Consider the following 56,387-nt stretch of genomic DNA (forward strand, 5'->3'; position numbering starts at 1 on the left):
ACGACCTGCACGACTGCGAGGCCAAGATGACACGGGTGCGCGAGACAAGCGACAACGACCTTCCGCTGGTGGACAGGCGTGCCCGTTCCGGCACGGTCTTGCGTATTCTGCTTCTGGCGCTGGTTCTGATCGCCGCCGCTGCCGCCTTCGTCTATTTCAAGGATTCGCTCGAAAACGAAATCGTGCTTGGCATTCTCGGCGTGCTGGCCATGATGGGTATCTTCTTTCTGGTCTCGTCGATCATCGGCTTCATCGAGGTCATGCCGCAGTCGCAATCCGACGGGCTTGCCCGCCGGTTTCTTTCGGCCCATCCCGAAGGCACGCTGATCACCGATGCCAAGGGGCATATGGTCTATGCCAACGCCACCTATTGCCGGATGAGCGGCACCACCAAGGCGAGCGATATCCAGAGTCTCGAAACGCTCCTGTCGCGCAGCCGGGAATCGACCGAAGCGCTTTACCGGCTCATCAACGTGCTGCGCGAAGGCCGCGACGGCTACGAAGAGTTCCGCTTGCTCAAACCGCTGGGTGAGGATTCCAATACGGGCCCGCACTGGTACAGGCTGAAGGGCCGGGTGCTGAAGGATGCGGGCGGCGAGGGGCTGCATGTCTTCCAGATCGCCGATATCACGCCCGAGCGCGAGGATCAGGAGCGCTTCTTCCGCGAATTGCAGAATGCCATCGATTACCTCGATCACGCCCCGGCCGGTTTCTTTTCCGCCGGGCGCAAGGGCGAGATCGTTTATCTGAACGCCACCCTGTCGGAATGGCTCGGCATCGATCTGGCGCAGTTTTCGCCCGGTTCTATGACCGTTTCCGATATCGTCGCCGGCGAGGGCATGGCGCTGATCGAATCGGTGCATCCGCAGGGCACGGCGAAGCGCACTGAAATCCTCGATCTCGACATGCGACGGGTGAACGGCCAGAGCATGCCGGCCCGCCTCGTGCATCAGGTCACCTCGAAAGATGGCGCGCCCGGCGAGAGCCGCACCATCGTCCTGATGCGCCCAAAGGGGCAGGAGGATACGGAATCCTCCTCCGCCATGCGTTTCACCCGCTTTTTCAACAACACGCCGATGGCGATTGCCTCGCTCGATGGCGAAGGCCGCATCCTGCGGATCAACGCGCCTTTCCTGAAATTGTTCTCCGGCGTTGTCGGACGCGACGATATCGATCGCGGCGTGGCGCTTGAGACGGTTATCCACGACAATGAGAAACCGCGGCTCGAGCAGGCGCTGGCCGAGGCCAAGGACCGTCAGGGCGATATCGCGCCTTTCGATTCCCGCCACCCGAGCGACGAGGGCCGGCATTTCCGCTTCTACGTCAACGCCGTCATCGATCAGGACGATGAAGCTCCGGAAGAGGTGGCTATCGTCTATGCCATAGAGGTGACCGAGCAGAAGGCGCTCGAGACCCAGATGGCGCAGACGCAGAAGATGAATGCCGTTGGCACGCTCGCCGGCGGTATCGCCCACGATTTCAACAATGTGTTGACCGCCATCCTGCTGTCGTCGGACCATCTTCTGCTACAGGCGCGGCCTGCCGATCCGAGCTTCGCCGATCTCATGGAGATCAAGCGCAACGCCAACCGCGCGGCCGTGCTGGTGCGCCAGCTTCTGGCGTTCTCGCGCAAGCAGACCATGCGTCCGGCCATCCTCAACCTGACGGATGTGATCGGCGATCTGCGCATGCTGGTGGACAGGCTGATTTCCGGCACCAATGTCAAGCTGGAGGTCGATTACGGCCGCGATCTGTGGCCGGTGAAGACGGATCTGTCGCAATTCGAGCAGGTGCTCATCAATCTCTGCGTCAATGCACGCGACGCCATGCCCGACGGCGGCAAGATCACCATCAAGACGCGCAACGTCGACGCGAAGGAAATCGCAGCGCTTGGCCGTCCGGAATTCCCGGCCGAGGACATGGTGATGGTGGAAGTTGCCGATAACGGCACGGGTATTCCGCCCGAGATCATGGACAAGATTTTCGAACCCTTCTTCACCACCAAGGAAGTTGGTAAGGGCACCGGCCTTGGCCTGTCGATGGTCTATGGCATCGTCAAGCAGTCGGGCGGTTATATCTATCCCGAATCGGAAGTGGGCAAGGGAACCGCTTTCCGCATCTATCTGCCGCGCCATGTGGTGGAGGCCGCTCAGAGCAACGGGCAGCCCGGCGAGGCGGCGCTTGCTCCGGTCATCGCAGCCGAGCCGGTGAAGGAAGAGCCGCTGGACCTGACCGGCAAATCCGCCGTCGTGCTTCTGGTGGAGGACGAGGAAGCGGTGCGGCGCGGCGGCAAGCGCATGCTGGAAACCCGCGGCTACACCGTGCACGAGGCCGGCTCCGGCACCGAAGCCCTGGAGGTGATGGAGGAACTGGAAGGCAAGGTCGACATCGTCGTTTCCGACGTCGTGATGCCGGAAATGGACGGTCCGTCGCTGCTGAGAGAACTGCGCAAATCCTATCCGGACCTGAAATTCATCTTCGTGTCCGGTTATGCCGAGGATGCCTTCGCAAAGAACCTGCCGGCGGACGCCAAGTTCGGTTTCCTGCCGAAACCCTTCTCGCTCAAACAGCTCGCCATCGCCGTTCGCGAAATGCTTGACGACAAGGAATAAGGCCGGCGGCGGCGAACCGGATTCGGCTGCGCCGCGACCTGTCGCATCCATTTGCATCCGGCCTGAAAAATGCGCCACTACTGCGGGTCCGTGTCTTCCTGCGCCCCGGTTGCCCCCATATCCGCACTTTTCCCGAGGTTTGCCTCTTGGCAAACGCAATAGTGATTGCACCGTTTCGCAAGGGGCTTAAAATCGCGTCTTAACGACCTAGATATGAAGAGGCGAAGTTCTCCCTCCTGGCAAAGAACTGTCGGTTTGAGAACGGTTTGGAGAATGATGAAAGATGATCGCTAGGCCGATCTACATGCAGGGCGAGGGCGAAGGGGAAGACGGCGGCGGCACCAACCGCGGAACGTCTGTTATCACCCGCGTCAAGCCAAAAACAAAAAGACCGAATTTGTACCGTGTTCTTTTACTGAATGACGACTACACTCCCATGGAATTCGTCATCCACATTCTGGAGCGTTTTTTCCAGAAGGATCGCGAAGCGGCAACCCGCATCATGCTGCACGTGCACCAGCACGGCGTGGGCGAATGCGGGGTGTTTACATATGAGGTCGCAGAGACGAAAGTAAGCCAGGTCATGGATTTCGCCCGACAGCACCAGCATCCGCTGCAATGCGTCATGGAAAAGAAATGAGGATCGCAACGTGCCAACTTTTTCCCCAAGTCTCGAGAAGGCGCTGCACCAGGCACTGACCTTTGCAAATGAGCGTCACCACGAATATGCGACGCTGGAACATCTCCTTCTGGCGCTGATCGACGACGCGGATGCCGCAGCCGTGATGGGCGCCTGCAATGTCGATCTCGATGCGCTGCGCAAGACTGTCAGCGATTACGTCGACAATGAACTGACGAACCTCGTCACGGGTTACGACGAGGATTCCAAACCCACATCCGGCTTCCAGCGGGTCATCCAGCGGGCCGTCATCCATGTTCAATCGTCCGGCCGCGAGGAAGTGACCGGCGCGAACGTGCTTGTGGCCATTTTCGCCGAGCGCGAAAGCCACGCCGCCTATTTCCTGCAGGAACAGGAGATGACCCGTTACGACGCGGTCAACTACATCTCCCACGGCATCGGTAAGCGCCCCGGCACGTCGCAGACGCGCACGCCGCGCGGTGCCGATGAACCGGAAAGCGAAAACAAGGCGAGCCGCAGCAATCCCGAGGAAGACGGATCGTCCGCCAAGAAGCAGCAGGATGCGCTGAAGGCCTATTGCATCAACCTCAATGAAAAGGCGAAAAACGGCAAGATCGATCCGCTGATCGGCCGTCACGACGAGGTCAACCGTACGATCCAGATCCTCTGCCGCCGCTCCAAGAACAACCCGCTTTATGTGGGGGATCCGGGCGTGGGCAAGACGGCGATTGCCGAAGGTCTCGCCAAGCGTATCGTCGAAGGCAAGGTGCCGGAAGCGCTCGCCAACGACACCATCTTCTCGCTCGACATGGGCACGCTGCTGGCCGGAACCCGCTATCGCGGCGATTTCGAAGAGCGGCTGAAGCAGGTCGTCAAGGAGCTTGAGGAATATCCGGGCGCGGTTCTGTTCATCGATGAAATCCACACCGTCATCGGTGCGGGCGCGACCTCCGGCGGCGCGATGGATGCATCGAACCTCTTGAAGCCTGCTTTGTCTTCGGGTGCGATCCGTTGCATCGGCTCGACCACCTATAAGGAATATCGGCAATTCTTCGAAAAGGATCGCGCGCTCGTGCGCCGTTTCCAGAAGATCGACGTCAATGAGCCGTCCATCGATGACGCCATCGCGATCATGAAGGGGCTGAAGCCTTATTTCGAGGATTATCATCACCTGAGATATTCCAACGAGGCGATCAAGGCTGCCGTCGAACTGTCGGCCCGCTACATTTCCGACCGCAAGCTGCCGGATAAGGCGATCGACGTGATCGACGAGACCGGTGCGGCGCAGATGCTGCTGCCGGCCTCCAAGCGCCGTAAGCTGATCACCGAGCGGGAAATCGAGGCCACCATCGCGACGATGGCCCGTATTCCCCCGAAGACGGTCTCCAAGGACGACGAGATGGTTCTCGCCAACCTTGAAAAGGAACTGCGTTCCGTCGTCTACGGTCAGGATATCGCCATCGAAGCGCTGGCCACGGCCATCAAGCTGGCACGTGCGGGCCTGCGTGAACCGAACAAGCCGATTGGCTCCTATGTCTTCTCCGGCCCGACGGGCGTCGGCAAGACGGAAGTGGCCAAGCAGCTTGCCGCCTCGCTCGGCGTCGAGATGCTGCGCTTCGACATGTCGGAATATATGGAACGTCATACCGTGTCGCGCCTGCTCGGCGCACCTCCCGGTTATGTCGGCTTCGATCAGGGCGGTCTGCTGACCGACGGCGTCGACCAGCACCCGCATTCCGTGGTGCTGCTGGACGAAATCGAAAAGGCGCATCCGGACATCTACAACATTCTGTTGCAGGTGATGGACCATGGCTCGCTGACCGACCATAACGGCAAGAAGATCGACTTCCGCAACGTCATCCTCATCATGACGACCAATGCGGGCGCATCCGAAATGGCGAAATCCGCCATCGGTTTCGGTTCTTCCCGGCGCACGGGCGAGGATGAAGAGGCAATCAACCGTCTGTTCACCCCGGAATTCCGCAACCGTCTGGATGCGATCATTCCGTTCTCGCCGCTGCCGACTGCCGTCATCCACAAGGTGGTGCAGAAGTTCGTCATGCAGCTGGAAACCCAGCTGTCTGAGCGCAACGTCACCTTCGATCTGCATGAAGATGCGATCTCCTGGCTGGCGGAGAAGGGTTACGACGAGAAGATGGGCGCCCGCCCGCTGTCGCGCGTGATCCAGGAAAACATCAAGAAGCCGCTCGCCAATGAAATCCTCTTCGGCAAGCTCAAGAAGGGCGGCGTCGTCAGCGTCACCGTCGGCAAGAAGGATGACGGCTCCGAAGGTCTCATACTCGAGGTCCTGCCGGAGACGGCACCCGTGAAGCCGCAGCCGGAGGCCGAACTGAAGGCGGCCAAATCGCCCGGCAAGGCAAAGGCCAAGACGAAACCTGCTTCCAAGGCGGCGAAGGCCAATGAAGAGGCGGATGTCCTTGTTGCCGAGGCCGACAAGTCGGACGAGGACAGCAAGCCGCGGCGCAAGACCAATGCGGTGCCGAAAGTGCCGAAGAAGAAATGATCAAGGTCTTCGACCGATAAACCGATGCCGGGCGAAAGCCCGGCATTTTCATGTATGAAGCGCGTCGCGTTTTCCCTGATACCTCCGGCGCGTTTTGTTTTTTGTTTTATGCATGACGTTACCCCGAATCTGCGGCACAGTTTCGGGTGACATGCACAAGTGGGTCAGCAATGCAGACTGCCGACAGCGATACCATCCCCCTGAGCGGCTGGTTTTTCCGGGGAATGCGGGGCATATTTTCGCTGCCCTCGCTCATTCTGATGACATCTTTCGTCGGTTTCAGCGCTTTCGCGCTGGAATCGGGTGTCGCGCGCGGTGAAGCCGTGTTCATGACGCTGATGATCTGGGCCCTGCCGGCCAAGATGATCCTGATTGGCTCCATGGTCGGCGGAGCTAATCTTGCCGCCTGCTTTCTGGCGGTGACGCTGTCTTCGGTACGGATGATGCCGATGGTCGCCTCCATCGTTCCGGAAATGCGCGGCGCGAAGACCCCGACATGGATTTTGCTGTTTCTCTCGCATTTTGTTGCGATCACCGCCTGGGTCTTTGCCACGCAGAATCTTTCCAGGGTGCCGCGTGAAGCCCGCGCCGCTTGGTTTGCTGGTTTTGGCATGACGCTTACCGTGGTCAATGCCATCATCGTCGGCCTGTGTTACGGCGTTGTCGCCGCCTTTCCGCCGCTTGTCGCCGGCGTGCTGTTTTTTCTCACACCGGTCTATTTTGTGGCATCGATCTGGGCTTCGGCCCGTCATTCCGTCGTCAAGGTCGCCTTCGTCATCGGCGTCATCGCCGGGCCCGCTTTCGCGGTCATCGCACCGGAATTCGATATTCTCTATGCCGGGATAGGCGGAGGCACGGCGGCCTATCTGATCGACCGCCTCGTGTTCCGCCGTCGGATAAAACCCGTTTCACCGGAGAGCGAACCATGATGACCGAACATTGGTGGGCGCCCTATCTCTTCATCGCGATTGCCGGCTGGCTGGCGACCGATCTCTGGCGCTGGCTCGGCGTTCTCGCCGGTAACCGCCTGAAGGAGGATTCCGAAGCGCTGCACTGGGTAAGGGCAGTCGCCACCGCACTCGTCATGGCCGTCACCGCCAAGCTGATCGTCTTTCCAACCGGAACGCTGGAAGCCTCACCCCTCTGGCTGCGCATCGGCGCTGCCGCGCTCGGTTTCATCGCTTTTCTGATGGCAGGCCAGCGCGTCATCGTCGGCGTGGCGGTGCCGATCCTGCTTCTGGCGGGTGGTTTGTTCGCGCTCGGTTTCTGAGATTGGTTTATGTCAGAGACCGCTCTCTCGGGCTTCCGCAACAAGCCAATCCGCAAGAAGTCTAGCCGGTGCGGTCATCTCTTCGGCTTCCATCAGCCAGTAATATTTCTCCGTATCCGCCGCCCGGTCGAAGAGCACGGTCAGTCGACCTTCGGCAATCTCGTCGTGAAGCAGCGCCGTCGGGCAGAGGCCGATGCCTTGACCGGCTTTGAGAGCGGTCACGAGCAGATTGAAATCCGCGAAAACCGGACCGGCGTTATCGGGCAGGGATATTCCCCCGACTGCGAACCAGTTCTGCCAAGCCGCCTCGGTGTCGTCATGCAGCAATTCCGCTCGTAACAGGCTGTCAACATTGTCGAAAGGACCGAATTTAGCGGCATAGCCCGGCGCGCATGTCGGCCGCGTCTCTGCGCTGAAAAGCGCTACCGCATTTTCCCCGGAGGCGATGCCATGTCCTATGGTGAGATCGGCCGGTATTGCGTGATGCGCGCCGGAATAGCTGATGGATACCTGTATATCGGGGTAAAGCGCCCGAAAGCGAGGCAGGCGAGGCGTCAGAAAATGAGCCACGACAGAGGGCAGGCTGGCAAGGCGAACGGTCATGCGGTCATGGCCCTGACGGATCCGGGTGGCACCTGAGGCGATCTGCCGTAGGGCGGTCGAAACCGTCGTGCCGAATTCCTTTCCGGCCCGGGTAAGCCTCACACCCCTCGCATGCCGCTCGAACAGCGCCACACCGAGCCAGGCCTCCAGATTGCGCACATGCTGGCTGACGGCAGTCGCCGTCATGCCGAGTTCCTGCGCAGCCAGAGAAAAACTCGTTCTTCTGGCTGCGGCTTCGAATGCGCGGAGGGTGGTGAGCGGCGGTAATTTCATGGTGTCTCAAGGGTAAGTAAGACTTGGGCTGAGCGCAAGAAAAACCCGTCTTGTCAGGCGGGCACACATGGCGCAATTTCGCCTCGAGATTTTGATTGCCCGAGGATTTTATGACCCCCATGCCTGCCGCCGAACCCGTCGACGCCGCTGAACGCCGCGCCGTCCGTCCTGTTGTCGTTTATCCGAACGGGACGCTTGAAATGCCGGACCTCGCACGTCTGGAAGAAGCCAAACGAAGCATGGAAAAAATCGATGAGGTCATCGTGCCGCCGCGTGACGGCCGCACCTTTCATGTGCCGAAGGGGCATTTCTTTCGCATCGTAAGCGTTGAAGGTCCGCAGGTCGGAGACCTGAACCTCTGGAACGCCCATGATCTGACCGAGCGGTTTTTCAGCGGCAAGACCCGCGCCCTGCACGCCACCCATGTTTCGGTCGGCAACCGGCTGTGGAGCAACCTGCCGTCCCTGCGGCCGATGGCGACGATCACGCATGATACGCTATCATGGTATGGCTTCGACGAAGACGGCGGCGGTGTGCATGACGTGATCGGCACACGCTGCGATCCCTATACCAACAAGCTCCTGAGCGGCGGCGACTACCACCATTGCTGCCATTCCAATCTGACCAATGCGCTGGCCTCCGCCAAGGGCCTGTCATTCCGGCAGGCGGAGCCGCATGTGCATGACGTCCTCAACGTCTTCATGTGCACGGGTTTCACCCGCGACACACACCAATATTTCATGAAGGCGAGCCCGGTGCGGCCGGGTGATTATCTGGAGTTTTTTGCCGAGATCGATCTTATCGGCGCGCTTTCCGCCTGCCCGGGCGGTGACTGCAGCGCCACGCATTCGAGCGATACGGCAGCCTGCTATCCGCTGAAGGTGGAAATATTCCGGCCGGATATGGCGGTGCTTGAAGGCTGGCCATGGCCGGAAAGGAATGCGTATCGGCCTTTGGAGTGACAAAACACCATTGTCCTCCTGCCGGACTGGATCCGTCATCCAGCCACGACGCGTCTGCGCCGTAAGAAGACTCTCTCGCAATCAAGGACTTGATCGCACTGGACCCCGGACCAAGTCCGGGGTGACGGCGTGAGGATGTGCTACGCTTTGCAGGATACGCGCCTGCTATGCAACCATCACGAAGCAAGCGCGGCCTTTATCTTCTCCGCGTGGGCCTTCAATACCTCGCCATCGGCCATCACGCCGGAATGCGGCTTCAGCGGTTCGCCTTCCTTGCGCGGAATGACGTGGAAATGCAGATGGAAAACGGTCTGCCCAGCCGCCGGTTCGTTGAACTGCGCGATGAAGACGCCATCCGCATCGAAGGCTTCCTTTGCCGCCACGGCGAGTTTCTGCACGACGGGAATGGTCCTCGCCAGCACTTCCGGGTCGGCATCGAGCAGGTTGCGGGAGCCGGTCTTGGGAACCACGAGCAGATGGCCGGGGGCCTGCGGCATCACATCCATGAAGGCCAGCGTGTGCTCGTCCTCATAAAGCTTGTGGCTCGGAATTTCGCCGCGCAGGATTTTCGCAAAGATATTGTTGTCGTCATAAGCGCTGGCCGTCATCGTGATCTCTCCTCATGGCGGACTATACGTCCGGTTCCTGTCTCTCGCCCTTGCGGAAGGGCGTGTGTTCATCAAGATAATCGCCGATATGCTCGACTTCCTCGCGCTCGCGCTGAAGATAATCGGCAATGGCGCGGCGCAGGCCCGGATGGACAATGAAATGCGCCGAATGGGTGGTGACGGGCATGTAACCGCGCGCCAGCTTATGTTCGCCCTGCGCACCCGCTTCCACCCGTTTCAATCCCCTGGAAAGCGCGAAATCGATCGCCTGATGATAACAGACCTCGAAATGCAGGAAGGGGTAATCCTCGATGCAGCCCCAGTGGCGGCCATAAAGCGCATCCGAGCCGATGAAATTGATCGCGCCGGCAATATAGCGCCCCTCGCGTTTCGCCATCACCAGCAGCACATCATCGGCCATGCGCTCGCCGATCAGCGAATAAAATTCCCGCGTCAGATAGGGCCGGCCCCATTTGCGGCTGCCGGTATCCATATAGAAGGCGAAGAACTGGTCCCAGATATCCTCGGTCAGGTCGCTTCCGGTCAGCCAGTCGATCTCGATGCCGTTTTCCAGCGCCGCGCGGCGTTCCTTTTTCAGCCCCTTGCGCTTGCGCGAAGAAAGGGCGTCGAGAAAATCACCGTGGTCGCGATAACCGTCATTGATGAAGTGGAACTGCTGGTCGGTCCTGTGCAGGAAATCGCGGGGCAGAAGGGCGGAAAGATCGTTCTCTTCCAGAAATGTGACATGTGCCGAGGAGACGCCGATCTTATCAGTCACCTGCGCGAGACCGGAGGCCAGTAACGCCTTTAAGCGTGTCTCGTTTTCGTTTTCCGAAACGAGCAGCCGTGGCCCGGTTGCCGGTGTGAAGGGCACTGAACATTGCAGTTTCGGGTAATAGTGCCCACCCGCCCGTTCAAAAGCATCCGCCCAGCCATGGTCGAAGACATATTCGCCCTTGCTGTGGTTCTTCAGATAGGCAGGTATTGCCCCAACCAGCCCGCCGGACGCGTTTTCGAGAAGCAGATGGTGTCCGAGCCAGCCGGTCTTGGCAGTCGCCGATCCGGAATCCTCCATCGAGGATAAAAATTCGTGGGAAATAAATGGGTTATAATATTTTCCTAATGTATTGCGCGACGTTCCGGAAAGCCGTTTCCAGCTTTCCGGATCGATATCCCCAAAGGATTGCGCGATACTGATGGAATAGTCTTCTGTCATGCCGTGGCGGACGGGTTCTCTCTCGGGTCGAAACCTTCGAATGTCATCTGGTCCGCATATTTATAGGTAGTCTCGCGCGCATTTTCATCCCTGACCGTCCAGGTAATCACCGGAAGGCCAAGTTTTCTTTGCGCCTCGATGAAGCTGTTGGGCAGATGACCCCAATGATAGGAGATAAAATCGAGACCCATCTGCATCGCTTCGTCATGTTTGAAGAAGTCTTCCGGCTTGTCGCCCTCGGCGGTGAGACCGAGCGGCCAGGGCGAGCCGGCCGCCTTCAGATCCTTCAGCAGATGGTGGTCGAAGCTCATCAGTGCCACATGGCCCTTATAGCCCTCGAGGTCTTCCAGCACCGCCTCGGCAAAACCGTCGTCGACGCCTTCACCGGCGCGGCCTTTCAGCTCGATGACCAGCGGCACCTTGCCGGCGCAGAGCGTGAGAAGCTGCTTGAGGGTAGGGACCCGGTCCCCGGTCTGGCCGACGGCAAGAAGCGACAGCTCGGCCGATGTGCGTTCGCGCACATCGCCCTTGATGCCGGTCAGGCGGGCCATGTCGTCGTCGTGAAAAATCACCGGCACACTATCGGCCGCCAACTGCACGTCGCATTCGATGGCGAAACCGGCCTCGATGGCGCGGGAAAAGGCGGAAAGCGTGTTTTCCCAGACCGCCTTATTGAGATCGTGATAACCGCGATGGGCGACGGGCTCAGCCGTCAGCCAGGAGAGTTTCAGCGTCATACGTCGATTTCCACGATGGCGTCGATCTCGACGGCGGCATTGAAGGGCAGGCAGGCCATACCGACGGCGGCGCGGGCATGTTTGCCGGGCTCACCGAGAACATTGGCAATGAGATTGGAGGCGCCGTTGATGACGAGATGCTGTTCGATGAATTCCGGAACCGAGGCGACGAAGCCATTCAGCTTGATGACGCGGCGGATTTTCGAGAGGTCGCCATTCAACGCGGCCTTGACCTGTGCGAGAATGTTGACGGCGCAAAGTTCGGCCGCGCGCTGGGCGCCTGGCACGTCGACATCGCGGCCAACGAGGCCCGTCACCGCAATCTTGCCCGATTCCATCGGCAGTTGACCCGATACATAAAGCAGATTGCCGCTGATGGTGAATGGAACGTAGTTTGCGGCTGGTGCTGCGGCTACGGGGAGCGTAAAGCCAAGTTCCTTGAGGCGGCCTTCGATGACGTCCGACATTTTCGTCTCCGGTTTTGTTGTAAATCCTTCAAGAATCCGGCATTCAGAAGATGTTGATCCAAAAGCCGGGCGGTTGCTTGTACAATATGAGCGGCGAGTCCAACAGGAGATATTGTATGTTTGTCAGGACGCTTGGTTTCGTTGCCGCAACAGGGCTTATGACCGGCCTGTCAAACGCTGCCAATGCCTTGCCGGTCACGGTTCCCGATCTCGTCGCCCACCGCGCCGTCTACGATCTCGAACTCAAGGATGCGTCCGATCGATCCGGCATCGAGGGCATGACGGGGCGCATGGTCTATGAGTTCACCGGCTCGGCCTGTCAGGGCTACAAGACGGATTTCCGTTTCGTAACGCAGATCAACACCGGCGATGCCGTGCGCATGACCGACCAGCAGACAACGACCTTCGAGGATCTCACGGCCAAGAAATTCACCTTCGAAACCAAGTCCTACACCGACGACAAGCTGGACAAGGAAGTGCAGGGCGCTGCAATCGACAGCAATGAGGGCGTGAAGGTCGATCTGACCCGTCCGGATGCCCGCCAGGTCAGTCTCGTCGCCAGCGAATTTCCAACGGAACACATGTTCCAGGTCATCGAACATGCCAAACAGGGAAAACGCATCTTCGAATCCCGCATTTTCGACGGTTCGGATGACGGCGACGAAAGCCTGATCACCTCCACCCTCGTCGGCAAGTCGCAGATGCCGAAGGACGGCGATGCCGAGGCCGGCAAGGCGGGCGATTTCGCCAAGGCTGCATTCTGGCCGGTGACCATCGCTTATTACAACGACAAGACGGGCACCGACGCGCTGCCGATCTACCGCATGTCGTTCAAGCTTTACGAAAACGGAATCACCCGCGACCTGACGATGGATTACGGCGATTTCGTTCTGACGGGAAAGCTTGCGAAGCTCGATATTCTCAAGCCCGAAACCTGCGAAAACAAGCCTGTCCGCTGAAAGGCGGCTATTTCTGCGGTTTTTTCGCATAAATGCTTGCATTTTCATGCGGGCGACTGTATGCGGCTCACCATTCCACACGCGAAGCTTGGGATGTTCCGGGAGAAATCCGGTCCGTTCCGCCCGGTGGTATCGATGAAAATCGGTGCTGTTCGCTTCGCGGGGGTTAAACCGGAAAAGGAGTAACAAGGCATGGCATTGCCCGATTTTTCTATGCGCCAGCTTCTGGAAGCTGGTGTTCACTTCGGCCACCAGACACACCGCTGGAACCCGAAGATGAAGCCGTACATCTTCGGCGACCGTAACAACATCCACATCATCGACCTGGCTCAGACCGTTCCGATGCTGTCGCGCGCCCTTCAGGTCGTGTCCGACACCGTCGCTCGCGGCGGCCGCGTTCTGTTCGTCGGCACCAAGCGCCAGGCGTCCGAAATCATCGCCGACAGCGCAAAGCGTTCGGCCCAGTACTACGTCAACTCCCGCTGGCTCGGCGGCATGATGACCAACTGGAAGACCATCTCCAACTCGATCCAGCGCCTGCGCAAGGTCGACGAGATCCTGAACTCGGAAGCTTCCGGCTACTCCAAGAAGGAACGCCTGAACCTCGAGCGCGAACGCGAAAAGCTTGAAAAGGCTCTCGGCGGTATCCGCGATATGGGCGGCGTTCCGGACCTGATGTTCATCATCGACACCAACAAGGAAAAGATCGCGATCGAAGAAGCTAAGCGTCTTGGCATTCCGGTCGTTGCGATCATCGACAGCAACTGCGACCCGGATCACATCGACTACCCGATCCCGGGTAACGACGATGCTTCGCGCGCCATCTCGCTTTACTGCGACCTGATCGCCCGCGCTGCCATCGACGGTATCGCCCGTCAGCAGGGCGCTTCCGGCCGCGACATCGGCGCTTCGGAAGAAGCTCCGATCGAGCCCGCTCTCGAAGACGAGGCTGGCGCCTGATATAGGCCCTGTCTGGCGGCGATCTCGGTCGCCGTCTCCTCGACCAGGATATGACAAGGCCGTCAAAGACCTTCAATGGGTTGACGGCCTTGTTCGTTTCAAGCGCTCCGCCACGTTTTTATGAAATCGCTGGCGTCCGATGCGGTTGAAACGGAAGGCAGTCTTCATAACGCTGTCATACTTCAGCGGCACCCATCATCTCGATGCATGGAGACGCCGCAGCACTTGGGAATGCGCATGCCCCTTTCCTGAAATCCTCTCCGGTTTCAAAGGGTGTGCGGCCGGGTACAGTCATCACCCAGAACTTCGGCACGGCAAATTCCGCCGGCTGACCGATCGAACCGATAAGAGGCAAACAATGACCGAAATCACAGCCGCAATGGTGAAGGAACTGCGCGAAAAGTCTGGCGCAGGCATGATGGACTGCAAGAAGGCTCTTGCTGAGACCAATGGCGACATGGAAGCGGCGATCGACTGGCTGCGCGCCAAGGGCATCGCAAAGGCCGACAAGAAGTCCGGCCGCACGGCTGCCGAAGGTCTGGTCGGCGTTGCCACCATGGGTCACAAGGCTGTCGTCGTTGAGCTGAACTCCGAAACCGACTTCGTTGCCCGTAACGATGCGTTCCAGGACCTCATCCGCGGTATCGCCCAGGTTGCCCTCACCACCAACGGCACCGTTGACGCTGTTTCCGCTGCCACCTATCCGGCAACCGGCAAGTCCGTTGCCGACAGCATCAAGGACGCGATTGCGACCATCGGTGAGAACATGACGCTCCGCCGCTCGGCAGCGCTCGAAGTTCCGCACGGCGTTGTTGCGACCTACATCCACAACGCTGCCGGCGACGGCATCGGCAAGCTCGGCGTTCTCGTTGCCCTGAAGTCGGAAGGCGACAAGGCCGTTCTGAACTCCATCGGCCGCCAGGTTGCCATGCACATCGCTGCGACCAACCCGCTCGCCATCCGCGCTGAAGAAGTCGACGCCGCCGTTGCCGAGCGCGAGCGCAACGTCTTCATCGAACAGGCCCGCGAATCCGGCAAGCCGGAAGCCATCATCGAAAAGATGGTCGATGGCCGTATGCGCAAGTTCTTCGAAGAAGTCGCCCTTCTGTCGCAGGCTTTCGTCATCAACCCGGACCTGACCGTCGGCGCTGCCGTCAAGGAAGCCGAAAAGGAAGCCGGCGCTTCCATCGAAGTGACGGGCATGGTTCGCCTGCTGCTCGGCGATGGCGTCGAGAAGGAAGAAAGCGATTTCGCAGCCGAAGTCGCAGCCGTCGCCAAGGGCTGATTATATTTACCCAATCTTGGGAAAACGGGAGGGCATCGCGTGACAACGCGGTGCCCTTCGTGTATCCGCGTTTCGGTTACATTTCCGAGGAGTCATGATGTCTTCCAAGCCGATCTACAAACGCGTTCTTCTCAAGGCTTCCGGCGAAGCCCTCATGGGCGATCAGGGTTTCGGTATCGATGTGGCGGTGGCTGACCGCATCGCTTCCGATATCGCCGAGGCGAGGGCGATGGGCGTCGAAGTCGGCGTTGTCGTCGGCGGCGGCAATATTTTCCGCGGCGTTGCCGTGGCCTCCAAGGGCGGCGACCGGGTTACCGGCGACCATATGGGCATGCTGGCGACCGTCATCAACGCGCTGGCGCTCGCAACCTCGCTGCGCAAGCTCAGCATCGACACCGTCGTTCTGTCCGCAATCGCCATGCCTGAAATCTGTGAGAGCTTCTCGCAGCGTGCGGCGCTCCATCATCTTGCGCAGGGGCGCGTGGTAATTTTCGCCGGCGGCACGGGCAACCCATTCTTCACCACTGATTCTGCCGCGGCCTTGCGCGCTGCGGAAATGGGCGCCGAAGCCATCTTCAAGGGCACGCAGGTGGATGGCATCTATTCCGCCGACCCGAAGAAGGATCCGACGGCGACCCGTTTCGACGAGCTGACCCATAGCGAGGTGCTCGGCAAGGGCCTTGCGGTCATGGATATCGCAGCTGTCGCACTTGCCCGCGAAAACCATATTCCGATCATTGTTTTCTCGATCCACGAGAAGGGCGGTTTTGCGCAGATATTGACCGGCGGCGGCCGCAAGACCATCGTGCACGACAAATAATCAAAACGATGCCGCCTCAAGGGGCGATTACGGCCGGCTTGGCCGACAAGATGGAGTATCAAGATGAGTGGTGTTGACCTCAACGATATCAAGCGCCGTATGGACGGCGCCATCAATGCATTCAAGAGCGATATCGCATCGCTTCGCACCGGCCGCGCTTCGGCCAATATTCTCGATCCGGTCACCATCGAGGCTTATGGCTCGCGCGTACCGCTGAACCAGGTTGCGAATATCACCGTTCCGGAGCCGCGCATGCTCGGCGTCAACATCTGGGACAAGTCGATGGTCAACGCCGTCGACCGTGCGATCCGCGAATCCAATCTCGGCCTCAACCCCATCGTCGACGGCCAGAACCTGCGCATTCCTCTGCCTGAACTCAACGAGGAGCGCCGCAAATCGCTCGTCAAAGTCGCCCACGATTATGCCGAAAAGTCCAAGGTGGCGATTCGCCATGTGCGTCGTGATGGCATGGATGGTCTGAAAAAAGCCGAAAAGGACGGTGACATCGGTCAGGACGAAAGCCGTGGACAGTCGGAAAAGGTTCAGAAAATGACCGATGACACGATTTCGGAAATTGACCGCTTGCTTGCCGAGAAGGAAAAGGAAATCATGCAGGTCTGATATCGTTCGCGATAGACCTGTATTTTATTCGTTTTAATTCCGCGCTGCCCTGTTACTGGATCGATATGCCGACGACGACACGTTCCTCCATACCCGAGCACGTCGCCATCATCATGGATGGCAATGGACGCTGGGCAAAGCAGCGCGGTCTTCCGCGCGTGATGGGGCATCGCCGCGGTGTGGAGGCCGTGCGCGAGACCGTGCGCGCGGCCGGCGATTGCGGAATACGCTATCTCACGCTCTTTGCCTTCTCGTCGGAAAACTGGCGCAGACCCGAATCCGAGGTGAGCGATCTGATGGGGCTTTTGAAAGCCTTCATCCGGCGTGATCTTGCGGAACTGCACCGCGAAAATGTCCGCGTGCGGATCATCGGCGACCGGCAGGGGCTGAAGCACGACATCCGTTCTCTCCTCGAAGAGGCGGAACAGATGACGGCGGACAATACCAAGCTGACGCTGGTGATCGCCTTCAACTACGGAAGCCGCGACGAGATTGCGCGTGCGACAGCGGCGATTGCGCGCGATGTCGCCGAAGGCCGGCTTAATGCCGAATCCATCACGCCGGAGATGATTTCGGCCAGACTCGACACGTCGGGGATGCCCGATCCGGATCTCATCATCCGCACCAGCGGCGAAGAGCGCCTGTCGAACTTCCTGCTCTGGCAGGCCGCTTATTCCGAGTTCCTGTTCGTTCCCGAATATTGGCCGGACTTCGACCGCCAGCGATTCTTCTTCGCAATCGAGCAATATGCAACGCGTGACCGCCGCTTCGGTGCACTCACCGAGCAGGTTGCCGTGGCAGGCGCCTGATGAGCCGTGAACTCAGACTGCGGATCGTGTCCGCAATCGTCATGGCGGCGGTCATTCTGGCCGCGACCTGGTATGGCGGCATTCTGTTCCGCATCGTCGCGGGCCTCCTGGCGATCCTCATCTATTATGAATGGTCGACGATTACCCGGCTGTCGGAGACCAATTCGACGGGCAATGCCTGGGGCTGGTTCGCGGTCGCCGTCATCGCCGGCAATACGATATTCGGAGAATCCTCGCTCGATCTGCCGCTCTTATCCGGCTTCACGCTGACGGCGGCGCTGTTTCCAATTTTGCGCGGCAGGAACTGGTGGCTGGTGGGCGGCATTTTTTATGCGGGCCTGAGCGGCATATCGCTGGCAGCCATCCGTGGCGACGAGCTGACCGGCTTCGTGTCCATCCTGTTTATCTTCGCCGTCGTCTGGTCGACGGATATTCTCGCCTATTTCGTCGGACGCGCCATTGGCGGGCCGAAGCTTGCGCCTTCGATCTCGCCCGGCAAGACCTGGTCCGGCGCCATCGGCGGGGCGGTAGCGGCCGTGATCGGCGGCGGCGCGGTGTCCATGGCCTATCACGGCAGGATCAGCGTGCTGGTGCTGGGGCTCGCCCTTATCCTCTCGGTGTTCAGCCAGATCGGCGATCTCTTCGAATCCTTCGTGAAACGGCGTTTCCAGGTCAAGGATTCCAGTCATCTCATTCCGGGCCATGGCGGCTTCATGGACCGTGTCGACGGTCTTGTTTTCGCCTGCTTTACGGTATTCCTCATTGCTTTCGTGCATGCGGCGGCAACCGGCGACGTGCCCGGATCGGGCGGCGGTCTGTTGCCGGGTTTCTGAGCGGCGCGAAAGGTCACGACACAAAGGGCAGATTGTCATGAACACAGTAATGGCGGCGACCGGCTTTCTGACCGGCTATATCGTGCCCTTCATCCTGGTGCTGTCGCTGCTCGTTTTTGTCCATGAAATGGGCCATTATCTGGTCGGTCGCTGGTGCGGCATCCGCTCCACCGCATTTTCCATCGGCTTCGGCCCGGAGTTGATCGGCTTCACCGACAAGCGCGGCACGCGATGGAAGATTTCCGCGATCCCGCTCGGCGGTTACGTCAAGTTCTTCGGCGATGAGGATGCAGCGAGCAAGCCGGATAGTTCCGGCCTGTCGCATATGTCGCTGGAGGAGAGGGCGCAGACGCTTTCCGGCGCTAAGCTGTGGAAAAGGGCGGCCACGGTTGCCGCAGGCCCGATCGCCAATTTCATTCTCGCGATTCTCATCTTCGCGGTGCTCTTCGGCATTTACGGTCGCATGATCGCCGATCCGGTCGTGGCGGAAGTCCGTGAAAACAGCGCGGCGGCTGCCGCCGGCGTGCAGCCCGGCGACCGGCTCATCGCGATCGATGGCGAAAAAGTGATGACCTTCGAGGATGTCCGCCGTTACGTCGGCATCCGGCCGGGCACGCCGATCACGGTGACGGTCGAAAGGGCGAGCGAGGAGCTGAAGCTGCCGATGGTCCCGACCCGCACCGAAACCACAGACCAGTTCGGCAACAAGCTGGAAATGGGCATTATCGGCATCGTCACCGACCAGACCAGCGGCAATTTCCGCCATATCGAATATTCGCCGTCCGAGGCGCTGGTCGAAGGCGTGCGGGAAACTGGCCACGTCATTACCGGAACATTCAACTATATCGGCAATCTCGTGACAGGGCGCATGAATGCCGATCAGCTTGGTGGTCCGGTGCGTGTGGCGCAGGCGTCCGGCCAGATGGCGACGCTCGGCATTTCCGCTGTTATCCAGCTTGCCGCCGTTCTTTCCGTCTCCATTGGTCTTTTGAACCTGATGCCTGTGCCGGTTCTGGATGGCGGGCATCTGGTGTTCTACGCCATCGAGGCCATTCGCGGCAGGCCGCTTGGCGCGGGAGCGCAGGAAGTCGCGTTCCGTATCGGGATGATGATGATTTTGGGTCTTATGGTTTTTGCAACATGGAATGATATCAGCAGCTTGATCGGCTGAGGATTGTGTTTTAACGGTTTTGTTAGTTATTTGTTTACCTTGTTTTTATGCCGAAGTGGCGAATGAGCCACTCTGGAGCACGAAGTAAACAGAATTTAACGTTCGCGCTTGCTTGTAGGGGAAAAGCAGGTAAAACGACGCACATGGCCGGAGTCGGGTTCCGCCCGCTGAGGGACAACGTAAAAAGGTAAGAATTGAAATGAAGGCTGGTTCAAGATTTTTGAACGCTGTGTCGGCGGTTGCTCTGTCTGCCGGTGTTGCTTCGGTTGCGGGCCTTGGCGTGCTTGCCTCTGCTGGCGCTGCAAATGCGGCCGTCATCAGCAGGATCGATGTTCGCGGGGCCGACCGGTCCGGTGCGGACTCCGTGCGTTCCAACATCACCATTGCGCCGGGTAAGAACTTTTCCAATTCGGACATCGATGAATCGGTGAAGCGTCTTTACGCCACCGGTTATTTCTCGAATGTCTCCATGCGCGTTTCCGGCAGCACGCTGGTCGTGACCGTCAATGAGAACCAGCTCGTCAACCAGGTGGTCTTCAACGGTAACCGTAAGATCAAGGACGACAAGCTCGCCGGCGTCGTGCAGACCCAGTCCCTCGGCCCGTTCAATCAGGCCATCGTGACGGCGGATATTGCCCGCATCAAGGAAGCCTACGCCGCCATCGGCCGTAGCGATGTTGAAGTCACCACGCAGACCGTTTCCGTCGGTCAGGGCCGTGTGAACATTGCTTTCGTCATCAATGAAGGCGAGCGCACGAAGATCGGCCGCATCGATTTCATTGGCAACAATGCCTATAGCGACGGTCGTCTGGCTGCCGTTATCAATACCAAGAAGTCCAACATGCTGTCGTTCCTGACGCGTAAGGACGTCTATAACGAGGACAAGCTGCGCGCCGACGAAGAGGCGCTGCGCCAGTTCTATTACAACCGTGGTTACGCCGACTTCCGTGTCGTTTCCTCCGATGCGGTTCTGGATGAATCCAAGAACGAATACACCATCTCGATCACGGTAGATGAAGGCAAGAAATACGATTTCGGCAATGTCGCCGTCGAATCGACCGTTCCCGGCGTCGATGGTTCCGAACTGCAGGGCCTCGTTGAGACCCGCCAGGGTGCGAGCTACAGCGCCAAGGAAGTTCAGCAGAGCATGGAAGCGATTTCCAAGCGCGTGGCCGGCGAAGGTTATCCCTTTGCCCGCGTAACGCCGCGCGGCGACCGCGATATGGCTGGCAACACCATCGGTGTGACCTACATCGTCGACCAGGGCGAGCGCGCCTATGTCGAGCGTATCGAAATCCGGGGCAACACCCGTACGCGTGACTACGTCATTCGTCGCGAGTTCGATATTTCCGAAGGCGATGCGTTCAACCAGACGGTCATCACGGCTGCAAAGCGCCGTCTCGAAGCGCTCGGCTATTTCTCGAAGGTCAATATTTCGACCGCCGGCGGCAGCGCGCCTGACCGCGTCGTTATCGTTGTTGACGTAGAAGATCAGTCGACGGGTTCGTTCGGTATCGGCGCCGGCTACTCGCAGAACGACGGTGTGCTGCTCGAAGCCTCCATCGAAGAAAAGAACTTCCTCGGCCGCGGCCAGTACATCCGTCTCGCCGCCGGTGCGGGTGAAGATGATGCGCGTACCTACACGCTGTCCTTCACGGAACCCTATTTCCTCGGCTACCGTCTTGCCGCAGGTTTCGACCTGTTCAAGAGCCAGAGCCGCAGCGAAGACTATTATGACTACGACGAGCAGGGCTTCTCGCTGCGCGTGACCGCGCCGATCACCGAGGACCTCTCGACGACGTTCAAATACACCTATAAGCAGATCAATTATGACGGTGAGGGCGACTGGGAAACCGGCAGCAACCTTGCCGAGCCCTACAAGGACTTGATCCGTGGCGGTGACTGGACACAGTCCATCATTTCGAACACGCTGAACTACAATACGCTCGACGACCGCAACATGCCGCGTGAAGGCTGGCAGGCTGCTCTGACGAACGAATTTGCAGGTCTCGGCGGCGATTCCGAATATTACAAGATTTACGCCAAGGCTCGCTTCTTCTACACGCTGTCTGACGAGTACGATGTCATCGGCTCGCTCACCGGCCAGGCCGGTCACGTGATGCCGACGGGCGACAATCTGCTCGTCTTCGATCAGTTCAAGTTTGGCGGTCGTCAGGTTCGCGGCTTCAAGAACGATGGTATCGGTCCGCGTATCGGTTCCGACTCCATCGGCGGCACGACCTATTTCGCCGCTTCTGCTGAAGTCACGGCTCCGATGCCTGGCGTTCCGGAAGATTTCGGCCTGCGTCTCGCTGGTTTCGTGGATGCCGGCACGCTGTATGGCAACAAGGTCGCCAACAGTGCAGGTGTGAAGGACGACAACTCCATCCGCGCATCCGCCGGTATCGGCGTGATGTGGGCGTCGCCCTTCGGTCCGATCCGCGTCGACTACGCCGTGCCTTTCGCCAAGGAAGACTACGACGAGGAACAGCGTTTCCGGTTTGGCATGTCCAACACTTTCTGATATCGGCAGTCCAGAACTGCAACTTTGAACGTTCTGGAGTTTCCGGCTGATGGAATACAACGCCTTTTTTCCGCCCCACGAGGGACTGCGATTGAAAGATATCGCAGACCGTTTTGGGGCGGAACTGTCTGATGACGCGGCGGGAGAGCGGATCATTCGGTCCGTTGCGCCGGTCTACCGGGCAAAACCCGATCAGCTCTGCTATATTCTTTCGCGCAAGAACCGCGATGAGTTGCAGACCTGCGACGCTGGCGCCGTCATTTGTGACGCCGCACTTGTAGACATGCTTCCGTCTCACACGCCTGCGCTGATATCGAAAAACCCGCACACGCTTTTTGCGCAGGTGGGTGCCTTGCTGCATCCTTCCGCCATGCGTCCGGGTCCAATCGCGCGGATGGAAGCTGAAATTTCCCATGCTGCGCATGTCGATCCTTCCGCAAAGCTGGAGGCGGGCGTCATCGTCGAGTCTCTCGCCGTGATTGGAGCTGGCGCCCATATCGGCGCGGGCACGCGCATCGGTCCCGGCGTCATCATCGGGCAGGATGTACAGATCGGGCGCGATTGCACCATTGCCGGCGGCGCAAGCGTTCTTGCAGCCCTCATCGGTAATAATGTGATTGTCCATAACGGCGCGCGCATCGGCCAGGACGGTTTCGGTTATGCGCCCGGTCCGCGCGGCATGTTGAAGATCGTGCAGATCGGCCGGGTCATCATTCAGGACAATGTCGAGATTGGCGCCAACACCACGATCGATCGCGGCACCATGGATGACACGGTCATCGGCGAAGGCACCAAGATCGACAATCAGGTCCAGATCGGCCACAACGTCCGCATCGGCCGCCATTGCGGCATCGTCAGCAAGGTCGGCATTGCGGGCAGCACGCGCATCGGCGACGGCGTGATGATTGGCGGCGCGGCCGGCATCAATGGCCATATCAACATTGGCGACGGCGTACAGATCGCGGCGATGAGCGGTGTTGTGGCGGACGTTCCGGCAGGCGCCCGTTATGGCGGCACGCCCGCGCGTCCGATGAAATATTTCCTGCGCGACATGGCCGAAATTCTGGCGCGCGCTGAAGGGCGTGATAAAAAAACAGGAGAGAAAAACAATGACTGAAGAAACGAAGACGGCGCTCGGCGCGGCTGACATTCTGGAAGTCATGAAGCTTCTGCCGCATCGTTACCCATTCCTGCTGATCGACAAGATCATCGAGATCGACGGTAACAACTCGGCGATTGGCATCAAGAACGTGACGGTCAACGAGCCGCATTTCACCGGTCACTTCCCGGACCGGCCGATCATGCCGGGCGTTCTGATCGTCGAGGCTATGGCTCAGACGGCGGGTGCGATCTGCGCTCGCAGCCAGGGTGAGGGCGGTCATCTGGTCTACTTCATGACAATCGACAATGCGCGTTTCCGCAAGCCCGTGATCCCCGGCGATCGTCTGGAAATCCATGTCGTCAAGCAGCGCCAGCGCGGCAATGTCTTTAAATTCCATTGCGAGGCGAAGGTGGACGGCGCGCTGGTGGCGGAGGCCGATGTCGGCGCCATGATGATCCCCGAGGATCAGCAATGAGCACGATTGCCGCCTCGGCCAGAATTCACCCGAGCGCCGTGATCGAAGACGGTGCGGTGATCGGTGAAAACGTCGTCATCGGTGCGCTGAGCTATGTCGGTGCGAAAGTCACGCTGCATGACGGTGTCCAGCTGCACAATCACGCCGTTGTTTCCGGCCTGACCGTCATCGGCCGTGGTTCGGTTGTCCATCCCATGGCGGTCATCGGCGGGACGCCGCAGGCAATTCGCCACGACGGTTCGGAAACGACCCTCGAGATCGGTGAGCGCTGCATCATGCGTGAAGGCGTGACGATGAACGCCGGCAGTTCCGATGGCAGCAGCAAGACCATTATCGGTGACGATAATCTCTTCCTCGCCAATTCGCATGTGGCGCATGATTGCCGCCTCGGCAGCCACATCGTGCTGTCCAACAATGTCATGCTGGCGGGCCATGTCACCATTGAGGACCGCGCTATTCTCGGCGGTGGCTGTGCCGTACACCAGTTCACCCGCATCGGCCGTCAGGCCTTCATCGGCGGACTTTCGGCGGTCAATTACGATGTCATTCCCTATGGCATGCTGAATGGCAATCCCGGCATCCTCGGCGGCCTGAACGTCGTCGGCATGACCCGTGCCGGCATCGAGCGTGCCGATATCCACAAGGTCAGGCGCGTCTACAAGGCGATTTTCGAGGCTGAGGGCACGATCCGCGGCAATGCGGCGGCCATCGACCGTAACGACTATCTGGATTGCCCGCAGGCGCTTGAAGTCATCGATTTCATCGGTGCGGATAGCGACCGCGCGATCTCTTCGCCCAACCGGGGCAAGTGAGCCGTGACAGGCGGCGGGCGTCTCGCCATTGTGGCCGGCAGCGGCCAGCTGCCGCTTTATGTGGCGGCCGCCGCCCGTGAGATGGGCGAGAACCCTTTCATCGTGCGCCTGCGCGATGATTCCCGTTTCGACTGGAGCGGTTTCGACAATGCCGTCATCAGTGTCGGCGATGTCGCCGGGCTTGGCCGTCTGCTGCGCGAAAACCGGGTAGACCGTGTCGTGCTATCCGGTGGTGTGGCGCGGAGGCCGGAATGGCGCGAGATCCGCCCCACGCTCGGCATCCTGCTCAAACTGCCGTCCATTGTCAGGACACTGCTGTCGAGCGGCGACGACGCCGTTCTGCAGATGGTCATCAAGATCATCGGCACGCTCGGCGCAAAAGTCATCGGCGCTCACGAGATCGCGCCCGGCCTGCTGGCCGCTATAGGCCCTTTCGGTACGCAAAAACCTGTCGAGGATGATCTCCGCGATATACGCAAGGCGGCTGAGGCCGCGCTTGCGCTCGGCAAGCTCGATGTGGGGCAGGGCGCGGTCGCCGTCGGTGGCCGTATCGTCGCGCTGGAAGGCGTCGAGGGCACGGATGCCATGCTGGCTCGTGTCGCGGCATTGCGCGCGGAAGGACGGATATCCCCGCGCCGCAGGGGTGTGCTCGTAAAGCTCTGCAAGCCGCAGCAGGATGTGCGCGCCGACCTGCCGACAATCGGTGTGGAAACGGTGGAGAATGCGCGAAAAGCCGGGCTGGCGGGCATCGCCGTCGAAGCCGGGCGGGCGCTGGTGCTCGATCGTGAGGCGATGTTGAAAGCGGCCGATGAGGCGGGCATATTCATCTGCGGCATCGATACATCACTTGGCGGAGACATGATCGGATGACGGCGGCATTAAAAGTGGCGGTCATAGCCGGGGAAGTATCCGGCGATCTTCTGGGTGCGGATCTGATCCGCTCGCTTAAGGCCCAATATACGGGGTCTGTCGAGCTGGTCGGGGTCGGCGGCGAGGCGCTGGAAGCGCAGGGACTGGTTTCCCTGTTCGACTATTCCGAACTCTCCATCATGGGCTTTACGCAGGTTCTGAAAAAACTGCCGAAGCTCATTGCGCGGATCAACCAGACCGCTCAGGCAATCGCCGCCGCAAAGCCCGATATTCTGCTGATCATCGACAGCCCGGATTTCACCCATCGCGTTGCGAAAAAAGTCCGGCAGCAATTGCCGCATCTGCCGGTCGTCAATTACGTCTGCCCCAGCGTCTGGGCGTGGAAGGAATATCGCGCCACCGCGATGCTCTCCTATGTCGATCACGTGCTGGCTTTGCTGCCCTTCGAGTCGGAAGCCATGCGCCGTCTCGGTGGCCCGCCAACAACCTTTGTCGGTCATCGCCTCAGCGTCGACCCCGATGTGCTGGCAGTGCGCCAGAGGCGGGCGGAACGTTCTGTACCGGCGGATGGCGAACCGAAGACCATTCTTCTCCTGCCAGGGTCGCGCTCCACGGAGACGACGCGGCTGATGGAGCCTTTTCAGGCGGCGGCGAAAGCTTTTGTCGAGCGCAACGGTCCGACGCGGTTCGTGTCGCCCACCGTGCCGCGTCAGGAAAAACGCATCCGCGAACTGGCGGCGTCATGGCCGGAGGATATCAGACCCGAAATCGGTATCGATTCCGCTTTTAAATGGAATGCATTTGCTGAAGCCGATGCGGCCATAGCCGCTTCCGGCACGGTCATTCTGGAACTCGCACTCGCGGGCGTGCCGACGATCTCGGTCTACAAGACCGACTGGATTTTCACCATGCTGAGCAAGCGGGTAAAGACCTGGACAGGGGCTCTGCCGAACCTGATTGCCGACTACGCCGTCGTGCCGGAATATTTCAACGAGGTGGTAAGGGCAGGCTCGATGCTGCGCTGGGCAGAGCGTCTGTCTTCCGATACCATTGAGCGGCAGGCGATGCTCGAAGGATATGCACTCGTGCAGCAGCGTTTGCATACGGATGTGCCTCCGGGCGAAACCGGCGCGCGCATTCTTCTCGATGTCCTGAAGAGCAAAGCTCGTCCCTCACAATAATCATATAAGCACTCTCTCCCACGGGCTGCCGTCCTGCTATCGATGCAGGCAGGCGAGGGCGCGATTTTACTGCATTTGATCGTTAGTGCGGCAAACGGCTGACCATCGGATGGCTCCCGGCCCATAAATTTCCGTCTGGCACACCTCTTGCTTTCAATCTTGTATGCAAGATAGCCATACATCAGAAAGCGCCCAGAGCGCGGTAGAAGACGCCATCATCTCCGGCATCCTTTCCGCGCGCATCCGTCCGGGCACCCGCCTCAGCGAAAACCAGCTCGCCAGCCTTTTCAGCGTGTCGCGCACGCGCATTCGCGAAGCGATGATGCGGCTGGAGACGCGCGGCATCGTCACCGTCAGCCCGCGCCGGGGCTGGTTCGTGGTGGAGCCTTCCGCCGAAGAATCCATCAAGGTCTATGAAGCACGGCGCATCATCGAATATGGGCTCTTGCGCAATCTTTCCGGAGTCAGCCCGGAAGGCATCGCCATCCTCGCCGATCATCTCGATGAGGAAAAGGCGGCGATTGCCAAAGGCGACCGCCAGCGCCTGACCTGCCTGATGGGCGATTTCCACATTCGCATCGCTGAAATCGCCGGCAACGAGATCATCGTCGAAACGCTGCGCGACCTGACGGCGAGAACCATCCTCATTTCCATGCTCTATCAGTCCGATTTCCATGCGCAGCAGTCGCATGACGGACATTGCCGCATCTTCGAGGCGATCAAGGCTGCCGATTTTCATGGCGCCGCCGAACTCGCCATCCGCCATCTCGACGAAGTCGAAACCGGTCTCGATCTCACCCGTAGGCCGGATCCGCTCTACGAGCTTCGCAATTCCCTTTCACTTCAGCCTCTTTCCTCAAGCCCCAAGGAGTAATTCCCAATGATTTCCAGACGTTCATTGCTTGCCATCGCCGCGATTTCCGCAACGCTCGGCTTTTCGCCCGCAGCCTTTGCCGATGCGCTCGGTGATATCACCTCCCGCGGCACGATCCGCGTTGCCGTCCCGCAGGATTTCCCGCCCTTCGGCAGTGTCGGCACGGATATGGCCCCGCAGGGTTATGACATCGACGTCGCCAATCTGATCGGCGAGAAGCTGGGCGTGAAGGTCGAACTCGTGCCGGTAACCAGCGCCAACCGCGTTCCCTATCTGCAGACCAACAAGGTCGACCTCGTCATTTCAAGTCTCGGCAAGAACCCGGACCGTGAAAAGGTCATCGACTTCTCCACCGCCTATGCGCCCTTCTTCAACGGCGTGTTCGCTCCGGATTCGGTTGCCGTCACCAAGGCGGAAGATTTGTCCGGCAAGACCGTCGGTGTCACCCGTGGCGCCGTCGAGGATCTGGAGCTGACGAAGGTGGCGCCTGCCGATACGACCATCAAGCGCTACGAGGACAATAACGGCACGATCTCCGCCTTCCTCGCCGGCCAGGTGGAAGCCGTCGCCACGGGCAATGTCGTGGCCGCCGCCATTCTCGCCAAGAACCCGCCGAAGCGCCCCGAGCTTAAGTTCCTGATCAAGAATTCGCCTTGCTATATCGGCCTTAACAAGGAACAGCCGGCGCTGCTTGAAAAGGTCAACGCCATCATCGCCGCCGCAAAGACCGATGGTTCGTTGAACACGATCGCGCAGAAATGGCTGAAAACCGACCTGCCCAAGGATCTCTGAGCAACCCGGCAAAATGCATGCGCCGGCCTCGCTTTGAGGCGGGACCGGCGCGTGGTTTGTCCTCGCCGAAAGGAAGCATCGGGTGAAATACACATTCGATTTTGGATGGCTTCTCGACTATTATCCGCAGATCGCCAAGGGCGTCGCCGTTACGCTGGAATTGATTGCCATCGGCGGCGTTCTCGGCATCGCCCTCGGCATCGTCTGCGCCTGGGTGCGTGCGCTCGGGCCCAAATGGCTGCGGCCGCCGGTCGCGACCTATGTGGAGCTCATTCGCAACACGCCATTCCTCATACAATTGTTTTTTATCTTTTTCGGCCTGCCATCGCTTGGCCTGCAATTGTCGGAACTGACCGCCGCCAACATCGCCATGGTGGTCAATCTCGGGGCCTATAGCTGCGAAATCATCCGCGCCGGCATCCAGGCGACGCCGAAGGGGCAGTTTGAGGCGGGGGCAAGCCTTGCCATGACCCGTTTCGAAACCTTCCGGCATGTGGTGCTGGTGCCCTCGCTGCAACGCATCTGGCCGGCGCTTTCATCGCAGGTGGTGATCGTCATGCTCGGCTCGTCGGTCGTCTCGCAGATCGCTGCCGAGGATTTGACTTTCGCGGCCAATTTCATCCAGTCGCGCACCTTCCGCGCCTTCGAAGCCTATATGGTCTCCACCGTCATTTATCTCGTGCTCGCCATCCTTCTCCGGCAGGTGCTGGTGATGGGGGGCAACCTCATCTTTCCGCGCAGGAGTGTCCGATGATCGAATTCTCCACCTGGGATATTCTCAGAAACCTGCTGCTCGCCACGCGCTGGACGGTGCTGCTGTCGCTCGTCTCCTTTGCCGGCGGCGGCTTGGTGGCGCTGCTTCTGCTGTTCATGCGCATTTCCCGGAAAAAATCGATGCGGGCTTTCGCACGCTATTATGTCGAGCTTTTTCAGGGTACGCCGCTTTTGATGCAGCTCTTCATCGCCTTTTTCGGCCTCGGCCTGTTCGGCATCGATGTGCCGGCCTGGCTGGCGGCGGGCCTGACGCTGATCCTGTGGGCAGCGGCCTTCCTCACCGAAATCTGGCGCGGCTGCGTGGAATCCGTCGCCAAGGGCCAATGGGAGGCATCGGCGAGCCTTGCCATGGGACGCCTGCAGCAGATGCGCTATGTCATCCTGCCGCAGGCCATGCGGGTCGCCATTCCGCCGACCGTCGGTTTCTTCGTGCAGGTCATCAAGGGAACGGCCGTGACCTCGATCATCGGTTTCGTGGAACTGTCCAAGGCCGGCACGGTCGTCACCAACGCCACCTTCCAGCCCTTCACCGTTTATGGCCTCGTCGCCCTCATCTATTTCGCGCTGTGCTGGCCTCTGTCGAAGAGCAGCCAGATCCTCGAAAGGAAGCTCAATGTCGCTCATCGAAATCACTGAAGTCCGCAAAAGCTATGGCAGCAACGAGGTTCTGAAGGGCATCAACCTCGATGTGGAGCCCGGTGAGGTCATCGCCATCATCGGCAAGAGCGGATCGGGCAAATCGACCCTGCTTCGCTGCATCAACGGGCTGGAGACAATTTCGGCCGGTTCCATATCGGTCGCCGGCGCGCAGCTTCTCGAAGACGATCTGCATCTGAAAGCACTGCGGCTGAAGGTCGGCATGATCTTCCAGCAGTTCAATCTCTTCCCGCACCAGACCGTTGGCGGCAACGTCATGCTGTCGCAGACCGTGGTGAAAAAGACGCCGAAGCCGGAAGCCGAAGCCGTTGCCCGCAAGATGCTGGAACGTGTCGGGCTGGCGCATAAATTCGATGCCTATCCCGATGAATTGTCCGGCGGCCAGCAGCAGCGCGTCGCCATCGCCCGTGCACTCGCCATGCAGCCCATCGCGCTGCTCTGCGATGAGATCACCTCGGCTCTCGATCCCGAACTTGTCGCGGAAGTGTTGGCCGTGGTGCGGGAACTCGCCGCTGAAGGCATGACGCTCCTGATGGTGACGCATGAAATGAAATTTGCGCGCGACGTCTGCTCCCGCGTCGTCTTCATGCATGAGGGCAGGGTGCATGAAATAGGCCCGCCGGAGGAGGTGTTCTCCAATCCCGCGACACCGGAACTCAAGCAGTTCCTGGGCGTTGCTGCACGCCACTGAGAACCATTCCGACGCCCAACAAAAAAGGCCGGCGGGTGAAAACCTGCCGGCCTTTGATCTTATAGGGTTTCGCGACTTAGCGCTTGGAAACCGGAACGTAGTCGCGCTTGCCGGCGCCCGTATAGAGCTGGCGCGGACGGCCGATGCGCTGCTGCGGATCTTCGATCATTTCGTTCCACTGTGCGATCCAGCCGACGGTGCGGGCAAGAGCGAAGAGAACGGTGAACATGGTCGTGGGGAAGCCGAGCGCCTTCAGCGTGATGCCCGAATAGAAGTCGACATTCGGGTAAAGCTTCTTTTCGACGAAGTAGGGGTCGGAAAGGGCGATCTTTTCCAGTTCCAGTGCGACCTGCATGATCGGATCGTCGGAGTTGCCGGTGGCTTCCAGCACTTCGTACATCGTCTTCTGCATGATCTTGGCGCGCGGGTCGTAGTTCTTGTAGACGCGGTGACCAAAGCCCATCAGGCGGAACGGATCATTCTTGTCCTTGGCGCGGGCGATATATTCCGGAATACGGTCAACCGTGCCGATTTCGTTCAGCATGTTGAGCGCCGCTTCGTTGGCGCCGCCGTGAGCCGGGCCCCAGAGGCAGGCGATGCCAGCCGCGATACAGGCGAACGGGTTCGCACCCGAAGAACCGGCAAGACGCACCGTGGAGGTGGAGGCGTTCTGCTCGTGATCGGCATGCAGGATGAAGATGCGGTCCATGGCGCGGGCCAGAACCGGATCGACCTTGTAATCCTCGCAGGGCACGGCAAAGCACATGTGCAGGAAGTTGGAGGCGTAATCGAGATCATTCTTCGGGTAAACGAAGGGCTGGCCGATATGGTACTTATAGGCCATGGCGGCGATCGTCGGCATTTTCGCAATCATGCGCAGCGAAGCGACCATGCGCTGGTGCGGATCGGTAATGTCGGTCGAGTCGTGATAGAAGGCGGAGAGAGCACCGACCGTGCCGCACATGACGGCCATCGGATGTGCGTCGCGGCGATAGCCGGTGAAGAATCGGCTCATCTGCTCATGCACCATGGTGTGGCGCGTGACGCGGGTGTCGAAGTCCTTCTTCTGAGCCGCGGTCGGCAGTTCGCCGTAAAGCAGCAGATAGCAGGTTTCCAGGAAGTCGCCCTGTTCGGCGAGCTGCTCGATGGGGAAACCACGATGCAGGAGAACGCCTTCGTCACCGTCGATATAGGTGATCTTGGATTCGCAGGAGGCCGTCGACGTGAAACCCGGGTCGTAAGTGAAAGAGCCCGTGTGCTTGTACAGCGTGGCGATATCGACGACGCTTGGTCCGATCGTGCCTTCCCTGACCGGGAGTTCGACCTGCTTTTCGCCAAGTGTCACTGTAGCGCTTTTTTCCGTCATACTGATCCTCCGAAAACATGCGGGTGGGGGCGTTGAGATACGCCCCGCGGTTAAGCGTCTACCGATTAGCTATATGATCCTTGCGCAGATGCCAAGCTATCCAAAGGTCAAATTGTGCATTGCGGCAAACGCAATTGCCTTGCTTTCGTCTTTCCCGGCGATGGCAATTCAATCTCAGTCAACGCTGGGTTAAAGGAAAGGATTGCAATCCCTCGCATCCGCCTGCAAACCTGTTCCCGGTGCGGCAGGGGCGCGGCGCAGATTGCTCGGTCAAGGGGAAAAACAGCATTTCAGACATGCCGAAACGATGCAGGGCGATTTGCCCGGCACGGCGGAAATCCTTTATCCGCTTCGCAGAACCGGCGATGTCGCAACATACGATACGCCCGCCCTTGTCAGCAAGCCGAACCTGCGAGCTGTCGCCTCTCAAAAAATCGCCGTATGCTTTGCCGAGGAGCGCGCATTCGGCCACGATTTTCTTTTCGTGCCGGTTTTCATCGGCTGCGGTGCGGTCCTCTGGTTTTCCCTCAACACCTCGCCTTCATTCTCGGTTCTGGCGATCACATGTCTCATCGCCGCCGGTCTGGCGTTCTTCGCGAAATATCGCTCGGGCTTCGCAGCGACGGCCTGCGGCCTTTTCGCGCTGCTTTTGCTGGGCATGCTTTTCGCCGGGATCAAAACATGGCGTGCGGGAACGGTCGTGCTGGATACGCCCGTCACCACCACCATCACCGGCACAGTGACCCGCCGGGAGGTGGATGCGCGCGGGGACTGGCGATATGTGGTGCAACTCACCGCAACGGAAGCGCCTGCATTGTCACGCCCGCCGGAGAAGGTCTCGCTCCTGTCACGCGGGGGAGGCGAGCCCGCGGCACTCGGCGCGACCGTTCGTGGCAAGGCGCGACTTTCGCCGCCATCCGGCCCGGCCTTGCCGGGGCTCAACGATTTCGCCTTCGCCTCCTATTTCAGGGGCATAGGCGCGACCGGATTCTTCTATAAGCCGCCACAGACGCTCACTCCACCCGGCATCGACGCGAAGACGAACTGGCTGGAATGGGCCGACATGCGGCTCTACGGCCTTCGCACCGCCATTGCCGAACGCATCCGCAACACCATCGGCGGCGATGCCGGCGCCTTTGCCGCCTCCATCGTCACCGATGAGAGACAGGCCATATCCGCCGAAACTATGGAAGCGTTACGGCTTTCCGGCCTTGCCCATATCGTCGCCATATCCGGGCTCAACATGGCGCTGGCGTCGGGCATATTCTTTGTGGGGCTGAGGCTTGCCTTCAGTCTTTTTCCGGCATTTGCGCAGCGCTGGCCCGTGAAGAAGATTTCGGCTTTCGCCGCACTCTTGATGACACTCGCCTATTATCTGATTTCAGGTTTCGCCGTTTCCGCCGAACGCGCCTGGCTGATGATGTCGGTGATGCTGATCGCGGTGTTGTTCGATCAACCCTCGCTCAGCCTCAGGAATGTCGCGCTTTCCGCTTTGGTCATTCTCGCTTTTTCGCCCTCGGAAATCATGGGCCCGAGCTTTCAGATGTCTTTTGCCGCGACCATCGCGCTCGTCGCCTCCTACGCCGCCTGGAGCCGCTGGCGTATCGATCGCGAGCGTCTGTTTATCGGGCGCAAACCGGCATGGATGACGGTGGCGCAAACGGCGGGCGCCATTATCGGCGGTGTCATCACGACGTCGCTGATCGGCGGTCTTTCGACGGCGATCTATTCGGTCGAGCATTTTCAGCGTGTCACCACCTATGGACTTTTCGCCAATCTGGCCGCCATGCCGCTGATGTCGCTGATTGTCATGCCTTTCGGCCTCGTCGCCATGCTGCTGATGCCTTTCGGGCTGGATGCGCCATTTCTGAAAGTCATGGGATACGGCATGGCCCTCGTCATCGAGGTTGCGCAGGAAGTGGCGTCCTGGGGCGGAAGCGCTGCGACGGGTCGGCCTCACGGGTGGTTTCTGGGGCTCGCCTCGGCTGGTTTTCTGCTGCTGACATTGCTGCGCAGCCGGCTTGCGCTTCTGGGGATGCCGATTCTGTTCCTCGCCTTCGGCCTGTCGTCCGCCACGGCCTATCGCGATCCGCCCGATTTGCTTGTTCACGAGGATGGCGAGCTGGTGGCATTACTGGAGGACGGCAAAGCCTACACAACGAAGGCTCAGCCGCAGGGTTTCGTTTATGGTCAGTGGCAAAGGGCGCTGCTTTTGCCGGAACAGCCTGTGCCGCCGGTCTTTCTAAAGACCGAGGCCACGGCAAAAACCGTGGCTTTGACCTCGAAGGCGAAGCTTGATCCGCAAGAGATGAGTGCAGTTGCACGGCAGATGACAGCGGCCCTGAGAGACGCCGAGCCCGGTGTTTTCACCTGCAGCAAAGGCATATGGTGCGTTGCGCGCGCGGGAAGCGGCGAATGGATCATCGTTCTGGAAGATGGCCGCTTTGCTGGAAAGGCTTGCGATATTGCCGATATCGTTATCGTCTCCCGCAGAACGTCCTTTTCCCAATGCCGTTCGGGCGCACTTCTGCTGAACCGCGATATCCTGCGGCGGATCGGTTCGCTGGAAATGGACTTCGCCCGCAGCGAGCAGACAGGGGTGGTCGGCAGGCTGCGCGCCGCAATCGCCGGAATGGACAGGCCTTGGAGCGAACATCGCTATTACGACTGGAAAAGCGGCCGTTTCGATCGCGACGTGCCCGATGCCGTCATGCGGTTGCTGGCGGCATCGCAATAGAGCGCCGCCAGCATGGACCGTCAGGCCTTGATGCGCAGATCCGCGGTCAATTCGCCGATCCCGCTAATTTCCTCTTCATGCGCCGCGTCGCGCCAGACTTCCTTAAGCCCGGCCTCGTACCATTCGCGCATGGCGGGAAGGGTGAGCAGCCGGTCGCAATAGGCTTTCGCCGCGGGCGAAAGTTCCGCGCCATAAGTCTGGAAACGAAATGCCACCGGGCAGAAGAAGGCATCGACCGCCGTAAATTTCTGGCCGGCAAGAAAAGGCCCGCCGAATTTCGCGAGGCCTTCGCTCCACAGCGTATCGATGCGCTTTATATCGGCCGCAAGCCCGGCATCGCCACCCTTCGGTCTTACGCGAATGCCGACCGACATGGGGTAGAGATTGCGCAGCGAGGAAAAGCCCGCATGCATTTCGCTCGCCGCCGACCGTGACCAGGCCCTTGCCTGCTTGTCGCTCGCCCAGACGCCCTGATGTCTTTCCGCCAGATATTCGGCGATCGACAGCGATTCCCAAACCGTCACGCCCTCATCGACAAGGCAGGGCACCTTGCCGGTCGGCGAGAAGGTGGAGAAGGAAACGCCTTCGCCGAAGGGAACGAGTTTTTCATCGAAGGCGATGCCGAGCGTGCGCATCAATACCCAGGGCCGCAGCGACCATGAGGAATAGTTCTTGTTGGCGATATAAAGATCGTACATGACGTGTTTCCCCGATATGACGCGCATTTCTATACCGGCGGAGGGGCCTTGGAATATTGCAAATAATCCATGGCTCCCATAAGCCGCGTTGATGAATGGGAAGGTGAGGGCAGGGAGAAGGAGGCATATCCAAGTCACCGCCCGGAGATGAGGCGAAACACCCCCTCTCTTTACTTCCGCAGGGCCGCATTGTTCCAGGGAACAAGCCAAGATGCCTCAAAGTGAGCGCCATCTTCTCGATGACGCCCCTAGCGAAAAAAGGCGGGTTGCCAATTAATGGTAACGGCGGATCAGTCCAACCAGCTTGCCCTGGATTTTCACCCGGTCCGGTCCGAAAATGCGGGTCTCATAGGCGGGATTGGCCGCTTCCAGAGCGATGGAGGCTCCCTTGCGGCGGAAACGCTTCAGGGTCGCTTCTTCATCATCCACCAGTGCTACGACGATATCGCCCGGATTGGCCGTATTGCCGTTGCGAATGATGACGGTATCGCCATCAAAAATGCCGGCCTCGATCATCGAGTCGCCCTTGACCTCAAGAGCGTAATGTTCGCCCGAACCGAGCATGTCGACCGGCACGGCCACATCATGGGTGTTGTTCTGGATGGCGGAAATCGGCACACCGGCGGCGATGCGGCCCATGACCGGCACGGTGACCGCGCCACCGAGATCATTGGCCGGCGCCTTGGGGGCAGGGGCCGGTTCCGGCGTCTTCGGCTTGCCGAGGCTGCCTTCGATGACGCTCGGCGAGAAACCGCGCTGCGGCCTTGCACCCGGAGCATAGGCCTCAGGCAATTTGATCACTTCCAGCGCCCGCGCCCTGTTAGGTAGCCGGCGAATGAAGCCGCGCTCTTCGAGTGCGGTGATCAGCCTGTGGATGCCGGATTTGGAGGCAAGATCGAGTGCGTCCTTCATTTCATCGAAGGAGGGCGGCACGCCGGACTCTTTCATTCTTTCATGAATGAAGAGAAGCAATTCCTGCTGTTTGCGCGTGAGCATGAGGAAAACACCCTTGAGAATCGTCGTTGAAGTCGCGAAACAAATACAGAACGAACACTATATGTTCCATATGTGTTCCGCAATCCCCTAAAATTTCGTGAAGGGTGCATCGCAGATCGTGATTTGATCGTCGAAACCATGAACAAAGCAGATTTAACGATGTATGCCGCATCTTGAATACCAGAAACCACCGACCGGGGAGACCCGGCCGGTGGTTTCTGGCTGCCGATTTGCTACGCGCCGAACGTCAGTAGATCGTGAGCGCAGGAATGAAGCTGACCGCGATAAGGAGCAGCATCGCCATGGTGAAGAACGGCCACAATTCCCTCGTCGTTGCGCCGAGCGGCGCTCTGGCTATGGAGGACGAGATGAAGAGCGTGGTGCCGATCGGTGGCGTATAGAGCCCGATACCGAGATTGATCACCATCATCATGCCGAGCTGCACCCGGTCGAGCCCGATCATATCCGCAAGCGGCACGAAGATCGGTCCGAGCAGCAGGATCGACGGCGGCAGATCGAGCGGCATGCCGATGATCAGCATCAGGATATTCATCATGAGAATAATCAGGATCGGGTTGGAGATATTCTCCGCGACCCAGGTGGCGAAATGCTGGGGCGCCTGATCGAAGGTAAGCACCCAGCCCACCGCCGCGCTGCCCATGATGACGAGCATGACGACGCCGGTTGCGGAGCCGGCCTCGACGAAATTGTCGCAGAAACGCTTCCATGTCAGATCGCGATAGAAGAAGATGCTGAGCACGAGCGAATAAACGACGGAAAGAACGGCCACTTCGGTCGGCGTTGCAAAGCCGAAGCGCAGGCCGAGGATGATCAGGATCGGCAGAAGGATCGCCGGCAGGCTGCGGAATGCAAGTAGTGCCAGATCGCGCTTGCGGATGCGTTCGTCACGCACCGCATAGCCCCGCCGCACGGCAATGGCCCAGCAGACGAAGATGAAACCGACGGCCATGAGCAGGCCCGGCAGAATGCCGGCGATGAACAGATTGGCGATGCTGACGCCGCTGACCAGCGAATAGAGGATCATCGGGATCGACGGCGGAATGAGCACGTCGATGACAGCCGAGGTGGCATTGTTGGCCGCACAAAGGGGAGCGGGGTAGCCCTGGCGCTTTTGCCATGGAATGAGCACCGAGCCGAGTGCGCTCGCATTGGCGACCGCCGAGCCGGAAACGCCGCCGAACACGACCGACGAAATGACGGTGGTGGAAAGCGGGCCGCCGCGCCAGCGCTGCATGGCCTTGGAGGCGAGTTCGAGAAGCTGGGTTCCGAGTTTGCCGCCGAGCATTAGCGTTCCCGCGAGCATGAAGAACGGCAGCGCCAGCATCGGGAAAGATTGCGTCTGGTCGTAAACCTGCTGCGCCACGATCGAAAGCGGCACATAACCGTTCCACAGCACGGCGACGCCGGCAGAGATGATCAGCGCATAGCCGACCGGAACCGCAATCATCATGAGGATACAAAATGCAATGATCATCACGATGGTCATAGCGGCATCTCCTCGGTTGCACCGTGCGGGCGGGCATGCCAGCCGCCGGAGAGAATGCGCAGGCTCGCGGTTGCGGTCGTGACCGAGACCAATGCCGCGCCGAAGGCGATGGAATAATATCCGATGCTGTTGGGCAGCTGCAGCACAGGGCTGATTTCCGCGCCGGCGATCTCGGCGACGACAAGCGCCTGCTGCGCGAGAATGACGAAACTTGCGACCGTCACGAGATTGGCGAACAGCAGAACCGCCACCTTGCCGCGTTCGTCGAACTTGTCATAAATCCATTCCACCGCCATATGCGCGCCGCTCTGCGCGGCAAGGGTAATGCCGGCGACGATGAACCATGGAAACAGCATGGTCGGCAGTTCTTCCGCAAAATCCAGCCCGCCGGATGTCGATAGATAGCGGACGATGACGTTTGCGGTCATAATGACCGTGAGCAGAATGCCGGTTGCCACGATGATGATGCGGCAGAGGATGGCGATGAAACTGTCAACGCGATTGGCGGCGGACAAGGCTCCTTCGAGCATTGGCGCATCTCCTGAAAACTGAAACCGTATGAATGTCGGCGTGAGCGAGGCTCCCGCCGATCCTGTCAGTGGACATGAAGGCGAGGCCGGGCGGCATGAACCGGCCCGGCATCCTGATCGTCAGCCCTTGGCAGCCTTTTCCAGCTCGGCGACGAAATCGCCGAAGGGCTTCTGCTTCCATGTCTCCAGCACCTGCGCGGTCGCTTTCGCGAAAGCGGCGTGGTCGATGTCTTCCACCACCTCGATGGCGGCATTGGCCTTGAAGGCGGCCAGAGACGCGCTTGCCTTTTCCGCTGAGAGTTTGCGCTGAAGCGCGCCTGCCTCCTTCGCAGCCGCCTTTACCGCCTCGAAATCCTTGCCCAACCGCCCTTCGGCGAATTTGGACATCAGGAACGGGGTGGATTCCCATTTATGGGCGGTGAGGCTGATATGTTTGTTGACCTCGTAAAGCTTGGAGCTTTCGATATTCACCAGCGGATTTTCCTGCCCGTCCACCACGCCCTGCTGAAGCGCGATGTAGAGTTCGCCAAACGCGATCTGAACCGTCGCCGCATCCAGCGCCTTGAAAATATCCATGGTCATCGGGTCGGCGGGGGTACGGATTTTCAGGCCCGCGACGTCCTGCGGCTTGGTGATGGCGTGTTTGGAATTGGAGACATGGCGGATGCCGTTGTCCCACCAGTCGAGCGGCACGATGCCGACCTTCTGGAAGCGCGCATCGAGCGATGCGCCGACATCGCCCTCGAGCACCTTGATCGCCTGATCGGCGTTGCTGAACAGAAAGGGTAGGCCGAGTGCCGCAAGTTCAGGAACAACGCTCGAAACCGGACCCTGGCTGTTGGCGGTGAAATCCAGCGCTCCGGTGCGCAGGCTGGTCAGCATGGCGGCGTCGCTGCCAAGCGTTTCCGAACCGGCGACGTTGATCGCCACGCGGCCTTCGGTTTTCTGGGCAACGAGTTCCGCGAATTTCGCGGCCGCGAGCGTGCGCGGATTGCCCGGCGCAGCCCCATGGCCGAGCGTCAGCGTCGTGGCGGCCCGGGCGTTGCGGGCTGTCGTCAGAATGGCCGGCGCCGCCAGTGCCAGTCCGGTACCGGTCAGGAACATACGCCTGTTGATGGAAATACTCATTTTTCTCCTCCCTGGATTTAAATACCCTCGGCGTTGTCCGAACACGCGGATAACGCGCTCCACTCCCTTGAAACCGCCGGCTCCCTCCGGCTGATTCCGCACCATGTTTCAGCTTCAGCCTTTAGACCGAACCGCGCGGTACTTCAAAACTTTCATTCTCCAGCCACGCCCTTGCGCGCGCCACGATCATCGCCGTCGAGATGCCGTAGCGGTCATGCAGGGTGGGCAAAGCACCCGCATCCAGAAAGGCGTCGGGCAGGGCGATGTGTTGCAGGCGCGGGGCACGGCCGCTTTTCACCAGCGCCATTGCCACGGCCTCTCCAAGCCCGCCGATTTCGCTGTGGTTTTCCGCCACGATGACCAGACGATCAGCCCGGTCCACTTCCGCGAAGATCGAGGCGGTATCGAGCGGCTTGATGGTGGGGGAATGCAACACGGCGCAGCCGACGCCCTCCTTCTCAAGCAGGGCAGCCGCTTCGAGAACCCGCATCGTCAATATGCCGGACGATATGAAAAGGACCTGTGCACCATCGCGGATAAGCTTCGCCTTGCCGAGTTCGAACCGATAGCCATATTCTTCGAGCACCACCGGCACCTGGCCGCGCAGCAGGCGCATATAAACGGGGCCGTTATAATCCGTAATGGCCGGCACCGCGCCTTCTATGTCGGTCGCATCGCAGGGATCTACGATGGTCATGTTCGGCAGCGCGCGAAAGATCGCCAGATCGTCGGTTGCCTGATGGCTGGGGCCGTAACCCGTCGTCAGGCCGGGCAGGGCGCAGACGATCTTCACCGGCAGGTTTTCCTCGGCAATCGCCATCGCGATGAAATCATAGGCGCGGCGGGCGGCAAAGACCGCATAGGTGGTCGCGAAGGGCACGCAGCCTTCGCGCGCCAGACCGGCGGCAGTGCTCATCAAAAGCTGCTCGGCCATACCCATCTGATAAAAGCGCTCGGGAAAGGCTTTGGCGAAAATATGCAGGTCGGTATATTTGCCGAGATCGGCAGTGAGGCCGACAATATCCTCGCGTTCCTTCGCCAGCTGAACAAGGGCGTGACCGAAGGGAGCAGGCCGTGTCGGCTGGCCTTCGGCGGCGATGGAGGCGATCATCGCCGATGTGGTGAGGCGCTTCTGCGGGGCTGCTGCACTCATTGCGGCCGTCCTTCTTCAAGCGCGTCGAGCGCCAGCTTCCATTCATGCGCTTCCACGCGAATGAAATGGGTGATTTCGCGGTTTTCGAGAAAGGGCACGCCGCGGCCCATCCGGGTATCGAAAATGATGGCGCGCGGCCTGTCATCGGTAAGTGACATGGCGATATCGAAGGCCTCGCGAACCTTGTCGATATCGTTGCCGTCCACGCGCTGTACGTGCCAGCCGAAGGCCGCGAATTTGGCGTCCACAGGTTCGGAGGACAGCATCTCGCGGGAAGGGCCGTCCGCCTGCTGATTGTTGAAGTCCACGAGATTGATGAGATTACCGAGCCTGTGATGGGATGCGCCCATGGCGGCCTCCCAGGTCGAACCTTCGCCCAACTCGCCATCCGACATCATGTTGATGATGAACCGGTCTGAATTCTTGCGCTTGAGACCAAGAGCCATGCCCACCGCAATGCCAAGCCCATGGCCGAGCGATCCGCCGGTGATTTCCATGCCCGGCGTATAGGAGGCCATGCCGGACATGGGCAGGCGCGAGCCGTCGCAGCCATAGGTCTCCAGCTCGTCTTCCGGAATGACGCCCGCCTCGATGAGCGCTGCGTAAAGTGCAATCGCATAATGGCCGATAGAGAGCAGAAACCGGTCGCGGCCTTCCCAATGCGGATCGTCCGCCCGGTAACGCATGGTGTGAAACCAGGCCACCGCCAGAACATCGGCAATGCCGAGCGCCTGGCCGACATAACCCTGTCCCTGCACCTCACCCATCAAAAGGGCGTTGCGCCGGATGCGCCAGGCGCGTTCCGCCAGCGATACATTCGCCAGCGCCGCTTCCCCGGTTGCATCTGCGTGCCGATATCCCTGAGCCATGGTTTCCTCCTCCCGGTCAGAAAAATCGAAGCCGGTTTATCGGCTTCGACAGGTGGTTTTCAGTGAATGAGCATTCCGCCATTCACGTCGACAACCGCACCGGTGACGTAGGAGGAGAGGTCTGAGGCGAGGAAAAGATAGATATTGGCGACATCGATGGCATCGCCGAGACGGTTGAGCGGAATGCCCTTGAGAATGTCGCGGCGCATGTCGTCGGTCAGCTTACCGCCGGTAATGTCGGTCTGGATCAGGCCGGGAGTGACGGAGTTGACGCGAATGCCGTCGGGGCCGAATTCGCGCGCCATGGCCTTTGCGAGACCGAGAACGCCCGCCTTGGCCGCCGAATAATGCGGCCCGCCGAAAATGCCGCCGCCACGCTGTGCGGAGACCGACGACATGCAGGCGATCGAGCCGCCGCCATTGTCGCGCATGTTGGGAATGAAGGCCTGGCTGAAATTCAGCACACCGGTCATGTTGACATCGACGATGCGCTGCCAGTCTGCGCCGGTAATGTCGAGCGTCTTCACCGGCTGCGTAATGCCGGCATTATTGATGAGGATATCGATCTTGCCGAAAGCGGCGATGACTTTTTGCGCGGCCGCCTCGCAGGAGGCGCGATCCGCCACATTGCCGCCGACGCCGAGATGCTCGCCGCCATCCACTTTTTCAAGCGAGGCCGCGGCTTCGATGCTGCCGGCTTCATCCAGATCCACGATGGCGACGCGGGCGCCGTGGCGGGCGAAAAGTTCCGCCGTGGCGCGGCCGATGCCGCGTTTGCTGGCGGCGCCTGAAATAACCGCGGTCTTTCCATTCAACAACATAAGCAATCCTCCCAAGCCGGGCGCCGGCTTCATACGCTTGACGGCGGTGCTCCCGACCTGCCGCCGCATCCCGTCCTGCGACGAATGCAGTATCGATATTGCAGGTGGGCAGCGGGCGCTTCAAACGCGAAGTTTACATCGGATCATGAATCTGCTTCAGTAATCGAATGTTGAACGGCATTTCACTCACCTCCATCCGCGCCTTCGAATCCGCCGCCCGGCTCGGCTCTTTCCGGGCCGCTGCCGATGAGCTCAACCTGTCGGCGAGCGCCGTCAGCCATGCCATCGTCAAGCTCGAAAGGGTGCTCGGTACGCCGCTTTTCGAGCGCACCACGCGAACCGTGCGCCTGACTGCGGCGGGGCAGACACTTCTGACACATGCATCGAACGCCTTCGAGGAGTTGCGGCAGGGCATCGAGGTGGTGTCCTCCAATCGCTCCCATCTTCTGCGCCTGCATTGTGCGCCCAGCTATGCGGCGCAGGTACTGTCTCCGCGCCTGCCGCAATTCTTGAACGCCAATCCGGGGATCGAGGTGCGGCTGGCGGCCAGCACCGCCTATGTGCGTTTCGTCGATGGTGAATTCGATGCCGATATCATCTATGGCGAACCGCAGGGAGACGATCTCATCATCATTCCGCTGGGCAGCGAGCGTGTCACGCCGCTGTGCTCGCCGGCGCTCGCGGACGAGATCAGGACACCCCGGGATTTGAACCGGCAATTGCTTATTCGAAGCGACAACAAACGTCTGCAATGGCCGGACTGGTTCGAGGCCAATGGCCTGGGCAAGCCGCCCATTCAGGCCATGAGTTTCGACCGCAGTTTCCTGGCGATCGATGCCGCCGCCAATGGCGTCGGCGTGGCGCTGGAATCGACACGGCTTGCCCATCGCGAGATAAAATCCGGGCGGCTGGTCGCGCCCCTGAGCGGCGCGACGCAGGACCTTCACTATGTCGGCCATTATCTCGCCTATCCCAAATCCGGCAGCCAGCGCAGGCTGGCAAGACGGTTTGCCGACTGGCTGATCGAAGATCTTCAGGATCCCGCATTTGAATAGGAATGCGGCTGTTACGTGAATTGAATTCACTGGCGCGTTAATTTTTTCCGCTTGCTCACGAGCGGACCTCTCCGTCATTTTCCGGTCGGAATAATGAGGTTGCAGCGTGATCGGCATCGTCCCTTCGGCTGCGGCTCAAGGGGAGGATTGCATGAAAGATCGCATCATATCGGCGTCCGGCGCGCCATATGACGGCTATGGGCGCGAGGAGATGCTGGAGAGCATCGCCAGGATCGGTTTTCTCTATGTGGAGCCTGCCTTTATCGTCGGTTACACCGAACCATTCGACGAAAGCGCGTTCCTGCCGGCTGAAATGGCGTCATGGCGCCGCTCGCTGGGCGATGCCGGGCTCGGCTGCCATGCCATGTCGTCGCATATCGATCTTGGACTGGACGATTCCGTTGAAATTTTCACCGGTAGAATGGCTTTTGCAGCGGGAATCGGCGCGAGGGTAATCGCCACCAATGCCTCGGCCCGGCAGCGCGAAGACCGGTTCCTGCGCAATATCGAGGTGCTTCTGCGCCGTGCCGAGGCCTTCGGCATCGTGATCGGGCTGGAAAATCCCGGCGACGGCAGCGACAACCTTTTCAATATCGCGCAGGAGGGCATCGCGCTCACGCGGCGTTTCGGCTCCCCATGGCTTGGGCTGAATTATGACGCGGCCAATACCGCGTCCCATCGTCAGCAACTCAAGGATTTTGCCGATGACGCGGTGGCGGCGCTGCCGGCCTCGGTCCATGCGCATATCAAGGACGTGAAACGCACGCCCGAAGGCTGGTTTTTCGTGCCGGTGGGCGAGGGCGATATCGATTGCGGCAAGCTGCTCGGTGAGATTGCCAAAAAGCCGGAGATGCCGATCAGCATCGAGTTTCCAGCGCGCCTTCACCGTCGCGCGGATGCCCAGCCGGTAAGGCGTATCAGCCCCGCATCGCTTCGGGAAATAGAGCAGGCGCTGACGGTTTCGCTTGACGCGGTCAAAAGAGGATTGGCCGGGGGCGGAGCCGCAAGCTCGGCCGCTGTCGCCTGAGAAGCGGCAGGGGCTGGCGCAGACGGCATAAAGGAGGAGAGTAATGCAGAGATTTGTGAATAACCCCGACGAGGTGGTCGAAGATACGGTGAAAGGCTTCGTCAAGGCCCATCGCGACATCGTGCGCCTTGCGGAAAATCCGCGTGTCGTCGTCGCCCGGGGTGCACCGGTCGCCGGCAAGGTCGGCGTGGTCACGGGCGGCGGCTCCGGGCATGAGCCGGCCTTTATCGGTTACACCGGCCGCAACATGCTGGATGCCGTCGCCGTCGGCGAATTGTTTTCATCACCCACGGCCAAGAGCTTTCACGACGCGATCCGCGAAGCCAATGGCGGCAGGGGCGTGATCGTGCTCTACGGCAATTATGCCGGCGACAATATGAATGTGAAGATGGCGACAAAGCTCGCCGCCAAAGACGGCATCGAGATCGCCACCGTCGTCGCCAATGACGATGTGTGTTCCGCCGCTCCCGAGGAGCGTGAGAAACGCCGCGGCGTCGCCGGTGAAATCTTCATGTGGAAGATCGGCGGCGCCAAGGCGGCAGGCGGCGCTTCGCTGGAGGAGGTGCGCGCCACCGCCCAGAAGGCCATCGACAATTGCCGCTCCATCGGCGTCGGTCTCGGCCCCTGCACCCTGCCGGCGGTCGGCCATCCCAACTTTCAGATCGAACCGGGCACGATTGAAGTGGGCATAGGTCACCATGGCGAACCCGGCGTTCGCGTCGAGAAGCTGAAATCCGCTGCTGATGTGGCGAAGGACATGTGCAAGATCGTGCTCGACGATCACAACCTGCCGGCCGGCAGCGAGGTGGCGGTGCTGGTCTCCGGGCTTGGTGCGACGCCCGTCAACGAACTCTACATCCTCAACGACACGATAGAATCCGAGATTTCGGCGCGTGGCCTGAAAATCCACAAAACCTATATCGGCAACTATTTCACATCGCTTGAGATGGTGGGCGCGACTTTGACCGTGATGGCGCTGGATGACGAGCTGAAACCGCTGCTCGATACCGAGGCGCTTTGCACCGTTATGCTGTGAGGAGAAAATTCATGCAGTCTTTTCAGAACGCCAAGGCCGGCGATATCGTTCTCTCCATGGCCGAAAGGATCATCGAAAACCGCGCCTATCTCAGCGAGATCGACGGCAAGATCGGCGATGGCGACCATGGCGTGAACATGGCCAAGGGATTCGGCATGGCGGCAGACCGGCTGAGAGGGCAGGACGCCTCGCTTGCCAAGGCGCTCGATACGCTCGGCACGATCCTGATGACGGAAATCGGCGGTTCCATGGGGCCTCTTTATGGGGTGATGTTTACGGAATTCGCCGAGAAAATCGAAAATGCCGACGTTATTGATGCACCGTCCTTCAGCAGAATGCTGCATGCCGGCCTCGAAGGTGTCAGTTCCATCGGTTCGGCCAAGGTGGGCGACAAGACGCTGCTGGATACGCTGGTGCCGGCCGTTACGGCATTCGACACCGCCACCGCCGCGGGCGCGTCATTCCACGATGCTGCCGCAGCCCTTGTCGCTGCCGCCGAAACCGGCAGGGATTCGACCATCAATCTCGTGGCGAAGATCGGCCGCGCCAGCCGTCTCGGCGAGCGCTCGCTCGGTGTTCTCGATGCCGGCGCCACCTCCTGCGCGCTCATCCTGCGCAGCCTTGCCGAAGGCGCACAGGCCAGATTGCAATCGTGAAAACAGAAGATAGCGGCCGCAGCCCGTCGGGGCTTACGCGCGACTAACGGGAGATTTGGAAATGAGAATTGTCGCAGGCGCCGACAGCGCCGGAAAACCCCTGCTGGATGCGGTGCTCGCCCATCTCTCGGGCAGGCAAGGGCTGACCGTCGTGGATCGAAGCCAGGACGGATTTTATGCCGATCTGGCCGAAGCCGTGGCCGGCAGCATCATCGCCGGCGAATTCGATCGCGGCCTATTGTTTTGTGGAACCGGCATCGGCGTCTGCATTTCCGCCAACAAGGTGCCCGGCATCCGCGCCGCCTTGACCCATGACACCTATTCCGCCGAACGGGCGGCGAAATCCAACAACGCCCAGATCATCACCATGGGCGCCCGCGTGATCGGCCCGGAACTGGCGAAAGCCATCGTCGACACCTGGCTGGCATCGGATTTCGATCCGAAAGGATCCTCAGCGAAAAACGTGGAGGCGATCAACCGTCTCGACGCCTGCCGGTGAGCCATAGGTGCGTGACGAGGCCGACCCGGCGAAGCTGACCGTTTGCATTGCTGGTGTCATCTGTGCTTTTGTCACGCACAAACCCGCAGCACAGGGGCTCGATCATGGCGAACCGAAATAGTGTCGATCATCTCGTTTTGCCGGTAAAGTCTCTTGCCGTGGCGAAAGACCGCCTTGAGATTCTCGGCTTCACCGTCGCTCCGGAGGCCCTCCATCCCTTCGGCACGCAGAATGCCTGCGTTTTCTTCGCGGACGGCACCTATCTGGAACCGCTCGCCATTGCTGATCCGGCTAAATATAATGACTCGGTGAACAGGGGCGACGTGTTCACCGGTAGGGATCGGGCCTTTCGGCAGCGTCATGGCGAGGACGGTTTTTCGGCCCTGGTGGCAAGAAGCGAAAGCGCCATTGCCGATCATGACAGGTTTTCCGCGTCCGGCTTCTCGGCGGGCGATATCTTTGAATTTTCACGGCCCGTGCGGATGCCGGACGGCTCACGGAGTGAGGCGGCATTCCGGCTGGCTTTTGCAGCGAGCGGCACGGCTTCGGATTTCTTTCTGTTCAGTTGCCAGCGATTGCAGGCTTTGCCGAACGACCGGGCGGCGCTGGAGCGTCACGCCAATGGTGCTTCCGGTCTCAGCGAGATCGTTCTGTTTTCCGGCGGCGATCCCAACGCGGTCCGTCTGATCGAAACGGTATTTGCCTGTGAGGAGGAGATGTCTCCGGATGGAGATATTCTTTTTGCAACCGGCAATGCGCGCATCAGGCTGAACCAAAAACCGGCCTTCAGCGAAAGCCTGCCCAATCCTCCCAATGGACTGCACGGCGCAGGCATCGTCTTTTCCGTTGACGATCTTGCCGTGACAGAAGCGGTGCTTGCTGCTAATGGCGTCTCCAGCGCAGAAGCGGGCGGCCGTCTGGTGGTGTCCGCCGCGCCCGGTCAGGGCGTTGCATTCGCCTTCGAGGAAAAATGATGAGCGTTACGAACAATCTCAAAGTCACCGCCGGCGACGGCGCCAATTCGGTTTCCTTTTCCAATACAGAGCGATTTTCCTTGATCGCCGGCCCCTGCCAGATGGAAAGCCGGGAACATGCTTTCATGATCGCTGGCGTCCTGAAGGAGCTTTGCGACAAGCTGGGGATCGGGCTCGTTTATAAGTCGTCCTTCGACAAGGCGAACCGTACGTCGCTTTCCGGCAAGCGCGGCATCGGCCTTGAGAGCGCCATGCAGGTTTTCGCCGATCTCAAGAAGGAATTCGGCTTTCCTGTTCTGACCGACATTCACACCGAAGAACAATGCGCCATTGTGTCCGAAGTGGTGGATGTGCTGCAAATCCCGGCCTTTCTCAGCCGCCAGACCGATCTTCTCGTCGCCGCCGCGAAAACCGGCCGCGTCATCAATGTCAAGAAGGGCCAGTTCCTCGCTCCCTGGGACATGAAGAACGTGCTGGCCAAGCTGAATGAGAGCGGCAATCCGAATGTGCTTCTGTGCGAGCGCGGCGCCTCCTTCGGTTACAACACGCTTGTTTCCGACATGCGCTCGCTGCCGATCATGGCTTCGCTCGGCGCGCCTGTTGTCTTTGACGCCACGCATTCGGTTCAGCAGCCGGGCGGGCAGGGCGGCTCCACGGGCGGCCAGCGCGAATTCGTCGAGACGCTCGCGCGGGCGGCGGTTGCTGTCGGTGTCGCCGGGCTCTTCATCGAAACCCATGAGGACCCGGACAATGCGCCGTCCGACGGCCCCAATATGGTTCATCTGAAGGACATGCCGAAACTGCTCGAAAAGCTGCTTGCTTTCGACGCCATTACCAAAGCCTGAGGGGCGGAGGCGTTACGGCGGCACTGTTTGTGCCAATCGATTTTAATGGCGGGCGGGCCGTTTCTGCCGCCCGTCGTCATTGTAATTTCTTCGCCATCGTCTAAGACAGGCGACGGAAAATATCTGTTCCATTCCCAAGGGAGAGACCATGACTGCCATTACCGATATCATCGCGCGCGAAATCCTCGACAGCCGCGGCAACCCGACCGTTGAAGTCGATGTTTACCTCGAAGACGGCTCCATGGGCCGTGCCGCCGTTCCTTCGGGCGCCTCCACCGGCGCGCATGAGGCGGTTGAGCTGCGCGATGGCGGCAAGCGTTATCTCGGCAAGGGCGTGGAAAAGGCGGTCGAAGCCGTCAATACGGAAATCTTCGACGCCATCGGCGGCTTCGACGCCGAGAACCAGATCCAGATCGACCAGACGATGATCGTGCTCGACGGCACGCCGAACAAGTCGCGCATCGGCGCCAACGCCATTCTTGGCGTATCGCTCGCTGTCGCCAAGGCTGCCGCCGAAGCTTCCGGCCTGCCGCTTTACCGTTATGTCGGCGGCCCGAACGCACATCTGCTGCCGGTTCCGATGATGAACATCATCAACGGCGGCGCTCATGCCGACAACCCGATCGACTTCCAGGAATTCATGATCCTGCCGGTTGGCGCGGAAAACATCCGTGAAGCGGTGCGCATGGGTTCTGAAGTGTTCCATACGCTGAAGAAAGAACTGGCGGCACAGGGCCACAACACCAATGTCGGCGACGAGGGCGGTTTTGCACCGGGTCTCGAAAGCGCGCCGGCCGCGCTCGATTTCATCATGAAGTCGATTGAAAAGGCCGGCTACCGCCCGGGCGACGACATGTATGTCGGCCTCGACTGTGCCTCGACCGAATTCTTCAAGGACGGAAAATACGTTCTCGAAGGCGAAGGCCGCACGCTGGAGTCGGGCGCAATGGCGGAATATCTGGCGGAACTCGTTGCCAAGTACCCGATCATTTCCATCGAAGACGGCATGGCCGAAGACGACTGGGAAGGCTGGAAGACGCTGACCGATCTCATCGGCAACAAGTGCCAGCTCGTCGGCGACGATCTCTTCGTCACCAACTCCGCGCGCCTTCGTGACGGCATCAAGATGGGCGTTGCAAACTCCATCCTCGTCAAGGTCAACCAGATCGGCTCGCTCTCCGAGACGCTGGATGCGGTCGAGACGGCGCACAAGGCCGGTTACACCGCCGTCATGTCGCACCGTTCGGGCGAAACGGAAGATTCCACCATCGCCGATCTCGCTGTTGCGACGAACTGCGGTCAGATCAAGACCGGCTCGCTTGCCCGTTCCGACCGGCTCGCAAAGTACAACCAGCTGATCCGCATCGAGGAAATGCTGGGCCCGCAGGCTGCCTACGCCGGCCGTTCGATCCTGCGCGGTTAATTCGCGTTCGGGTTTCTTGATGTGGCCCGCTGCCTGTCGGGCTCGTTTAAGCGGCGAGTGGTATGGTCCGCACTCCGTCACCCCGGACTTGATCCGGGGTCCAGCGCGATCAAGTCCTTGATCGCGAAAGACTCTTCTCACAGCGCAGACGCGCTGTGGCTGGATGCCGGATCAAGTCCGGCATGACGAGCGTTCTTTTAGCGTCTTTGCCAATCCAGCCCGCCTTTCGGCGGGCTTTTTAATGCCCATTTGCCAATCGCCCGTTAAGGTCAACGGATAGTTAAACAATCCGCCTTAGTCTCGAGACTCAGGTTATGCGTTTTAAGGCTTCTCTCCGGCATGTGGACCAGACATCATAAAAAGAGACGATTCGGCCGTTTGATCGTTCCGGCCATCACGATCGCTTTTCTTTCCTATTTCGGGTATCATTCCATCCATGGCGACTTCGGCCTGCAGGCGACGGAGCGGCTGGAGCGGCAGCGTATCACCCGCACTGCGGAGCTTGCAAAGCTGACGCAGGCACGTGTGGCGCTGGAGCGGCAGGTGGAATTGATGAGCGATGGCTCGCTGGAGCGGGACATGATCGACGAGATTTCCCGTTACCAGCTGAATATGTCCCGCACGGACGAAATCGTCATCATGAACACATATTTCTGATTAACCTGAATCAAGTTAATTTAACATTTCTGATTTATTCACAGCATCTTAGCGTGAATATGTGCCATGCGTTTAAAGCATTGCTGCATGGCATTTTCTTGCATATGGTACGCGCCACTCTATCCATTCAAATGGCAACTCAGGGAGGGATGAATGGCGCCGCGAAAATCAGCGACCGTATCCGGCCGCAAGACCACGGCAAAGGCTGCAACCGAATTCACCGGCAAGAACAGCCCCGACTTCTCCAAGGAAGACGAACTTCACGCTTACCGTGAAATGCTGCTCATCCGCCGCTTCGAGGAAAAGGCCGGCCAGCTCTACGGTATGGGCTTTATCGGTGGTTTCTGTCACCTCTACATCGGTCAGGAAGCCGTTGTTGTCGGCATGCAGATGTCGCAGAAGGAAGGCGATCAGGTCATCACCGCCTATCGCGACCATGGCCACATGCTGGCTCTGGGCATGAGCGCGCGTGGCGTCATGGCCGAATTGACCGGCCGCCGCGGCGGTCTGTCGAAAGGCAAGGGCGGCTCCATGCACATGTTCTCCAAGGAGAAGCATTTCTATGGCGGCCACGGCATCGTCGGCGCTCAGGTTTCGCTTGGAACCGGTCTTGCTTTCGCCAACAAATATCGCGGCAACGACAATGTCTCCGTGACCTATTTCGGCGATGGCGCGGCCAACCAGGGCCAGGTCTATGAGAGCTTCAATATGGCTGCTCTCTGGAAACTGCCGATCATCTATATCGTTGAAAACAACCGTTACGCCATGGGCACCTCGACCGCCCGCGCCACGGCCCAGTCGAACTACTCGCTGCGCGGCCAGTCCTTTGGCATTCCCGGCGTTCAGGTGGATGGCATGGATGTGCGCGCCGTCAAGGCCGCCGCCGATCAGGCGCTGGAACATTGCCGTTCCGGCAAGGGTCCGATCATTCTGGAAATGCTGACCTATCGTTACCGTGGTCACTCCATGTCCGACCCGGCGAAATACCGTTCCAAGGACGAAGTGCAGAAGATGCGCTCCGAACATGACCCGATCGAGCAGGTCAAGGCACGGCTTCTGGAGCAGGGCTGGGCAAGCGAAGACGAACTCAAGGCCATCGACAAGGATGTCCGTGATATCGTCGCCGATAGCGCCGACTTCGCCCAGAACGACCCAGAGCCGGATGTATCCGAGCTTTACACCGACATTCTGCTCTGATCGGGAAAGGGAAACCAATGCCAGTAGAAATTCTTATGCCCGCCCTTTCTCCGACCATGGAGGAAGGCACGCTTTCCAAGTGGCTTAAAAAGGAAGGCGACAAGGTCACTTCCGGCGACGTGATCGCCGAAATCGAAACCGACAAGGCGACCATGGAAGTGGAAGCCGTGGACGAAGGCGTGATCGGCAAGCTGCTGATCGAGGCCGGCACCGAAGGCGTCAAGGTCAACACGGCAATCGCCGTTCTTCTTCAGGACGGCGAAAGCGCCGACGACATTTCTTCCTCCGCGAAGAAGGAAGAGCCGAAGGCTGAAGCCGCAAATTCCGATTCGGATGAGGCCGGCGGCAAGACCCGCGAAGCGACCGAAGAGCCCAGCGCTGCCAAGGAAGCCGCCAAAGTTCCAGCTGCCCCGAAGATCGAAGCTGCAGCCGATCCGGATATTCCGGAAGGCACGGAAATGGTGATGACGACGGTGCGTGAAGCGCTGCGCGACGCCATGGCCGAAGAAATGCGCGCCGACGAAAAAGTCTTCGTCATGGGTGAAGAAGTCGCCGAATATCAGGGCGCCTACAAGATCACTCAAGGGTTGTTGCAGGAATTCGGTGAGCGTCGCGTCATCGATACCCCGATCACCGAGCACGGCTTTGCCGGTATCGGCGTCGGCGCTGCGATGACGGGCCTGCGCCCCATCGTCGAATTCATGACCTTCAACTTCGCCATGCAGGCGATCGACCAGATCGTCAACTCGGCGGCAAAGACGCTTTACATGTCGGGTGGCCAGATGGGCGCGCCGATGGTGTTCCGTGGTCCGTCCGGTGCGGCTGCCCGCGTCGGCGCCCAGCATTCGCAATGTTACGCCGCATGGTACAGCCATATTCCGGGCCTCAAGGTCGTCATGCCTTACACGGCTGCTGACGCCAAGGGTCTGCTCAAGGCCGCCATCCGCGATCCGAATCCGGTCATCTTCCTTGAAAATGAAATTCTCTACGGCCAGAGCTTCGAAGTACCGAAGCTCGATGATTTCGTGCTGCCGATCGGCAAGGCGCGCATTCACCGCAAGGGCAAGGATGCGACCATCGTTTCCTTCGGCATCGGCATGACCTACGCGATCAAGGCGGTTGCGGAACTCGAAAAGCTCGGCATCGACGTCGAACTGATCGATCTGCGCACCATCCGCCCGATGGATCTGCCCACCGTCATCGAATCGGTCAAGAAGACCGGTCGTCTGGTCACGGTCGAGGAAGGCTTCCCGCAGTCATCGGTCGGTGACTTCATCGCCAACCAGGTCATGCGCGCCGCTTTCGATTATCTCGATGCGCCGATCCTGACGATCGCCGGCAAGGATGTTCCGATGCCTTACGCGGCAAACCTCGAAAAGCTGGCTCTGCCGAACGTCGATGAAGTCGTTCAGGCCGTCAAAACCGTCTGCTACAAGGTGTGACAATGTCGTTTAGAAACGACTTTGCCAGTAACCTTCCAAGCAATCCGGACGATGCTCTCATTGCACTAGCAGATAGAGCATCGGACTGGCTTGCTGCGCCTGCTTCACCTGATGATCAGTTAAATGGCGTATATATTCGTAAAATTCTCGAGCGATTTATCGCTCGATACCGCCCTGAGATAAATGATTTAATCATAGTTCAGAATCCGGGCGTGAAGGAATATGTCGAAGCAATTATCGTGTTTGGAGGCGAGCGCGAAGTCGATCGCCTTTTGGATGGTTACGAGAGTGTCGTTCACGATGCTGATGCGTTTGGGATTGCAGCGCTTAGCGGAGAGGAAAAGAGCTTTCTACACGAGCATCTGGAAAACATTAGGAAGATTATTCAAGAATCTCCCATTCCTAGCAAAAAGAAAAATGCTCTTTTTCATAGACTTCAAGCTCTAAGATCTGAGGTGGATTCTATCGGTACTAAGACGGATAGGTTCTTTGCTTTTGCCGGAGATATTGCTTTCGTTCTTGGCGAAATGGCCGAAAAAGCTAAACCTGCTTTGGATGAAGTAAAAGAGATTCTGAAGATAATTCGAGGGTCAAGAGCTAGAACTGAACAGGTTCAGCTTCCTCAAGACGAAACTCTGAATTTGCCGTCGCCTGACGCTAATAGCCAGGAGGAGTTCTAACTAATGCCTATCAAAATCACCATGCCTGCCCTTTCTCCCACAATGGAAGAAGGCAATCTTGCCAAGTGGCTGGTCAAGGAAGGCGACAAGGTAGCTCCCGGTGATGTGATCGCCGAGATCGAGACCGACAAGGCGACCATGGAAGTGGAAGCCGTTGACGAAGGCACGGTCGCCAAGCTGGTTGTTCCGGCAGGCACTGAAGCGGTCAAGGTCAACGCCCTGATCGCCATCCTCGCCGCCGATGGCGAGGATGTTGCCGAGGCGGCAAAGGGCGGCGCTGCCGCTCCCGCCAAGGCCGAGGCTCCGAAGCAGGAAGCTGCAAAGGCCGAAGCGCCGAAGGAAGAATCTGCCCCGGCCAAGGCTGAAAAGCCGGCCGCCGATCAGGCTGCCGCATCTTCCACGCCGGCTCCGGTCGCAAAGTCCGGCGAGCGCATCTTCGCTTCGCCGCTGGCCCGCCGTCTCGCCAAGGAAGCCGGTCTCGACCTCTCGGCCGTTTCCGGTTCCGGCCCGCATGGCCGTATCGTCAAGACCGACGTGGAAAAGGCCGCCGCTTCCGGTGGTGCGAAGGCCGCACCAGCTGCTGCTGCATCCGCAGGCGCACCGGCTCCGGCTCTCGCCAAGGGCCAGTCGGACGAAGCCGTTCTCAAGCTGTTCGAACAGGGCTCCTACGAGCTGGTGCCGCATGACGGCATGCGCAAGGTCATCGCCAAGCGTCTGGTCGAATCCAAGCAGACGGTTCCGCATTTCTACGTTTCGGTGGATTGCGAACTCGATACGCTTCTGGCGCTGCGCGCCCAGCTCAATGCGGCTGCTCCCGAAAAGGACGGCAAGCCGGCCTACAAGCTGTCGGTCAACGACATGGTCATCAAGGCGCTGGCTCTTGCCTTGCGCGATGTGCCTGACGCCAACGTCTCCTGGACCGAAAGCGCCATGGTCAAGCACAAGCATTCGGATGTCGGCGTTGCCGTTTCCATTCCGGGTGGCCTGATCACGCCGATCATCCGCAAGGCGGAAGAGAAGTCGCTCTCCACCATCTCCAACGAGATGAAGGACTACGGCAAGCGCGCCAAGGAGCGCAAGCTGAAGCCCGAGGAGTATCAGGGCGGCACGACCGCCGTGTCCAACATGGGCATGATGGGCGTCAAGAGCTTCTCCGCCGTCATCAACCCGCCACATGCCACCATTCTGGCTGTCGGTGCGGGCGAACAGCGCGCAGTCGTGAAGAACGGAGAGATCAAGATCGCCAATGTCATGACGGTTACGCTTTCCACCGACCACCGCTGCGTCGATGGCGCGCTCGGAGCCGAACTGATCGGCGCCTTCAAGCGCTACATCGAAAACCCGATGGGCATGCTGGTTTGATCGGAGCGTGACATGGTGAAATCGGTCCTCTGCTTTGGCGATTCCCTGACCTGGGGATCAAATGCGGAAACGGGTGGCCGTCACAGCCATGAAGATCTTTGGCCGAGCGTCTTGCAAAAGGCGCTCGGTACCGACGTGCATGTGATCCACGAAGGGCTGGGCGGCCGTACCACCGCTTATGACGACTTGACGGCCGATTGTGACCGCAATGGCGCGCGGCTTCTGCCGACGCTGCTGCACAGCCATGCGCCGCTTGATCTCGTCATCATCATGCTCGGCACCAACGACATGAAACCGTCGATCCACGGATCGGCCATTGTCGCCATGAAGGGTATAGAGCGATTGGTGAAACTCACGCGCAATCACGTCTGGCAAGTGGCTGACTGGGAAGCGCCGGATGTTCTGATCGTCGCGCCGCCGCAGCTTTGCGAAACGGCAAACCCCGTGATGGGGGCGATCTATCGCGATGCGATCGATGAATCGGCCATGCTGGCTTCGGTTTACCGGGACCTTGCCGACGACCTCGATTGCGGTTTTTTCGATGCCGGCTCCGTTGCCCGCACGACGCCGGTGGACGGCGTTCATCTCGATGCTGAAAACACGCGGGCCATCGGCCGCGGGCTGGAGCCCGTCGTCCGCATGATGCTCGGACTTTGACACTCATTCTCGTTTCGGGGCGGTTTGCCGTCACCCGAATAAGACAAGGCAGGATTTCCAATGGCTCAATCTTATGACGTCATCATCATCGGTTCGGGACCGGGCGGTTATATTGCCGCGATCCGCGCAGCCCAGCTCGGCATGAAGGTTGCCGTCGTGGAGCGCGAGCATTTGGCCGGCATCTGCTCCAACTGGGGCTGCATTCCCACCAAGGCCCTGCTGCGCACCGCCGATGTCATGCACACCGCCACGCATGCCAAGGATTACGGCCTGACGCTGGAAGGCTCGATCAAGCCGGACGTCAAGGCAATCGTGGCGCGCTCGCGTGGCATTGCCGCGCGCATGAACAATGGCGTCGGTTTCCTGTTCAAGAAGAACAAGGTCGATATTATCTGGGGTGAAGCAAAAATCACCAAGCCGGGCGAGATCGTCGTCGGCAAATCCACCAAGCCGGTGGTTCAGCCGCAGGGTCCCGTGCCGAAGAACACGCTGGGTGAGGGCACCTATACCGCCAAGCACATCATCGTCGCCACAGGTGCGCGCCCGCGCGCGCTGCCCGGCATTGAGCCGGATGGCAAGCTGATCTGGACCTATTTCGAGGCGATGAAGCCGGAAGAACTGCCGAAGTCGCTGCTCGTCATGGGCTCGGGCGCCATCGGCATCGAATTCGCCAGCTTCTACCGCACCATGGGCGTCGACGTCACCGTCGTCGAGATCATGAGCCAGGTCATGCCGGTCGAGGATGCGGAAATCTCCACCTTCGCCAAGAAGCAGCTCGAAAAGCAGGGCATGAAAATTCACCTTGAAACCAAGGTTTCCAAGGTGGAGAAGGGCGCGAACTCCATCACCGCGACGCTGGAGAAGAAGGACGGTTCTTCCGAGAAGATCACCGCCGACCGCATGATTTCGGCCGTCGGCGTCGTCGCCAATATCGAAGGCATCGGCCTTGA

General features: G+C 59.7%; 55 protein-coding genes (1 of these 55 cut by a window edge). 41 read left to right on the forward strand and 14 right to left on the reverse strand.

What is annotated here, in order from left to right:
• Positions 1-26: 26 nt before the first annotated feature.
• From cckA to ACQZ60_RS06705, 5 genes are all read left to right on the forward strand, one after another.
• Complete coding sequence (gene cckA / locus ACQZ60_RS06685; RefSeq protein WP_448734947.1) at positions 27-2,612, forward strand: cell cycle histidine kinase CckA; 2,586 nt, start codon at positions 27-29, stop codon at positions 2,610-2,612.
• Positions 2,613-2,895: 283 nt separating this feature from the next.
• Entirely contained in the window at positions 2,896-3,252 is a 357-nt protein-coding gene (gene clpS / locus ACQZ60_RS06690; RefSeq protein ID WP_003521420.1) for an ATP-dependent Clp protease adapter ClpS, read from the forward strand.
• 10 nt (positions 3,253-3,262) lie between these two features.
• Complete coding sequence (clpA, locus tag ACQZ60_RS06695) at positions 3,263-5,776, forward strand: ATP-dependent Clp protease ATP-binding subunit ClpA (RefSeq protein WP_003521419.1); 2,514 nt, start codon at positions 3,263-3,265, stop codon at positions 5,774-5,776.
• A gap of 170 nt (positions 5,777-5,946) precedes the next feature.
• On the forward strand, positions 5,947-6,705 hold the full coding sequence (locus ACQZ60_RS06700) for an AzlC family ABC transporter permease (RefSeq protein WP_020810567.1): 759 nt from the start codon (positions 5,947-5,949) through the stop codon (positions 6,703-6,705).
• Entirely contained in the window at positions 6,702-7,046 is a 345-nt protein-coding gene (locus tag ACQZ60_RS06705; RefSeq protein WP_020810566.1) for an AzlD domain-containing protein, read from the forward strand. The genes ACQZ60_RS06700 and ACQZ60_RS06705 overlap by 4 nt, the downstream gene beginning before the upstream one ends.
• A 12-nt stretch (positions 7,047-7,058) precedes the next feature.
• Here the strand turns inward: ACQZ60_RS06705 and ACQZ60_RS06710 are convergent, their stop codons facing one another.
• The gene (locus tag ACQZ60_RS06710; RefSeq protein ID WP_448734948.1) at positions 7,059-7,922 is read right to left on the reverse strand and encodes a LysR substrate-binding domain-containing protein; all 864 of its coding nucleotides are present in this window, start codon (positions 7,920-7,922) and stop codon (positions 7,059-7,061) included.
• Positions 7,923-8,032: 110 nt separating this feature from the next.
• Here ACQZ60_RS06710 and ACQZ60_RS06715 point away from each other — a divergent pair, with 110 nt between their 5' ends.
• On the forward strand, positions 8,033-8,884 hold the full coding sequence (locus tag ACQZ60_RS06715) for an urea carboxylase-associated family protein (protein ID WP_448734949.1): 852 nt from the start codon (positions 8,033-8,035) through the stop codon (positions 8,882-8,884).
• A gap of 176 nt (positions 8,885-9,060) precedes the next feature.
• Here the strand turns inward: ACQZ60_RS06715 and ACQZ60_RS06720 are convergent, their stop codons facing one another.
• The 4 genes from ACQZ60_RS06720 to ACQZ60_RS06735 are packed head-to-tail and all read right to left on the reverse strand — an operon-like array spanning position 9,061 to position 11,912.
• Positions 9,061-9,492 (reverse strand): HIT family protein, encoded by a 432-nt coding sequence (locus ACQZ60_RS06720; RefSeq protein ID WP_003496252.1) that lies wholly within the window; start codon positions 9,490-9,492, stop codon positions 9,061-9,063.
• A gap of 22 nt (positions 9,493-9,514) precedes the next feature.
• Positions 9,515-10,708, reverse strand: coding sequence for a GNAT family N-acetyltransferase (locus ACQZ60_RS06725; RefSeq protein ID WP_448734950.1), 1,194 nt, complete (start codon positions 10,706-10,708; stop codon positions 9,515-9,517).
• Complete coding sequence (locus tag ACQZ60_RS06730) at positions 10,705-11,445, reverse strand: glycerophosphodiester phosphodiesterase (protein ID WP_059752787.1); 741 nt, start codon at positions 11,443-11,445, stop codon at positions 10,705-10,707. The genes ACQZ60_RS06725 and ACQZ60_RS06730 overlap by 4 nt, the downstream gene beginning before the upstream one ends.
• On the reverse strand, positions 11,442-11,912 hold the full coding sequence (locus ACQZ60_RS06735) for a RidA family protein (protein WP_448734951.1): 471 nt from the start codon (positions 11,910-11,912) through the stop codon (positions 11,442-11,444). Before ACQZ60_RS06735 ends, ACQZ60_RS06730 begins: the two co-directional genes overlap by 4 nt.
• A 116-nt stretch (positions 11,913-12,028) precedes the next feature.
• Here ACQZ60_RS06735 and ACQZ60_RS06740 point away from each other — a divergent pair, with 116 nt between their 5' ends.
• The 19 genes from ACQZ60_RS06740 to ACQZ60_RS06830 all read left to right on the forward strand — a co-directional run bounded on the left by ACQZ60_RS06740 (position 12,029) and on the right by ACQZ60_RS06830 (position 30,122).
• Entirely contained in the window at positions 12,029-12,871 is an 843-nt protein-coding gene (locus ACQZ60_RS06740) for a cell envelope integrity EipB family protein (protein ID WP_448734952.1), read from the forward strand.
• Between the two features lie 192 nt (positions 12,872-13,063).
• Positions 13,064-13,831: a 30S ribosomal protein S2 gene (gene rpsB, locus ACQZ60_RS06745; RefSeq protein ID WP_003496241.1), complete on the forward strand. Its 768-nt coding sequence runs from the start codon at positions 13,064-13,066 to the stop codon at positions 13,829-13,831.
• Between the two features lie 358 nt (positions 13,832-14,189).
• Positions 14,190-15,116, forward strand: coding sequence for a translation elongation factor Ts (gene tsf, locus ACQZ60_RS06750; protein WP_003521408.1), 927 nt, complete (start codon positions 14,190-14,192; stop codon positions 15,114-15,116).
• 97 nt (positions 15,117-15,213) lie between these two features.
• The gene (pyrH, locus tag ACQZ60_RS06755) at positions 15,214-15,936 is read left to right on the forward strand and encodes a UMP kinase (RefSeq protein WP_003502561.1); all 723 of its coding nucleotides are present in this window, start codon (positions 15,214-15,216) and stop codon (positions 15,934-15,936) included.
• Positions 15,937-15,999: 63 nt separating this feature from the next.
• Entirely contained in the window at positions 16,000-16,557 is a 558-nt protein-coding gene (gene frr, locus ACQZ60_RS06760; protein WP_003521407.1) for a ribosome recycling factor, read from the forward strand.
• A 65-nt stretch (positions 16,558-16,622) separates the two neighbouring features.
• Complete coding sequence (locus ACQZ60_RS06765; RefSeq protein WP_035260567.1) at positions 16,623-17,366, forward strand: isoprenyl transferase; 744 nt, start codon at positions 16,623-16,625, stop codon at positions 17,364-17,366.
• The gene (locus tag ACQZ60_RS06770; protein WP_003521405.1) at positions 17,366-18,199 is read left to right on the forward strand and encodes a phosphatidate cytidylyltransferase; all 834 of its coding nucleotides are present in this window, start codon (positions 17,366-17,368) and stop codon (positions 18,197-18,199) included. The genes ACQZ60_RS06765 and ACQZ60_RS06770 overlap by 1 nt, the downstream gene beginning before the upstream one ends.
• 49 nt (positions 18,200-18,248) lie before the next feature.
• Positions 18,249-19,370: an RIP metalloprotease RseP gene (gene rseP / locus ACQZ60_RS06775; RefSeq protein ID WP_448735322.1), complete on the forward strand. Its 1,122-nt coding sequence runs from the start codon at positions 18,249-18,251 to the stop codon at positions 19,368-19,370.
• Between the two features lie 199 nt (positions 19,371-19,569).
• Positions 19,570-21,894 (forward strand): outer membrane protein assembly factor BamA, encoded by a 2,325-nt coding sequence (gene bamA, locus ACQZ60_RS06780; protein WP_448734953.1) that lies wholly within the window; start codon positions 19,570-19,572, stop codon positions 21,892-21,894.
• Positions 21,895-21,943: 49 nt separating this feature from the next.
• A complete protein-coding gene (gene lpxD, locus ACQZ60_RS06785) occupies positions 21,944-23,011 on the forward strand; it encodes a UDP-3-O-(3-hydroxymyristoyl)glucosamine N-acyltransferase (protein ID WP_448734954.1) in 1,068 nt (355 codons plus the stop codon).
• Positions 23,004-23,471 carry a 3-hydroxyacyl-ACP dehydratase FabZ gene (gene fabZ / locus ACQZ60_RS06790; RefSeq protein WP_003521400.1) on the forward strand — a complete coding sequence of 156 codons (468 nt, stop codon included), beginning with the start codon at positions 23,004-23,006 and terminating at the stop codon, positions 23,469-23,471. The genes lpxD and fabZ overlap by 8 nt, the downstream gene beginning before the upstream one ends.
• A complete protein-coding gene (gene lpxA, locus ACQZ60_RS06795) occupies positions 23,468-24,283 on the forward strand; it encodes an acyl-ACP--UDP-N-acetylglucosamine O-acyltransferase (RefSeq protein ID WP_059752796.1) in 816 nt (271 codons plus the stop codon). Before fabZ ends, lpxA begins: the two co-directional genes overlap by 4 nt.
• A 3-nt stretch (positions 24,284-24,286) precedes the next feature.
• On the forward strand, positions 24,287-25,153 hold the full coding sequence (locus ACQZ60_RS06800; RefSeq protein ID WP_448734955.1) for an LpxI family protein: 867 nt from the start codon (positions 24,287-24,289) through the stop codon (positions 25,151-25,153).
• Positions 25,150-26,334: a lipid-A-disaccharide synthase gene (gene lpxB, locus ACQZ60_RS06805; protein ID WP_448734956.1), complete on the forward strand. Its 1,185-nt coding sequence runs from the start codon at positions 25,150-25,152 to the stop codon at positions 26,332-26,334. Before ACQZ60_RS06800 ends, lpxB begins: the two co-directional genes overlap by 4 nt.
• 163 nt (positions 26,335-26,497) lie before the next feature.
• On the forward strand, positions 26,498-27,208 hold the full coding sequence (locus ACQZ60_RS06810) for a GntR family transcriptional regulator (RefSeq protein WP_080852138.1): 711 nt from the start codon (positions 26,498-26,500) through the stop codon (positions 27,206-27,208).
• A 6-nt stretch (positions 27,209-27,214) separates the two neighbouring features.
• Complete coding sequence (locus ACQZ60_RS06815) at positions 27,215-28,000, forward strand: transporter substrate-binding domain-containing protein (RefSeq protein ID WP_174031316.1); 786 nt, start codon at positions 27,215-27,217, stop codon at positions 27,998-28,000.
• A gap of 82 nt (positions 28,001-28,082) precedes the next feature.
• A complete protein-coding gene (locus ACQZ60_RS06820; RefSeq protein ID WP_448734957.1) occupies positions 28,083-28,754 on the forward strand; it encodes an amino acid ABC transporter permease in 672 nt (223 codons plus the stop codon).
• Positions 28,751-29,410, forward strand: coding sequence for an amino acid ABC transporter permease (locus ACQZ60_RS06825; RefSeq protein ID WP_003521390.1), 660 nt, complete (start codon positions 28,751-28,753; stop codon positions 29,408-29,410). The genes ACQZ60_RS06820 and ACQZ60_RS06825 overlap by 4 nt, the downstream gene beginning before the upstream one ends.
• The gene (locus ACQZ60_RS06830; protein ID WP_035217484.1) at positions 29,388-30,122 is read left to right on the forward strand and encodes an amino acid ABC transporter ATP-binding protein; all 735 of its coding nucleotides are present in this window, start codon (positions 29,388-29,390) and stop codon (positions 30,120-30,122) included. Before ACQZ60_RS06825 ends, ACQZ60_RS06830 begins: the two co-directional genes overlap by 23 nt.
• Before the next feature lie 76 nt (positions 30,123-30,198).
• Here ACQZ60_RS06830 and gltA read toward each other — a convergent pair whose 3' ends face one another.
• Positions 30,199-31,488: a citrate synthase gene (gene gltA, locus ACQZ60_RS06835; RefSeq protein WP_003502585.1), complete on the reverse strand. Its 1,290-nt coding sequence runs from the start codon at positions 31,486-31,488 to the stop codon at positions 30,199-30,201.
• Between the two features lie 307 nt (positions 31,489-31,795).
• On the opposite strand from gltA, the gene ACQZ60_RS06840 reads away from it, so the two are divergent.
• Positions 31,796-34,225, forward strand: a complete 2,430-nt coding sequence (locus ACQZ60_RS06840; RefSeq protein ID WP_448735323.1) for a ComEC/Rec2 family competence protein — start codon at positions 31,796-31,798, stop codon at positions 34,223-34,225.
• A gap of 20 nt (positions 34,226-34,245) precedes the next feature.
• Here ACQZ60_RS06840 and ACQZ60_RS06845 read toward each other — a convergent pair whose 3' ends face one another.
• From ACQZ60_RS06845 to ACQZ60_RS06880, 8 genes are all read right to left on the reverse strand, one after another.
• Positions 34,246-34,923 (reverse strand): glutathione S-transferase family protein, encoded by a 678-nt coding sequence (locus tag ACQZ60_RS06845; protein WP_448734958.1) that lies wholly within the window; start codon positions 34,921-34,923, stop codon positions 34,246-34,248.
• Between the two features lie 273 nt (positions 34,924-35,196).
• Positions 35,197-35,919: a transcriptional repressor LexA gene (gene lexA, locus ACQZ60_RS06850; protein ID WP_035261730.1), complete on the reverse strand. Its 723-nt coding sequence runs from the start codon at positions 35,917-35,919 to the stop codon at positions 35,197-35,199.
• A 247-nt stretch (positions 35,920-36,166) separates the two neighbouring features.
• Complete coding sequence (locus ACQZ60_RS06855; RefSeq protein ID WP_059752818.1) at positions 36,167-37,426, reverse strand: TRAP transporter large permease subunit; 1,260 nt, start codon at positions 37,424-37,426, stop codon at positions 36,167-36,169.
• Positions 37,423-37,956 (reverse strand): TRAP transporter small permease, encoded by a 534-nt coding sequence (locus tag ACQZ60_RS06860; protein WP_035261735.1) that lies wholly within the window; start codon positions 37,954-37,956, stop codon positions 37,423-37,425. Before ACQZ60_RS06860 ends, ACQZ60_RS06855 begins: the two co-directional genes overlap by 4 nt.
• Positions 37,957-38,076: 120 nt before the next feature.
• Positions 38,077-39,084 carry a TRAP transporter substrate-binding protein gene (locus ACQZ60_RS06865; protein ID WP_059752824.1) on the reverse strand — a complete coding sequence of 336 codons (1,008 nt, stop codon included), beginning with the start codon at positions 39,082-39,084 and terminating at the stop codon, positions 38,077-38,079.
• A gap of 121 nt (positions 39,085-39,205) precedes the next feature.
• Positions 39,206-40,237 (reverse strand): transketolase family protein, encoded by a 1,032-nt coding sequence (locus ACQZ60_RS06870; RefSeq protein WP_051671880.1) that lies wholly within the window; start codon positions 40,235-40,237, stop codon positions 39,206-39,208.
• The gene (locus tag ACQZ60_RS06875; protein ID WP_051671879.1) at positions 40,234-41,106 is read right to left on the reverse strand and encodes a transketolase; all 873 of its coding nucleotides are present in this window, start codon (positions 41,104-41,106) and stop codon (positions 40,234-40,236) included. Before ACQZ60_RS06875 ends, ACQZ60_RS06870 begins: the two co-directional genes overlap by 4 nt.
• A 59-nt stretch (positions 41,107-41,165) precedes the next feature.
• Positions 41,166-41,927: an SDR family NAD(P)-dependent oxidoreductase gene (locus ACQZ60_RS06880; protein ID WP_035262426.1), complete on the reverse strand. Its 762-nt coding sequence runs from the start codon at positions 41,925-41,927 to the stop codon at positions 41,166-41,168.
• A 167-nt stretch (positions 41,928-42,094) separates the two neighbouring features.
• On the opposite strand from ACQZ60_RS06880, the gene ACQZ60_RS06885 reads away from it, so the two are divergent.
• The 15 genes from ACQZ60_RS06885 to lpdA form a co-directional block, all read left to right on the forward strand.
• The gene (locus ACQZ60_RS06885; RefSeq protein WP_035262423.1) at positions 42,095-42,982 is read left to right on the forward strand and encodes a LysR substrate-binding domain-containing protein; all 888 of its coding nucleotides are present in this window, start codon (positions 42,095-42,097) and stop codon (positions 42,980-42,982) included.
• Positions 42,983-43,133: 151 nt separating this feature from the next.
• On the forward strand, positions 43,134-44,009 hold the full coding sequence (locus tag ACQZ60_RS06890; protein ID WP_035262422.1) for a sugar phosphate isomerase/epimerase family protein: 876 nt from the start codon (positions 43,134-43,136) through the stop codon (positions 44,007-44,009).
• A 43-nt stretch (positions 44,010-44,052) separates the two neighbouring features.
• Positions 44,053-45,045, forward strand: a complete 993-nt coding sequence (locus ACQZ60_RS06895; protein ID WP_035262418.1) for a dihydroxyacetone kinase subunit DhaK — start codon at positions 44,053-44,055, stop codon at positions 45,043-45,045.
• An 11-nt stretch (positions 45,046-45,056) separates the two neighbouring features.
• Positions 45,057-45,701 (forward strand): dihydroxyacetone kinase subunit DhaL, encoded by a 645-nt coding sequence (dhaL, locus tag ACQZ60_RS06900; protein ID WP_035262415.1) that lies wholly within the window; start codon positions 45,057-45,059, stop codon positions 45,699-45,701.
• Between the two features lie 61 nt (positions 45,702-45,762).
• Entirely contained in the window at positions 45,763-46,200 is a 438-nt protein-coding gene (gene derI / locus ACQZ60_RS06905) for a D-erythrulose-4-phosphate isomerase (protein ID WP_003521371.1), read from the forward strand.
• A 104-nt stretch (positions 46,201-46,304) separates the two neighbouring features.
• The gene (locus ACQZ60_RS06910; RefSeq protein ID WP_448734959.1) at positions 46,305-47,174 is read left to right on the forward strand and encodes a VOC family protein; all 870 of its coding nucleotides are present in this window, start codon (positions 46,305-46,307) and stop codon (positions 47,172-47,174) included.
• Complete coding sequence (gene kdsA / locus ACQZ60_RS06915; protein WP_059762556.1) at positions 47,174-48,019, forward strand: 3-deoxy-8-phosphooctulonate synthase; 846 nt, start codon at positions 47,174-47,176, stop codon at positions 48,017-48,019. The genes ACQZ60_RS06910 and kdsA overlap by 1 nt, the downstream gene beginning before the upstream one ends.
• A 148-nt stretch (positions 48,020-48,167) precedes the next feature.
• On the forward strand, positions 48,168-49,442 hold the full coding sequence (gene eno, locus ACQZ60_RS06920) for a phosphopyruvate hydratase (protein WP_448734960.1): 1,275 nt from the start codon (positions 48,168-48,170) through the stop codon (positions 49,440-49,442).
• Positions 49,443-49,781: 339 nt separating this feature from the next.
• Complete coding sequence (locus ACQZ60_RS06925; RefSeq protein WP_003502598.1) at positions 49,782-50,099, forward strand: FtsB family cell division protein; 318 nt, start codon at positions 49,782-49,784, stop codon at positions 50,097-50,099.
• 153 nt (positions 50,100-50,252) lie between these two features.
• Positions 50,253-51,296 (forward strand): pyruvate dehydrogenase (acetyl-transferring) E1 component subunit alpha, encoded by a 1,044-nt coding sequence (gene pdhA, locus ACQZ60_RS06930; protein WP_065653902.1) that lies wholly within the window; start codon positions 50,253-50,255, stop codon positions 51,294-51,296.
• 17 nt (positions 51,297-51,313) lie between these two features.
• Complete coding sequence (locus tag ACQZ60_RS06935) at positions 51,314-52,738, forward strand: pyruvate dehydrogenase complex E1 component subunit beta (RefSeq protein ID WP_448734961.1); 1,425 nt, start codon at positions 51,314-51,316, stop codon at positions 52,736-52,738.
• Positions 52,739-52,740: 2 nt separating this feature from the next.
• On the forward strand, positions 52,741-53,418 hold the full coding sequence (locus ACQZ60_RS06940; protein WP_448734962.1) for a hypothetical protein: 678 nt from the start codon (positions 52,741-52,743) through the stop codon (positions 53,416-53,418).
• A 3-nt stretch (positions 53,419-53,421) separates the two neighbouring features.
• Positions 53,422-54,780, forward strand: coding sequence for a pyruvate dehydrogenase complex dihydrolipoamide acetyltransferase (locus ACQZ60_RS06945; protein WP_448734963.1), 1,359 nt, complete (start codon positions 53,422-53,424; stop codon positions 54,778-54,780).
• Positions 54,781-54,792: 12 nt separating this feature from the next.
• Entirely contained in the window at positions 54,793-55,437 is a 645-nt protein-coding gene (locus ACQZ60_RS06950) for an SGNH/GDSL hydrolase family protein (RefSeq protein WP_020811800.1), read from the forward strand.
• A gap of 60 nt (positions 55,438-55,497) precedes the next feature.
• Positions 55,498-56,387, forward strand: partial view of a dihydrolipoyl dehydrogenase gene (lpdA, locus tag ACQZ60_RS06955; protein WP_003502607.1) — the 5' portion only. It continues 556 nt past the right edge of the window; the window shows 890 of its 1,446 coding nt (coding positions 1-890); the start codon lies at positions 55,498-55,500; its stop codon lies off the right edge, out of view.

This window comes from Agrobacterium sp. 22-223-1, assembly GCF_053522385.1.

What these genes read in the sequence shown, in the direction of transcription:
- cckA (WP_448734947.1), top strand. Translation starts at nt 27, where the DNA reads ATGACACGGGTGCGCGAGACAAGCGACAACGACCTTCCGCTGGTGGAC.
- clpS (WP_003521420.1), top strand. Translation starts at nt 2,896, where the DNA reads ATGATCGCTAGGCCGATCTACATGCAGGGCGAGGGCGAAGGGGAAGAC.
- ACQZ60_RS06700 (WP_020810567.1), top strand. Translation starts at nt 5,947, where the DNA reads ATGCAGACTGCCGACAGCGATACCATCCCCCTGAGCGGCTGGTTTTTC.
- ACQZ60_RS06705 (WP_020810566.1), top strand. Translation starts at nt 6,702, where the DNA reads ATGATGACCGAACATTGGTGGGCGCCCTATCTCTTCATCGCGATTGCC.
- ACQZ60_RS06710 (WP_448734948.1), bottom strand. Translation starts at nt 7,922, where the DNA reads ATGAAATTACCGCCGCTCACCACCCTCCGCGCATTCGAAGCCGCAGCC.
- ACQZ60_RS06715 (WP_448734949.1), top strand. Translation starts at nt 8,033, where the DNA reads ATGACCCCCATGCCTGCCGCCGAACCCGTCGACGCCGCTGAACGCCGC.
- ACQZ60_RS06720 (WP_003496252.1), bottom strand. Translation starts at nt 9,492, where the DNA reads ATGACGGCCAGCGCTTATGACGACAACAATATCTTTGCGAAAATCCTG.
- ACQZ60_RS06725 (WP_448734950.1), bottom strand. Translation starts at nt 10,708, where the DNA reads ATGACAGAAGACTATTCCATCAGTATCGCGCAATCCTTTGGGGATATC.
- ACQZ60_RS06730 (WP_059752787.1), bottom strand. Translation starts at nt 11,445, where the DNA reads ATGACGCTGAAACTCTCCTGGCTGACGGCTGAGCCCGTCGCCCATCGC.
- ACQZ60_RS06735 (WP_448734951.1), bottom strand. Translation starts at nt 11,912, where the DNA reads ATGTCGGACGTCATCGAAGGCCGCCTCAAGGAACTTGGCTTTACGCTC.
- ACQZ60_RS06740 (WP_448734952.1), top strand. Translation starts at nt 12,029, where the DNA reads ATGTTTGTCAGGACGCTTGGTTTCGTTGCCGCAACAGGGCTTATGACC.
- rpsB (WP_003496241.1), top strand. Translation starts at nt 13,064, where the DNA reads ATGGCATTGCCCGATTTTTCTATGCGCCAGCTTCTGGAAGCTGGTGTT.
- tsf (WP_003521408.1), top strand. Translation starts at nt 14,190, where the DNA reads ATGACCGAAATCACAGCCGCAATGGTGAAGGAACTGCGCGAAAAGTCT.
- pyrH (WP_003502561.1), top strand. Translation starts at nt 15,214, where the DNA reads ATGTCTTCCAAGCCGATCTACAAACGCGTTCTTCTCAAGGCTTCCGGC.
- frr (WP_003521407.1), top strand. Translation starts at nt 16,000, where the DNA reads ATGAGTGGTGTTGACCTCAACGATATCAAGCGCCGTATGGACGGCGCC.
- ACQZ60_RS06765 (WP_035260567.1), top strand. Translation starts at nt 16,623, where the DNA reads ATGCCGACGACGACACGTTCCTCCATACCCGAGCACGTCGCCATCATC.
- ACQZ60_RS06770 (WP_003521405.1), top strand. Translation starts at nt 17,366, where the DNA reads ATGAGCCGTGAACTCAGACTGCGGATCGTGTCCGCAATCGTCATGGCG.
- rseP (WP_448735322.1), top strand. Translation starts at nt 18,249, where the DNA reads ATGGCGGCGACCGGCTTTCTGACCGGCTATATCGTGCCCTTCATCCTG.
- bamA (WP_448734953.1), top strand. Translation starts at nt 19,570, where the DNA reads ATGAAGGCTGGTTCAAGATTTTTGAACGCTGTGTCGGCGGTTGCTCTG.
- lpxD (WP_448734954.1), top strand. Translation starts at nt 21,944, where the DNA reads ATGGAATACAACGCCTTTTTTCCGCCCCACGAGGGACTGCGATTGAAA.
- fabZ (WP_003521400.1), top strand. Translation starts at nt 23,004, where the DNA reads ATGACTGAAGAAACGAAGACGGCGCTCGGCGCGGCTGACATTCTGGAA.
- lpxA (WP_059752796.1), top strand. Translation starts at nt 23,468, where the DNA reads ATGAGCACGATTGCCGCCTCGGCCAGAATTCACCCGAGCGCCGTGATC.
- lpxB (WP_448734956.1), top strand. Translation starts at nt 25,150, where the DNA reads ATGACGGCGGCATTAAAAGTGGCGGTCATAGCCGGGGAAGTATCCGGC.
- ACQZ60_RS06810 (WP_080852138.1), top strand. Translation starts at nt 26,498, where the DNA reads ATGCAAGATAGCCATACATCAGAAAGCGCCCAGAGCGCGGTAGAAGAC.
- ACQZ60_RS06815 (WP_174031316.1), top strand. Translation starts at nt 27,215, where the DNA reads ATGATTTCCAGACGTTCATTGCTTGCCATCGCCGCGATTTCCGCAACG.
- ACQZ60_RS06825 (WP_003521390.1), top strand. Translation starts at nt 28,751, where the DNA reads ATGATCGAATTCTCCACCTGGGATATTCTCAGAAACCTGCTGCTCGCC.
- ACQZ60_RS06830 (WP_035217484.1), top strand. Translation starts at nt 29,388, where the DNA reads ATGTCGCTCATCGAAATCACTGAAGTCCGCAAAAGCTATGGCAGCAAC.
- gltA (WP_003502585.1), bottom strand. Translation starts at nt 31,488, where the DNA reads ATGACGGAAAAAAGCGCTACAGTGACACTTGGCGAAAAGCAGGTCGAA.
- ACQZ60_RS06840 (WP_448735323.1), top strand. Translation starts at nt 31,796, where the DNA reads ATGCAGGGCGATTTGCCCGGCACGGCGGAAATCCTTTATCCGCTTCGC.
- ACQZ60_RS06845 (WP_448734958.1), bottom strand. Translation starts at nt 34,923, where the DNA reads ATGTACGATCTTTATATCGCCAACAAGAACTATTCCTCATGGTCGCTG.
- lexA (WP_035261730.1), bottom strand. Translation starts at nt 35,919, where the DNA reads ATGCTCACGCGCAAACAGCAGGAATTGCTTCTCTTCATTCATGAAAGA.
- ACQZ60_RS06855 (WP_059752818.1), bottom strand. Translation starts at nt 37,426, where the DNA reads ATGACCATCGTGATGATCATTGCATTTTGTATCCTCATGATGATTGCG.
- ACQZ60_RS06860 (WP_035261735.1), bottom strand. Translation starts at nt 37,956, where the DNA reads ATGCTCGAAGGAGCCTTGTCCGCCGCCAATCGCGTTGACAGTTTCATC.
- ACQZ60_RS06865 (WP_059752824.1), bottom strand. Translation starts at nt 39,084, where the DNA reads ATGAGTATTTCCATCAACAGGCGTATGTTCCTGACCGGTACCGGACTG.
- ACQZ60_RS06870 (WP_051671880.1), bottom strand. Translation starts at nt 40,237, where the DNA reads ATGAGTGCAGCAGCCCCGCAGAAGCGCCTCACCACATCGGCGATGATC.
- ACQZ60_RS06875 (WP_051671879.1), bottom strand. Translation starts at nt 41,106, where the DNA reads ATGGCTCAGGGATATCGGCACGCAGATGCAACCGGGGAAGCGGCGCTG.
- ACQZ60_RS06880 (WP_035262426.1), bottom strand. Translation starts at nt 41,927, where the DNA reads ATGTTGTTGAATGGAAAGACCGCGGTTATTTCAGGCGCCGCCAGCAAA.
- ACQZ60_RS06885 (WP_035262423.1), top strand. Translation starts at nt 42,095, where the DNA reads ATGTTGAACGGCATTTCACTCACCTCCATCCGCGCCTTCGAATCCGCC.
- ACQZ60_RS06890 (WP_035262422.1), top strand. Translation starts at nt 43,134, where the DNA reads ATGAAAGATCGCATCATATCGGCGTCCGGCGCGCCATATGACGGCTAT.
- ACQZ60_RS06895 (WP_035262418.1), top strand. Translation starts at nt 44,053, where the DNA reads ATGCAGAGATTTGTGAATAACCCCGACGAGGTGGTCGAAGATACGGTG.
- dhaL (WP_035262415.1), top strand. Translation starts at nt 45,057, where the DNA reads ATGCAGTCTTTTCAGAACGCCAAGGCCGGCGATATCGTTCTCTCCATG.
- derI (WP_003521371.1), top strand. Translation starts at nt 45,763, where the DNA reads ATGAGAATTGTCGCAGGCGCCGACAGCGCCGGAAAACCCCTGCTGGAT.
- ACQZ60_RS06910 (WP_448734959.1), top strand. Translation starts at nt 46,305, where the DNA reads ATGGCGAACCGAAATAGTGTCGATCATCTCGTTTTGCCGGTAAAGTCT.
- kdsA (WP_059762556.1), top strand. Translation starts at nt 47,174, where the DNA reads ATGAGCGTTACGAACAATCTCAAAGTCACCGCCGGCGACGGCGCCAAT.
- eno (WP_448734960.1), top strand. Translation starts at nt 48,168, where the DNA reads ATGACTGCCATTACCGATATCATCGCGCGCGAAATCCTCGACAGCCGC.
- ACQZ60_RS06925 (WP_003502598.1), top strand. Translation starts at nt 49,782, where the DNA reads ATGTGGACCAGACATCATAAAAAGAGACGATTCGGCCGTTTGATCGTT.
- pdhA (WP_065653902.1), top strand. Translation starts at nt 50,253, where the DNA reads ATGGCGCCGCGAAAATCAGCGACCGTATCCGGCCGCAAGACCACGGCA.
- ACQZ60_RS06935 (WP_448734961.1), top strand. Translation starts at nt 51,314, where the DNA reads ATGCCAGTAGAAATTCTTATGCCCGCCCTTTCTCCGACCATGGAGGAA.
- ACQZ60_RS06940 (WP_448734962.1), top strand. Translation starts at nt 52,741, where the DNA reads ATGTCGTTTAGAAACGACTTTGCCAGTAACCTTCCAAGCAATCCGGAC.
- ACQZ60_RS06945 (WP_448734963.1), top strand. Translation starts at nt 53,422, where the DNA reads ATGCCTATCAAAATCACCATGCCTGCCCTTTCTCCCACAATGGAAGAA.
- ACQZ60_RS06950 (WP_020811800.1), top strand. Translation starts at nt 54,793, where the DNA reads ATGGTGAAATCGGTCCTCTGCTTTGGCGATTCCCTGACCTGGGGATCA.